This is a genomic window from Halorussus sp. AFM4, from assembly GCF_051194995.1.
Taxonomy (GTDB): domain Archaea; phylum Halobacteriota; class Halobacteria; order Halobacteriales; family Haladaptataceae; genus Halorussus.
The window spans coordinates 114613-172283 of sequence record NZ_JBNTJT010000004.1 but is presented as its reverse complement, the minus strand read 5'-3'; the positions used below and the strand labels follow the sequence as shown (position 1 = coordinate 172283).

50 protein-coding genes and 1 pseudogene (2 of these 51 only partly in view) are annotated in these 57671 nt (G+C 62.9%); 26 read left to right on the top strand and 25 right to left on the bottom strand.

From position 1 onward, the window contains the following. A protein-coding gene (locus ACQUQF_RS18220; RefSeq protein ID WP_435180554.1) for a mandelate racemase/muconate lactonizing enzyme family protein crosses the window boundary here: on the bottom strand, positions 1 to 979 show its 5' portion. It extends 260 nt beyond the left edge of the window; 979 of the gene's 1239 nt are visible here — the first part of the coding sequence; it begins with the start codon at positions 977 to 979; its stop codon lies beyond the left edge, outside the window. Between the two features lie 138 nt (positions 980 to 1117). Continuing rightward, positions 1118 to 2221: a D-xylose 1-dehydrogenase Gfo6 gene (gene gfo6, locus ACQUQF_RS18215; protein WP_435180553.1), complete on the bottom strand. Its 1104-nt coding sequence runs from the start codon at positions 2219 to 2221 to the stop codon at positions 1118 to 1120. A 132-nt stretch (positions 2222 to 2353) separates the two neighbouring features. Here gfo6 and ACQUQF_RS18210 point away from each other — a divergent pair, with 132 nt between their 5' ends. Then, positions 2354 to 3796, top strand: a complete 1443-nt coding sequence (locus ACQUQF_RS18210; RefSeq protein ID WP_435180552.1) for an aldehyde dehydrogenase family protein — start codon at positions 2354 to 2356, stop codon at positions 3794 to 3796. A 194-nt stretch (positions 3797 to 3990) separates the two neighbouring features. Here ACQUQF_RS18210 and ACQUQF_RS18205 read toward each other — a convergent pair whose 3' ends face one another. The 3 genes from ACQUQF_RS18205 to ACQUQF_RS18195 all read right to left on the bottom strand — a co-directional run bounded on the left by ACQUQF_RS18205 (position 3991) and on the right by ACQUQF_RS18195 (position 9001). After that, a complete protein-coding gene (locus ACQUQF_RS18205) occupies positions 3991 to 5445 on the bottom strand; it encodes an ATP-binding protein (RefSeq protein WP_435180551.1) in 1455 nt (484 codons plus the stop codon). A 96-nt stretch (positions 5446 to 5541) separates the two neighbouring features. Next, entirely contained in the window at positions 5542 to 7773 is a 2232-nt protein-coding gene (locus ACQUQF_RS18200) for a glycoside hydrolase family 3 N-terminal domain-containing protein (protein WP_435180550.1), read from the bottom strand. Between the two features lie 118 nt (positions 7774 to 7891). Next, positions 7892 to 9001 (bottom strand): Gfo/Idh/MocA family protein, encoded by a 1110-nt coding sequence (locus tag ACQUQF_RS18195; protein ID WP_435180549.1) that lies wholly within the window; start codon positions 8999 to 9001, stop codon positions 7892 to 7894. Between the two features lie 133 nt (positions 9002 to 9134). Between ACQUQF_RS18195 and ACQUQF_RS18190 the strand changes: the two genes are divergently transcribed. Continuing rightward, complete coding sequence (locus ACQUQF_RS18190; protein WP_435180548.1) at positions 9135 to 10127, top strand: aldo/keto reductase; 993 nt, start codon at positions 9135 to 9137, stop codon at positions 10125 to 10127. A 48-nt stretch (positions 10128 to 10175) separates the two neighbouring features. Then, positions 10176 to 11084 (top strand): HEAT repeat domain-containing protein, encoded by a 909-nt coding sequence (locus ACQUQF_RS18185; RefSeq protein WP_435180547.1) that lies wholly within the window; start codon positions 10176 to 10178, stop codon positions 11082 to 11084. 28 nt (positions 11085 to 11112) lie between these two features. Here ACQUQF_RS18185 and ACQUQF_RS18180 read toward each other — a convergent pair whose 3' ends face one another. Both ACQUQF_RS18180 and ACQUQF_RS18175 read right to left on the bottom strand, forming a co-directional pair. Next, the gene (locus tag ACQUQF_RS18180; RefSeq protein ID WP_435180546.1) at positions 11113 to 11349 is read right to left on the bottom strand and encodes a hypothetical protein; all 237 of its coding nucleotides are present in this window, start codon (positions 11347 to 11349) and stop codon (positions 11113 to 11115) included. Positions 11350 to 11395: 46 nt separating this feature from the next. After that, positions 11396 to 13465, bottom strand: a complete 2070-nt coding sequence (locus ACQUQF_RS18175) for an alpha-glucuronidase family glycosyl hydrolase (RefSeq protein ID WP_435180545.1) — start codon at positions 13463 to 13465, stop codon at positions 11396 to 11398. Between the two features lie 279 nt (positions 13466 to 13744). Here ACQUQF_RS18175 and ACQUQF_RS18170 point away from each other — a divergent pair, with 279 nt between their 5' ends. From ACQUQF_RS18170 to ACQUQF_RS18135, 8 genes are all read left to right on the top strand, one after another. Continuing rightward, the gene (locus tag ACQUQF_RS18170; RefSeq protein WP_435180544.1) at positions 13745 to 15562 is read left to right on the top strand and encodes an ABC transporter substrate-binding protein; all 1818 of its coding nucleotides are present in this window, start codon (positions 13745 to 13747) and stop codon (positions 15560 to 15562) included. Positions 15563 to 15601: 39 nt separating this feature from the next. Further along, a complete protein-coding gene (locus ACQUQF_RS18165; RefSeq protein ID WP_435180543.1) occupies positions 15602 to 16603 on the top strand; it encodes an ABC transporter permease in 1002 nt (333 codons plus the stop codon). Further along, complete coding sequence (locus tag ACQUQF_RS18160; RefSeq protein WP_435180542.1) at positions 16593 to 17609, top strand: ABC transporter permease; 1017 nt, start codon at positions 16593 to 16595, stop codon at positions 17607 to 17609. Before ACQUQF_RS18165 ends, ACQUQF_RS18160 begins: the two co-directional genes overlap by 11 nt. Position 17610: 1 nt before the next feature. Next, the gene (locus tag ACQUQF_RS18155; protein ID WP_435180541.1) at positions 17611 to 19836 is read left to right on the top strand and encodes an ABC transporter ATP-binding protein; all 2226 of its coding nucleotides are present in this window, start codon (positions 17611 to 17613) and stop codon (positions 19834 to 19836) included. 144 nt (positions 19837 to 19980) lie between these two features. Continuing rightward, positions 19981 to 20334, top strand: a complete 354-nt coding sequence (locus tag ACQUQF_RS18150) for a hypothetical protein (protein ID WP_435180540.1) — start codon at positions 19981 to 19983, stop codon at positions 20332 to 20334. Between the two features lie 84 nt (positions 20335 to 20418). Next, on the top strand, positions 20419 to 21378 hold the full coding sequence (locus tag ACQUQF_RS18145; protein ID WP_435180539.1) for a mannonate dehydratase: 960 nt from the start codon (positions 20419 to 20421) through the stop codon (positions 21376 to 21378). 501 nt (positions 21379 to 21879) lie between these two features. Next, positions 21880 to 23253 carry a glucuronate isomerase gene (uxaC, locus tag ACQUQF_RS18140; RefSeq protein ID WP_435180538.1) on the top strand — a complete coding sequence of 458 codons (1374 nt, stop codon included), beginning with the start codon at positions 21880 to 21882 and terminating at the stop codon, positions 23251 to 23253. Between the two features lie 102 nt (positions 23254 to 23355). Then, the gene (locus ACQUQF_RS18135) at positions 23356 to 24135 is read left to right on the top strand and encodes an SDR family NAD(P)-dependent oxidoreductase (protein WP_435180537.1); all 780 of its coding nucleotides are present in this window, start codon (positions 23356 to 23358) and stop codon (positions 24133 to 24135) included. Positions 24136 to 24252: 117 nt separating this feature from the next. Here the strand turns inward: ACQUQF_RS18135 and ACQUQF_RS18130 are convergent, their stop codons facing one another. Both ACQUQF_RS18130 and ACQUQF_RS18125 read right to left on the bottom strand, forming a co-directional pair. Next, positions 24253 to 25008 (bottom strand): IclR family transcriptional regulator, encoded by a 756-nt coding sequence (locus ACQUQF_RS18130; RefSeq protein WP_435180536.1) that lies wholly within the window; start codon positions 25006 to 25008, stop codon positions 24253 to 24255. A gap of 44 nt (positions 25009 to 25052) precedes the next feature. Next, positions 25053 to 25451 (bottom strand): hypothetical protein, encoded by a 399-nt coding sequence (locus ACQUQF_RS18125; protein ID WP_435180535.1) that lies wholly within the window; start codon positions 25449 to 25451, stop codon positions 25053 to 25055. On the opposite strand from ACQUQF_RS18125, the gene ACQUQF_RS18120 reads away from it, so the two are divergent. Both ACQUQF_RS18120 and ACQUQF_RS18115 read left to right on the top strand, forming a co-directional pair. Then, on the top strand, positions 25441 to 26373 hold the full coding sequence (locus tag ACQUQF_RS18120) for an NAD-dependent epimerase/dehydratase family protein (protein ID WP_435180534.1): 933 nt from the start codon (positions 25441 to 25443) through the stop codon (positions 26371 to 26373). The genes ACQUQF_RS18125 and ACQUQF_RS18120 overlap by 11 nt on opposite strands. An 842-nt stretch (positions 26374 to 27215) precedes the next feature. Beyond that, entirely contained in the window at positions 27216 to 29153 is a 1938-nt protein-coding gene (locus tag ACQUQF_RS18115) for an archaea-specific SMC-related protein (RefSeq protein ID WP_435180533.1), read from the top strand. Positions 29154 to 29177: 24 nt separating this feature from the next. On the opposite strand, the gene rdfA is transcribed toward ACQUQF_RS18115, so the two are convergent. Beyond that, positions 29178 to 29795 carry a rod-determining factor RdfA gene (gene rdfA, locus ACQUQF_RS18110; protein WP_435180532.1) on the bottom strand — a complete coding sequence of 206 codons (618 nt, stop codon included), beginning with the start codon at positions 29793 to 29795 and terminating at the stop codon, positions 29178 to 29180. A gap of 123 nt (positions 29796 to 29918) precedes the next feature. Here rdfA and ACQUQF_RS18105 point away from each other — a divergent pair, with 123 nt between their 5' ends. Together ACQUQF_RS18105 and ACQUQF_RS18100 are read left to right on the top strand one after the other, a co-directional pair. Continuing rightward, positions 29919 to 30377, top strand: coding sequence for a universal stress protein (locus tag ACQUQF_RS18105; protein ID WP_435180531.1), 459 nt, complete (start codon positions 29919 to 29921; stop codon positions 30375 to 30377). Between the two features lie 200 nt (positions 30378 to 30577). Further along, entirely contained in the window at positions 30578 to 31873 is a 1296-nt protein-coding gene (locus ACQUQF_RS18100) for a tyrosine-type recombinase/integrase (protein WP_435180530.1), read from the top strand. Between the two features lie 480 nt (positions 31874 to 32353). On the opposite strand, the gene ACQUQF_RS18095 is transcribed toward ACQUQF_RS18100, so the two are convergent. Continuing rightward, on the bottom strand, positions 32354 to 32728 hold the full coding sequence (locus ACQUQF_RS18095; protein WP_435180529.1) for a hypothetical protein: 375 nt from the start codon (positions 32726 to 32728) through the stop codon (positions 32354 to 32356). Positions 32729 to 32865: 137 nt separating this feature from the next. Here ACQUQF_RS18095 and ACQUQF_RS18090 point away from each other — a divergent pair, with 137 nt between their 5' ends. From ACQUQF_RS18090 to ACQUQF_RS18075, 4 genes and pseudogenes are all read left to right on the top strand, one after another. Beyond that, positions 32866 to 33072, top strand: coding sequence for a hypothetical protein (locus tag ACQUQF_RS18090; protein ID WP_435180528.1), 207 nt, complete (start codon positions 32866 to 32868; stop codon positions 33070 to 33072). Between the two features lie 3 nt (positions 33073 to 33075). Further along, entirely contained in the window at positions 33076 to 34446 is a 1371-nt protein-coding gene (locus ACQUQF_RS18085; protein ID WP_435180527.1) for a hypothetical protein, read from the top strand. Positions 34447 to 34520: 74 nt separating this feature from the next. Then, positions 34521 to 34838: pseudogene (locus ACQUQF_RS18080) on the top strand (HNH endonuclease); the annotation flags it as partial. Between the two features lie 144 nt (positions 34839 to 34982). Further along, positions 34983 to 35288 carry an HNH endonuclease gene (locus ACQUQF_RS18075; RefSeq protein ID WP_435180949.1) on the top strand — a complete coding sequence of 102 codons (306 nt, stop codon included), beginning with the start codon at positions 34983 to 34985 and terminating at the stop codon, positions 35286 to 35288. A 238-nt stretch (positions 35289 to 35526) separates the two neighbouring features. On the opposite strand, the gene ACQUQF_RS18070 is transcribed toward ACQUQF_RS18075, so the two are convergent. Further along, the gene (locus ACQUQF_RS18070; RefSeq protein WP_435180526.1) at positions 35527 to 36324 is read right to left on the bottom strand and encodes a nucleotidyl transferase AbiEii/AbiGii toxin family protein; all 798 of its coding nucleotides are present in this window, start codon (positions 36322 to 36324) and stop codon (positions 35527 to 35529) included. Continuing rightward, positions 36321 to 37154 (bottom strand): type IV toxin-antitoxin system AbiEi family antitoxin domain-containing protein, encoded by an 834-nt coding sequence (locus ACQUQF_RS18065; RefSeq protein WP_435180525.1) that lies wholly within the window; start codon positions 37152 to 37154, stop codon positions 36321 to 36323. The genes ACQUQF_RS18070 and ACQUQF_RS18065 overlap by 4 nt, the downstream gene beginning before the upstream one ends. A gap of 201 nt (positions 37155 to 37355) precedes the next feature. Here ACQUQF_RS18065 and ACQUQF_RS18060 point away from each other — a divergent pair, with 201 nt between their 5' ends. The 4 genes from ACQUQF_RS18060 (at position 37356) to ACQUQF_RS18045 (ending at position 41500) form a co-directional block, all read left to right on the top strand. Beyond that, positions 37356 to 38027, top strand: coding sequence for a DUF429 domain-containing protein (locus tag ACQUQF_RS18060; protein WP_435180524.1), 672 nt, complete (start codon positions 37356 to 37358; stop codon positions 38025 to 38027). A gap of 210 nt (positions 38028 to 38237) precedes the next feature. After that, positions 38238 to 39080, top strand: a complete 843-nt coding sequence (locus tag ACQUQF_RS18055) for a hypothetical protein (RefSeq protein ID WP_435180523.1) — start codon at positions 38238 to 38240, stop codon at positions 39078 to 39080. A gap of 260 nt (positions 39081 to 39340) precedes the next feature. Beyond that, positions 39341 to 40135, top strand: a complete 795-nt coding sequence (locus tag ACQUQF_RS18050; protein ID WP_435180522.1) for a uracil-DNA glycosylase family protein — start codon at positions 39341 to 39343, stop codon at positions 40133 to 40135. Between the two features lie 147 nt (positions 40136 to 40282). Further along, the gene (locus ACQUQF_RS18045; protein ID WP_435180521.1) at positions 40283 to 41500 is read left to right on the top strand and encodes a hypothetical protein; all 1218 of its coding nucleotides are present in this window, start codon (positions 40283 to 40285) and stop codon (positions 41498 to 41500) included. A gap of 358 nt (positions 41501 to 41858) precedes the next feature. On the opposite strand, the gene ACQUQF_RS18040 is transcribed toward ACQUQF_RS18045, so the two are convergent. Then, positions 41859 to 42602 (bottom strand): hypothetical protein, encoded by a 744-nt coding sequence (locus ACQUQF_RS18040; protein WP_435180520.1) that lies wholly within the window; start codon positions 42600 to 42602, stop codon positions 41859 to 41861. A 586-nt stretch (positions 42603 to 43188) separates the two neighbouring features. On the opposite strand from ACQUQF_RS18040, the gene ACQUQF_RS18035 reads away from it, so the two are divergent. From ACQUQF_RS18035 to ACQUQF_RS18025, 3 genes are all read left to right on the top strand, one after another. Next, entirely contained in the window at positions 43189 to 43581 is a 393-nt protein-coding gene (locus ACQUQF_RS18035; protein ID WP_256288287.1) for a hydrogenase maturation nickel metallochaperone HypA, read from the top strand. A 1-nt stretch (position 43582) separates the two neighbouring features. Further along, positions 43583 to 43897 carry a hypothetical protein gene (locus ACQUQF_RS18030; protein WP_310562445.1) on the top strand — a complete coding sequence of 105 codons (315 nt, stop codon included), beginning with the start codon at positions 43583 to 43585 and terminating at the stop codon, positions 43895 to 43897. 139 nt (positions 43898 to 44036) lie between these two features. Beyond that, positions 44037 to 44966: a hypothetical protein gene (locus ACQUQF_RS18025; protein WP_435180519.1), complete on the top strand. Its 930-nt coding sequence runs from the start codon at positions 44037 to 44039 to the stop codon at positions 44964 to 44966. A gap of 439 nt (positions 44967 to 45405) precedes the next feature. On the opposite strand, the gene ACQUQF_RS18020 is transcribed toward ACQUQF_RS18025, so the two are convergent. The 11 genes from ACQUQF_RS18020 to ACQUQF_RS17970 all read right to left on the bottom strand — a co-directional run. Next, entirely contained in the window at positions 45406 to 46725 is a 1320-nt protein-coding gene (locus ACQUQF_RS18020; RefSeq protein WP_435180518.1) for a PD-(D/E)XK nuclease family protein, read from the bottom strand. A gap of 141 nt (positions 46726 to 46866) precedes the next feature. Further along, the gene (locus ACQUQF_RS18015) at positions 46867 to 47922 is read right to left on the bottom strand and encodes an HNH endonuclease (protein WP_435180517.1); all 1056 of its coding nucleotides are present in this window, start codon (positions 47920 to 47922) and stop codon (positions 46867 to 46869) included. 180 nt (positions 47923 to 48102) lie between these two features. Continuing rightward, entirely contained in the window at positions 48103 to 48765 is a 663-nt protein-coding gene (locus tag ACQUQF_RS18010) for a hypothetical protein (RefSeq protein ID WP_435180516.1), read from the bottom strand. Next, entirely contained in the window at positions 48765 to 49736 is a 972-nt protein-coding gene (locus ACQUQF_RS18005; protein WP_435180515.1) for a hypothetical protein, read from the bottom strand. The genes ACQUQF_RS18010 and ACQUQF_RS18005 overlap by 1 nt, the downstream gene beginning before the upstream one ends. Positions 49737 to 49799: 63 nt before the next feature. After that, entirely contained in the window at positions 49800 to 50576 is a 777-nt protein-coding gene (locus ACQUQF_RS18000; protein ID WP_435180948.1) for a hypothetical protein, read from the bottom strand. 122 nt (positions 50577 to 50698) lie between these two features. Beyond that, entirely contained in the window at positions 50699 to 51640 is a 942-nt protein-coding gene (locus tag ACQUQF_RS17995; protein ID WP_435180514.1) for a hypothetical protein, read from the bottom strand. 2 nt (positions 51641 to 51642) lie between these two features. Then, positions 51643 to 52089, bottom strand: coding sequence for a hypothetical protein (locus tag ACQUQF_RS17990; protein ID WP_435180513.1), 447 nt, complete (start codon positions 52087 to 52089; stop codon positions 51643 to 51645). Between the two features lie 482 nt (positions 52090 to 52571). Continuing rightward, positions 52572 to 54104 carry an ATP-binding protein gene (locus tag ACQUQF_RS17985; RefSeq protein WP_435180512.1) on the bottom strand — a complete coding sequence of 511 codons (1533 nt, stop codon included), beginning with the start codon at positions 54102 to 54104 and terminating at the stop codon, positions 52572 to 52574. Then, on the bottom strand, positions 54097 to 55344 hold the full coding sequence (locus tag ACQUQF_RS17980) for a tRNA-guanine transglycosylase (protein WP_435180511.1): 1248 nt from the start codon (positions 55342 to 55344) through the stop codon (positions 54097 to 54099). Before ACQUQF_RS17980 ends, ACQUQF_RS17985 begins: the two co-directional genes overlap by 8 nt. A 4-nt stretch (positions 55345 to 55348) precedes the next feature. Continuing rightward, on the bottom strand, positions 55349 to 55810 hold the full coding sequence (locus tag ACQUQF_RS17975; RefSeq protein WP_435180947.1) for a DUF6884 domain-containing protein: 462 nt from the start codon (positions 55808 to 55810) through the stop codon (positions 55349 to 55351). A gap of 77 nt (positions 55811 to 55887) precedes the next feature. Then, positions 55888 to 57671, bottom strand: the 3' portion of a protein-coding gene (locus tag ACQUQF_RS17970) for a tRNA-guanine transglycosylase (RefSeq protein ID WP_435180510.1). Its footprint extends 118 nt past the window's final position; only the last 1784 of its 1902 coding nucleotides appear in the window; its start codon lies beyond the right edge, outside the window; the stop codon is at positions 55888 to 55890.

The following is a 57671-nucleotide window of genomic DNA, read 5'->3' as shown; positions in this document are numbered from 1 at the left end:
TGTAGTACATCTCGGCGAGGTCGGCGATCTTGCGGGTCTCGCGCATCCCGCCGACCCGGGGCAGGTCGGGCGCGATGATGTCGACCGCCTGTGGCTCGAGCAGCGTGCGCTGGCCGTGCTTGCGGTAGACGTTCTCGCCGACCGCGATGGGGGTCGTCGTGGACTGGGTGACGTTGGCCTGGACGTCGTGGTTCTCCGGCGGGACGGGGTCCTCGAGCCACCAGACGTCGTACTCCTCGAGCTTCCGGGCGAGTCGCTTTGCGCTGCCCGCCGAGAACGACCAGTGGCAGTCGAACGCGACGTCGGCCCGGTCGCCCACGCGCTCGGTGACGTTCTCGACGATCTCGACCTTGTGGTCGATCTCGGGGTTGCGGAGGTGGCGGTTCGCGCGGTCCTTCTCGTGGCCCGACGGCACGTCGAGGTCGAACTTGATGGCGTCGTAGCCCAGCTCCTCGACGACGCGGACGCCCTCCTCGGCGCAGGCCTGGGGGTCGGCCTCGTCCTCGGTGTGGAGGTCGCAGTAGATGCGGACCTCGTCGCGGTACTTCCCGCCGACGAGCTGGTAGGCGGGGACGCCGAGCAGCTTCCCGGCGGCGTCGTGGAGCGCGATCTCGACGCCCGAGATGGCCGAGATGACCTTCCCGGAGATCGAGCCCTCGCCCGACATCTTCTGGATCATGTGCTCGTAGAGCCGGTCGATGTCCAGCGGGTTCTCGCCGACCACGAACGGCTTCATCCGTTCGATGATCTCGGCGTCGCCCCCGCCCCAGTAGGACTCGCCGATGCCGGTGACGCCGGCGTCGGTGTAGACCTGGACCAGGATCCAGGGGTAGTTGCCGTCGACCATCGTCGTCTGGACGTCGGTGATCTCGGCGTCCCGCACGCCGCCGCGCTCGCTGGTGAGACCCATCGTCTCGCCCGACAGGTCACGCATCGTATACTCCGCGTTCGGGTCGCGGAGCTTCGCGTGGTCAACCATTGCGTGCGAGATATTCCCAGAGTGGATAGTAAAGGTTGGGATTGTCGGGCGGTCTCGGGGCGTTCCGGCGCTCGGCCCGGCTCGGAGGGCGGGCTCGACCGCGAACGACTCGCCGACTCGCGGACCAGGCCCCGCCGACTACTCCACTGCGACCGTCTCGCCGGTCTCGGCCGCCTCGTAGATAGCTCCGAGCGCGCGCATGTCGACCAGCGCGTGCTCGCCGTCGGGCGACGGCGCGACCTCCCGGAGGACGCGGTCGGCGAAGTAGTCGAACTCCTCGGTCATCTCGTCGCCCATCAGGTCCCGGCGGCCGTCGTCGATCTCGACCTCGCGGCCGTCCGGCTGTCGGAGCCGGAGCGTCTGGGGCGTCTGGCCGAGGAACGACGGCTCCAGGATCAGTTCGCCCTCAGTGCCGACGATCCGGAAGTGGCCCGAGAGGTGGGCGTGCTGGCTCGCGGTGCAGGCGGCGTACGTCCCGTCGTCGAACTCGATGGTGAAGGCGGCGTGCTGGTCGGGCACCTTCCTGAACGCCTCGTCCTCGGAGTGCATCTGGGCGGTGACGCTCGTCGGGTCGGCGTCGAGCACGAACCGCGCGGTGTTCAGCGGGTAGATGCCCAGGTCCATCACGGTCGCGCCGTAGCCCGCGAGCTTGGGGTCGAGCCGCCACTGGTCGGGGTCGCCCGAGACCACGTCGAGCATCTGCTGGCCCATGTGGCCGTGGACCGCGACCGGGTCGCCGATCGCGCCGTCGCGGACGAGTTCGCGCATCCGGCGGACCTGCGGGTCGGTCTGCATCCGGTAGGCCACCATCAGGGGGGCGCCCGCGCCCTCGACCGCCGCGACCAGCTCCTCGGCCCGGTCGACCGTCGCCTCCACCGGCTTCTCGCAGAGCACGGCCTTGCCGTGGTCGGCGGCCGCCTCCGCGTACGGCAGGTGGTAGGCGTTCGGGGTGCAGACGTACGCCGCGTCGTACTCGTCGGTCGCGGCGCCGTCGACGAACTCGTCGTACGTGACGGCGGCGGTGATGGTATCGGTCTCTGCCTCGTCGGCGACCGACTCGGCCTTCTCGCGGCTGGAGCTGACCGCGACGGTCGTCTCGCAGAACTTCGAGTCGTCGACCGCGGGGATGGCCTGCTCGCGGGTCCACCAGCCGAGCCCGACCATCGCGATCCGCAGGGTGCCGTCCTCGAGTTCCTCCCAGTCTCGCCGCCGGACGCTGCGCAGGTAGTCGTCGACTGCCATACTCGCGTGGTCCGGGCCGACCGGCAAAAGTGTAGTGGACCGGTGCGGGACGTGCAGCGGACCGCGGGGAGGTGGAGTCGAATCTTCGCGCGACCGAAAAAGTGGTATGGAAGGCTTCGGTACTTGTAGGCGATGACGGAGAAGAACTACGTGAACGGTGAGTGGGTCGAATCCGAGACCGGCGACACCGTCGAGGTCGAGAACCCCGCCGACCCGAGCGAGGTCGTCGCGAGCTACCAGCAGTCGAGCCGGGCCGACGCGACCGAGGCCGTCGAGGCCGCGGCCGCCGCACAGGACGAGTGGGCCGCCACGCCCGGCCCCGAGCGGGGTCGCGTCCTGCGGGCGGCCGGCAACTGGCTGGCCGAGCGCAAGGAGGGGCTGACCGAACAGCTCGTCGCCGAGGAGGGCAAGGCGTACGCCGAGGCCAGCGGCGAGGTCCAGCGCGCCATCGACATCTTCCACTACTTCGCGGGGAAGGCCGCCGACCTCGGCGGCACCGTCAAGGGCCCGAGCGCGGGCGACCAGCACCTCTACACGGTGAAGGAGCCGGTGGGGGTCGCCGCGCTCATCACTCCGTGGAACTACCCCATCGCCATTCCGGCCTGGAAGCTCGCGCCCGCGCTGGCCGCCGGCAACACCGTCGTCCTCAAGCCGGCGTCGGTCGCTCCCGGCCCCGCGGTCGAGCTCGCGAAGGCGCTCGACGAGGCCGGCCTGCCCGCCGGCGCGCTCAACGTCGTCACCGGCCCCGGCAGCACGGTCGGCACCGAGTTCATCGAGTACGAGGCGGTCGACGCCGTCTCGTTCACCGGCTCCAGCGAGGTCGGCCAGATGGTGTACGACCAGGCGACCGACGCCGGCAAGCGCGTCCAGACCGAGCTCGGCGGCAAGAACCCGACCGTCGTGAGCGCCTCGGCCGACCCCGCGGAGGCGGCCGACATCGTCGCGAACGGCGGGTTCGGCACCACCGGCCAGTCCTGCACCGCCTGCTCGCGGGCCGTCGTCCACGAGGACGTCTACGACGAGTTCGTCGACGAGCTCGTCGACCGCGCCGAGTCCGTCGACATCGGCCCCGGCCTCGACCACGAGATGGGCCCGCAGGTCAGCGCCGACGAGCTCGAGTCCACCCTCGACTACATCGAGATTGCGCAGGACGAGGGCGCGACCCTCGCGGCCGGCGGCGGCACCCCCGAGTCGGCCGAGACCGAGTCGGGCTACTTCGTCGAGCCGACCGTCTTCACCGACGTCGACAGCGACATGCGCATCGCCCAGGAGGAGGTGTTCGGCCCGGTCGTCGCGGTCATCGAGGTCGGCGACTTCGAGGAGGCGCTCGACGTGGCCAACGACGTCGACTACGGCCTCTCGGCCAGCGTCGTCACCGACGACCACACCGAGGCCAACCGGTTCGTCGACGAGATCGAGGCCGGCGTCGCGAAGGTCAACGCCAAGACCACCGGGCTGGAGCTCCACGTCCCGTTCGGCGGGTTCAAGCGCTCGTCGAGCGAGACCTGGCGCGAGCAGGGCGACGAGGGCCTGGAGTTCTACACCATCGAGAAGACGGTGTACGACAGCTACTGAGTCCGAGTCGACGGTTACGGAGTCCCAGTCGGTCGCCGCACAGGTACGCCGGTTCCCCGCCGGCGTGACGGCCGGTCCGGCGACCCGACAGCGTCTGTCCCACTTCTGCGCGTTCGGGTGTCCAGCGCGACAGTAGTTCCGAGAAACAGTCCTGCGAGACCTGGTGATCTGCAGCGACGGCGTCCCGGACGCGGCTACGCGACCGCGTCGATGCCGACGCAGACGAACTCGAAGCGGGCGCCGCCCGACTCGCTCTCGTCGACCGCGACCGACCAGTCGTGGGCCTCGGCGATCTGGCGGACGATCGTGAGCCCGAACCCGGTGCCGCCGTCGGCGGTCGAGAACCCCCGCTCGAACACCCGGTCGCGGTCGTCTTCGGGGACGCCGGGCCCGTCGTCGGCGACGGAGAACCCCGTCTCCGTCGCGCCGACCGTGACGGTGACGTCGGGGCCGGCGTGCTCCCGGGCGTTCCGGAACAGGTCCTCGAAGAGCCGGCGCAGGCGGGGCCGGTCGGCCTGTATCGACGACGTCGATTCGACGTCGAGCGCCATGTCGGCGGTGTCGACCGCCTCCCACGCGTCGGTCGCGACCGCCTCCAGGTCGACGTCCGCGGCGTCGTCGACGGTCGCGCCGTACCGGACGAGGTCGAGGATGTCCCCGACCAGCGCCTCGATCCGGTCGAGGCTGGTCTCGACGGCGTCGAGCCGCTCGCGGTCGACGTCGCCGGCGACGAGGTCGAGGTTGCCCCGCGCGACGGTGAGCGGGTAGCGCAGGCCGTGCGAGAGGAGGCTCGCGAACTGCTGGAGCCGCTCGTTCTGGCGCTCCAGCCGCTGCTCGTACTTCTTGCGCTCGGTGATGTCGAGCGTGATGCCGACGGTGCCCGCCAGGTTCCCGTCGGCGTCGTACCACGGCGCCTTCGACGTCGAGGAGTAGCCGTGCCAGCCGTGCTCGGCGACGGTGTCGAGCCCCTCGACCGCGTAGCTCTCGGTCTTGTCGAGGATGGGCGACTCGGTCGCCATCACGTGACGCTCGTCGGCGGTCGCCTCGACCGCGGCCTCGGTGCGGTAGAGGTCGAAGTCGGTCTTGCCGAGGACGTCCGCGGCCGACCGGTGGACCTTCCCCTCCTCGTTCGTGATGGGCCGGTCGGCGTCGCTGCCGACGATGCTGTCGCTGACCCGGACGTGGCGCCCCCGCTCGTCCTTGAAGTAGACCGAGATGGGGATGGAGGCCAGAAACGAGTTGAGCATGCTGCTGTCGCGCTCGAGCTCCCGCCGGGATCGGTGATCGTCGACGACCCGGCGGACCCGCGCGACCAGGTCGGCCGTCTCTGAGGTGCCGACGTGGTCGGCCGCGCCCGCGTCGAGCGCTTCGGCGACGCCGACGTCGTCGGAGCAGACGACCACGGGCGCCGTCCGGTCGGACGCCTGGACCGCCGCGAGCACGTCCCGGTAGTCGCCGTCGGGCAGTTCCGCCCGGGTGACGACGCAGTCGTAGCGCCGGTCGGCCAGCGCCGAGCGCGCGCCCTCGCAGGTCTCGGCCGACTCGACCGAGAACCCGTCGTCGCCGAGTGCGTCGACGGCCGCGGCGCGTCTGTCGGCGTCGCCGTCGACCGCGAGCACCGCGTTCGGGGTGTCGTCCTGCGTTATCATACCCGTACGGGAGGTAGCAGCTGCAAAATCATTCGCGCATCGTTCCGCGCGTTCGTCGGTGAACGTAACATCGGGAATCGTGACCTGGCGTGAGTGCTACTCCGAGGCCGGGACCACCTCGAACGAGGCCGCCCGGTCGCCGACCAGGACGCGGTAGGTCCCGGGCTCGACGACGCGGCCGGTCCGCGGCTTGTAGAAGCCGAACCGCTCGGCAGGGAGCGAGAGCTCGACGGTCGCGGACTCGCCGGGCGCCAGGTCGACGCGGTCGAACCCGACCAGCGTCCGGACGGGCCGGACCCGGGAGCTGGTCTCCTGGCGGGCGTACACCTGGACCGTCTCGGTGCCGGCGCGCTCGCCGGTGTTCGACACGTCGACGGCGACCGCGACGTCGCCCTCGGGCGCGACCTCCGGGGTCGAGACGGTGAGGTCGCCGTACTCGAACTCGGTGTAGCTCAGCCCGTGGCCGAACTCGTACAGCGGGTCGTAGGAGTCGGGGTGCTCGTCGTCGCCGATGGGCGTGGGGTGCGCGAGGTGGTCGAAGTGCTGGGGGAGGTCGGCCGCGGACCGCGGCACCGACACCGGGAGCCGGCCGCTGGGGTCGTTGTCGCCGAACAGCGTCTCGGCGACCGCGGCGCCGCCCTCGGTCCCGGGGTAGTAGGCCATGAGGATTGCCGGAACGTTGCGGTCCAGCCAGTCGACCGCGAGGGGTCGGCCGGTGATCAGGACGCCGACCACGGGCGTCCCGGTCTCGTGGACCCGCCGGACCAGCTCCCGCTGGGCGTCGGAGAGCCCGAGTTCCGACCGGGTCGGCCACTCGCCGGTCTCGATTCCCGCCTGGACCGACGGGCCGAACTCGTGGAGGTACCAGCCCTCGCCGAGCGCGAGCACCGCGACGTCGGCCTCGCGGGCTTTCGCCACTGCGGCGTCGACGTCGAGCTCCTCGTTGAGCGTCGTCCCCTGCTCGTGGGTAACGGTCCCCCCGGCGCGGTCCCGGACGGCTTCGAGCACCGTCGGGCCGGGGACGTCGGTCGGTTCGGTGACGCTCCAGCCGCCGAGCTGGTGGACCAGGTCGTCGGCGTTCGGGCCGCCCACGAACACGTCCTCGTCGCCCGACAGCGGGAGGAGCCCGTCGTTCTTCAGCAGCGTCATGCTGTCGCGGGCGACGTCGCGAGCGGTCCGGCGGTGCTCGTCGCAGGCCAGCGTCTCGCGGGCGTGGTCCATGTCGACGTACGGGTCCTCGAACAGGCCGAGCTCGAACTTGAGCCGGAGGACGCGTCGGACCGCATCGTCGACGACGTCGGCGTCGAGGTCGCCGGACTCCAGCAAGTCGGTCAGGTGCGCGGCGTGCTCGACGTGGCCGACCGACTCGACGTCGAGGCCCGCCTCGCGGGCCTGCCGGATGCCGTCGCGGTGGTCGGCGGCGGTCCCGTGGTCGTCGTGGAGGTGGCGGACGCCCGCCCAGTCCGAGACCACGTGGCCGTCGAAGCCCAGTTCGTCCCGCAGCAGGTCGGTCAGGAAGTACCGCGACCCGTGCATCGGTTCGCCGTCGATGGAGTTGTACGAGGGCATCACCGACTCGACGCCCGCGTCGAGCGCGGCCTCGAACGGCGGGACGAACACGTTCCGGAGCCTGTACTCCGAGACGTCGACCGGCGAGGCGTCCTCGCCGCGCTCGGGCTCGCCGTACGCCGGGAAGTGCTTCGCGGTGGCGACGACCGCGTCGGGGTCGCCGAGCCCGTCGCCCTGGTAGCCCCGGACCTTCGCGGCGGCCAGCTCGGCGCAGAGCCGGGGGCTCTCGCCGAACGTCTCGAAGATGCGGCCCCACCGGGGCTCGCGGCCGACGTCGCAGGTCGGCGCGTAGTTCTGGTGGGCGCCGGTCCGGCGCACCTCGGTCGCCGTGATACTCGCGGCGTCCTCGACCGCCGCGGGGTCCCAGGTCGCCGCGGCGCCCAGCCCGTTCGGGAACACGGTCGCCCCCGCGACGTAGGCGTGGCCGTGGACCGCGTCGACGTTCAGCAGCAGCGGAATCCCCAGCCGGGTCTCCTCGGTGGCCACCCGCTGGAGGTCGTTGGCGGCCGCGACCACCTCGTCGACCCGCTTGGCGGGCGAGCCCGCCCAGCCGAACGGGGCGGCCACCCCGAGGTGGTGGTCCCGGACCGCGTCGGCGACGTCCTCGAACTCGTTGGCGGCGAAGTCGAGGTTCCCCAGCCACGTGCCGACCAGCTGGCCGGCCTTCTCGGCGTCGGTCATCCGTCCGAGCAGGTCGTCGACGCGCTCGGCGGTCGGCGCGTCGGACCGCAGGTACGTCGGCTCCTCGTCCTCGTGCATTGTTCGCACACCTTTACTCGTAGCATAATAAATCATTTGCTCGCAGTGACGCGGCGTCCGCGGGGCTCACGCGGCGAGATTCTGCGGCGAGAGCGGACGGAAGGGGAGGGAGCGGGCGTTACGATCGGTCGGCCTCGGCCGGCGGCGTCGGCGCGAGCGCGCCCGACTCGACCATCTCCTCGAGGGGGTTGCCGTCGATCTCCAGCGGGAAGTCGACCCGGCCGCGCCGGCGGACCGACTCGTAGCCGCCGAACAGTATCTCGGCGGTGTTGAGCCCGCGCCGGCCCGACAGCACCGACTCCCGGCCGGTCTCCAGCGCGTCGACGACCTCCGCGACCGCCCGGTCGTGGAACCGCGAGCCGAACCGGCCGTCCTCGTCGGGCGTGTGGTGCATCGTCTCGCCGTCGACGTCGACGGGGTGTCGGGCGCCGTCCTGTTCGAGTTCGAGCATCGGGCCGCCGTCGGCGTCGATGCGGAGCGCGCCGTCCCGGCCCCGGAGCAGGAGCGCGGCCCCGACGAAGTCCGACCCCTCGCCGGTCGAGACGCAGCCGTGGACGCCGTTCTCGTAGCGCCACTGGGCCCACATCTGGTTCTCCTGGTGGACGCCGAACCGGACGTCCTCCTCGCGGTAGTCGAGGCCGGCGATGATCCACTCGGCCGGACGGTCGTCGTTGAACATCCCCGCGAGGTCGACCGTGTGGGCGCCGGTGTCGTAGAAGTCGCCCCAGCCGATCTCGACCCGTTCGAGGTCGCCGATCGCCCCCTCGTCGAGCAGGCGCTCGGCCTCGGTGAACGGCCGGCCGAACCGGCGCTGGCGGTTGAACGTCAGCTGGACGCCGCGGTCCCGGCACTCCTCGACCATCCGCCGGGCGCCGGCCCAGGTGTAGGCCATCGGCTTCTCGCAGTGGACGGCCGCGACCCCCTCGCTGCGCGCGCAGTCGACGACGACGTCCGGGTGGACCTCGGGCGGGACCGCCACGCTGACCGCGTCGGGCGCGACCGCCCGGAGCATCTCGCGGTGGTCCTCGAAGACGTTCTCCGGCGGGAGGTCGAACGTCTCGGCGAACGCCTCGGCGTTCTCCGGGACGATGTCGGCGCAGGCGACCAGCCGGCACCGGTCGTGGTTGGCGTACGCCTCGGCGTGCCTGTACCCCATCGCGAAGCCGTCGACGGTCGGGTTCTCCGGGTCGGGGCCGGTTCCGATTATCGCTACGGTGTGCGTGTCCATCGGTGTGGCTCCCCGGTTTGGACACCCGTGTCATAATCTTTCTGTTGCCGCCGGGGTTCCGCCAACCGGGATTCCGTCGGAGGGAACTGCCGCCGGAGGGAGTTTTTTGACGCCGCGCTCCGTCGGCGTCGGTATGGAGAAGCGAACACTCGGCAGCACGGGATTCGAGGTCACCGAGATCGGTCTCGGGACGTGGAACGTGGGCCCGGCTTGGGGCGACGTGAGCGACGAGGAGGCCGGCGAGGCCGTGCGGACGGCGCTGGACGCCGGCGTCAACTTCCTCGACACCGCCGAAGTGTACGGCGACGGCCGGGCCGAGCGCATCATCGGCGAGGTGCTGGCCGACGAGGACCCCGGCGAGCGGATCTACGTCGCGACCAAGGCCGCGCCCGACCCCGACGGCGGCCACTCCGCCGAGGGGCTGGCCGAGTCGGTCGCCGGCTCGAAGGACCGGCTCGGGGTCGACGCGCTCGACCTGGTCCAGCTCCACTGCCCCGACACCGAGGCGTTCTACGACCCCGAGGTGTTCGACGCGCTCGAACGACTCAAGGCCGAGGGCGAGATCCGCCACGCCGGAGTCAGCGTCGAGACGGTCGAGGAGGCCCTGAAGGCCATCGAGTACCCGGTGGTCGAGTCGGTGCAGTTCATCTTCAACCCGCTCCGCCAGCGCCCGAACGAGCTGTTCTTCGAGGAGGCGGCCCGCCGCGACGTCGGGCTCATCGTGCGCGTACCCCTGGCCTCCGGGCTGCTGGCCGACGCGTTCGACGATGTCGCGGACCTCGCGGAGGGCGACCACCGGCGCGCGGCCGCCGAGGAGGGCGTCGACGCGGGCGTGGGCACCAAGGGCGGCGAGACGTTCGCGGGCGTCCCGTTCGAGGCGGGACTGGCGGCGGTCGCGGACCTCCGGGAGTACGTCCCCGAGGACGCCACGATGGCCCAGTTCGCGCTCCGGTGGATCCTCGACCACGACGCGGTGAGCACGGTGATTCCGGGGTCGACGACGCCCGCCCACGTCCGGGAGAACGTCGCGGCCGCCGACCTCCCGCCGCTCTCCCACGAGACCCGCGGCGGGGTCCGGGACGTCTACGAGGAGCACGTCTACGAGCACGTCCACCACCGCTGGTGAGCGCCGCCGACCCCCACGTATTTACCGGACGGACCGCATCGTACGTCCATGACCACTGATTCGTCGGAGCCGCTCGACGGAACCGACCCCGAGTCGGTCAGCCCGGACGACGTCGACGAGGCCGAGGTGCGGGCCGCGCTCGCATCGTCGAGCCCGCTGGTGAAACAGACGGGCGTCGACGTCTGCGAGACCCTCGCCGAGGCGGACGTCGACGCCGTGCGCCCGTACCTCGACGACGTCGCCGCGCTGGCCGACGACGACAACGCCGCGATCGCGCTGCGGGCCATCGCGGTCCTCGACGAAGTGGCCGGCGAGGACCCGGCGGCGATGGAGGGACGGGTGGCCGGCCTGGTCAGCGCGGCAGACGCCGAGGTCGTCGACGTCCAGCTGACCGCCGCGACCGCCCTGGGGAAGCTCGTGGTCGCGCGGCCCGACCTCGTCGCGCCGTACGCGAGCCGACTGGCCGAGGCGATCCGGGACACCGAACCCGACCCCGAACCAGAGGACGTCGGCGACCTCGTCGACGACCGGGTGACCCGGCGCACCATCGCGGAGCACGTGGAGGGCGAGCGCAAGCGCCGGACGTCCGGCCGGCGCACGCTGGTCAACGTCGCGGTCGCGGTCACCGAGGAGGAGCCCGAGGCGGCGTTCGACGCGGCGGAGGGCCTCGTCGCGCTGCTCGACGACGTGGACCCGGGCGTCGCGGGCGGCGCGGTCGACGCGCTCGGCGAACTGGCGAAGGCCGACCCCGAGGTCGTCGCGCCGGCGAGCGACCGGCTGACCGAGTGCCTCGACCACGACAGAACCGTCGTGCGTGCGCGCGCGGTGCGGGCGCTGGGCCACCTCGGCGACGACGCGGCGGTGCCCGACCTCCGGCGGGTCGCGGAGGCCGACGACGACGAGGACGTCCGGGAGCTCGCGGCCGAGACGGCCGACTTCCTCGCGGACGCGTCGTAGAAAGAGCCGCTCTCCTGTCGCAGCGGAGTCAGTCGTCGTCCATCGCGCGCTTCGTGCAGTACCAGTAGGCCCCGCTGAAGAGGGCGAACAGCCCGACCACGAGCACGATGTCGATGATGAGGATGGGGTACACCCGGTCGCCCGGGCCGACGAACGGGATCGAGAGCGCGAGGAGGAAGCCCATCGCGGCCAGCACGCCGATGATCACCCGCATCTGCCTGCGCTGGGCGCAGACCAGGTCAAGCAGCGCCGACGTCTTCGACATATCGTGTAGTCGGCAGACGCGCGTCAAAAACCTAGTGGTGCCGACGCTACTCGGCCGGCACACGACCGTGCTCGTCGGGGATGCCCGAGTGCTCGTAGAAGTAGTCGGTGAGCGCCTCGCACCACCGCTCGGCCTGCGCGAGCTGCTCGTCGAAGCGCCGAGCGACGTGGCGGTGGCGCCGGTCGTCGACCTTCCCTTCCAGGTCGTTCCACAGCTCCCGGAGGCGCTCGACCTCCGCGACGCCCGCGAAGCAGTTGTCGTAGAGCCGCTGGATCACGGTGGTCCCGTCGGCGAGCTCGTGGCCCCACGGCAGGTGGTGGAAGAACAGCAGCAGCTCATCGGGGCAGGTCTCGACCGACTCGTAGCGCTCGGCCACCGGGTCTCGGTACTGGGCGGCGTAGCCGCTCCCGCTGGAAGTACGGTCGACGCCGACGCCGTCCGCGGTCGCGCCGTGGTAACCGGGCCACTCGCCGGGCGAGGGGTAGTAGTGGTTCTCCAGGTACTCCTCGCCGTTGTGCATCATGTGCATCAGTCCGAGGCCGCCGGTAGTGTAGTCGACGTTGGCCTCGTAGGAGGCGCGGAGTATCTCGGTGACGGTGTCGACGACCGCCTCGTCGGCGCCGAACGTCCGGCGGGCCCACTCCTCGGTGGCTCCCTCGACCGACAGGTCGGGGTCCCACGCCGCCCGGCCGAAGGCGTAGAGGTTCGCCTGCGCGAGGTAGTGGCCGGTCCAACTGTGGTCCTCGCCGACGCTGCCGACCCCGACGATCCCCTCGCCGTCGCCGCGGAACAGCGACTTCACGGGCGTCCCCTCGCCGTCGGTGCGGGTGTCGAACTCGAACACCTCCTTCCACATCGGGAGGTGGTAGGTCGCGTGGACGCCCTGGCCGGTGTACTCCCCGGTGATCTGGAGCTCCAGGGCCAGGTCGGTCTCCGGCATCGCGCCGAACAGCGTCGATACCGGCTCGCGGGGCTGGAAGTCGATCGGGCCGTTCTTGACCTGGACGGTGACGTTGTCGGCGAACTCGCCGTCGAGCGGCTCGAACGTCTCGTAGGCCTGGACCGCCCGGTCCTCGTGGGAGCCGTAGACGAAGGCGCGCCACCAGACCCGGCCGCCGTGGGGTTCCAGCGCCTGCGCGATGGCGTTCGCGCCGTCGACGTGGTCGCGACCGTAGTCGTAGGGGCCGGCCTGGCCCTCCGAGTCGGCCTTGACCAGGAAGCCGCCGAAGTCGGGGATCAGGTCGTACACCTCGTCGGCCTTCCGGCGCCACCACGCCCGGACGTCCTCGTCGAGCGGGTCGGCGGTGTCGAGGTCCCCGACCAGCATCGGCGCCGCGAAGTTGACCGAGAGGTAGGTCCGGATGCCGTAGCGCCTGAACACCGACGCGAGGCCGGTGAGGTCCTCGAGCCGGCGGGATTCGAGCAGCTGCCACCCCTCGAACGCGTCGAACGCCTCGTTGGCGCTCGCCCGGGGCGGCTTGGTCGTGTTGACGTTGTTGAGGACGACGCCGTTGACGCCGACCGACGCGAGGAGGCGGGCGTAGTCCTCGTAGCGCTCCCGGAGGTCGGGGAGCCGCTCGAAGTCGAAGATGGACTCGCCGCCGTAGCCGCGCTCGACCGACCGGCGGAACGGGGTGTCCCAGTGGTCGATGAGCCGGTGGGCGTGGGCGGGCTCCTCGCGGACGTCCAGGTCGTCGACCAGGGCGCCCGCGCTCAGCAGCCCCAGGAGCCGGAAGGTGCCGTACACCAGGCCCCGGTCGGTCGGGGCGGTCACGACGAGGCAGTCCGCGCCGTTCCACGTCGCCGACCGGAGGAGGTAGCCCCCGTCGGCGAGCGATTCGACCGCTTCGACCGGGACCGACTCGGCGATCATCGCCATGTCGTCGGGGGTGCCCACGGCGAGGAACCCCTCGACGGTCTCGGGCGGGTGCTGCCAGAGGTGCGGTTCCTCGCCGAGCAGGTCGGGGAGCGCCCGCCGGAGTTCGTCGCGGACCGCGGCGAGTTCGGGGGCCTTCTCCGCGACGTACGCGTGCGCGCATCGCCGCCGGTAGGCGTCGCGGCGCTCGTCGTCCGCGACCGGGTCGTACCGGAGCCAGCAGTCGTCGTACTCGTTCATCGACGTATGCCCGGCGCGTCGCCGGCCCGGAAAAGAGTTATGTTCGTCGCCTCACACCCGTCGAACGGACGCTGTACCGCGGTGATGGCCGTTCCCGGGACGACCGACCGGACTCGCAATCGGCGGTGTGGCTCGGGCGTCTCGACCGACGGCCGAGCGACCCGGCGCGCGTCGAGCGGCGTCCCACCGGCCGTGCCGGTGCGAACGCCGGATTCCGCCGATGAGTCATGAATGACCATCACAATGTTTATCACCCCCTATGTTAACATATACAGTGTTATGTCATCCGACAGCGGACGGGGCGAGTATAGCGATACGATTAGCCGCCGCACGATGCTCGCGGTGGCCGGGTCGTCGGGCATGGCCGCGCTGGCCGGCTGTTCCGGCGGTAACGAACCGCAGGATACCACGACCGACTCGGGGTCGGACACCACCGAGGGCGACGGCGGCGACGGCACCCAAACGACCGAGGGGTCGAACGTCAACGTCCACGACGTCGAGTACGTCGCGGCCTACACCGGCAACCCGGTCGACCTCCACTTCAACCAGGCGGCGAGCCAGAACTTCAGCTGGCCCGCCCACCGGAGCGTCTTCGCGCCGTTCCTGAAGTACTCGTTCAACAAGAAGAAGTTCCTGAAGGGCGCGCTCGAGGAGCTGCAGATCGACGGGCAGGAGGTCACGCTCACCTTCCGCGAGGACCTCAAGTGGGACGACGGCGACGACTGGACCACCGAGGACCTCGAGGTCCAGCTCCAGCTCGCGAAGAAGACCGGCAACACCCTCTGGGGCTACCTCGACGACTACGAGATCGTCGACGATCGGACCGCGAAGCTGATGCTGTCGGGGCCGACGAACCCCCAGATCATCAAGTTCGAGCTCACGAACTTCTTCGCCGACACCAAGAAGGAGGTCCACAGCGAGTGGCTCGACAAGTCGGAGTCGGAGTACCTCCAGTGGGCCTACGAGGACCCCGTGGCCACCGGCATGTGGTCGTTCGTGAGCAAGGGCCGCCAGGCGTTCGAGTTCGAGCGCAACGACCGGTTCTACAACGCGGGGAACGTCAACTTCAAGAACTTCACCATCGAGAGCTTCGGCGGGAACACGCCCCAGCACCAGGCGCTCATCGCGGGCGACCAGATCGACGCGGCGCCGAGCCTGTTCACGCCGCCGGAGATCGCCGACCGGTTCCCCGACCACGTGGTCGAGGTCAACATCCCGGCCAAGTGGGGGTACGGCATCGTGTTCAACCACAACGACCCCGACTTCGGCAAGCGGAAGGTCCGGCAGGCGATCGCCCACGTCATCAACCGCGAGCAGCTGGTCAAGAACGCCGGCCCGCGGACCAAGTTCGTGGCGCCCATCCCGTGCGGCATCGCGCCCAAGGACCAGAAGGACTGGCTGGGCGACTGGTACGGCGACTTCGAGACCTACGGCGCCAAGTCGAGCCAGACCGACAGGGCGGCGAAGCTCCTCGAGGAGGCCGGCTACTCCAAGAAGGGCGGCACCTGGCAGGACAGCAACGGCAACACGCTCGGCGGCAACTACTACTCGCCGGCGGGCTGGACCGACTGGACGACGATGACACAGACGGTCACCAGCCAGCTCAACAACTTCGGCTTCGACTTCTCGATCAGCACCAAGCCGACCAACGACTGGTTCAGCCAGTACTCCGGCAGCAACTTCAAGATGGGCAGCTTCTACTGGCTGCCCGGCGGGTCGCGGTCGGCGTTCCCGTACTTCCCGCTGTACTACCAGCTGTGGGCCTCCGACATCGGCGGCGGTCACAACTACCGGGAGAAGGCCGACACCACCCAGACCATCCCCGGTCGGAACGGCGGCCAGATGAAGCTCAACCCGCTGCAGACCGCCAAGGAGATCGCCCGGCAGCCCAACGACGAGAAGGCCCGGCCGTTCGTCCAGAAGGCCGCCTGGCACAGCCACATCGAACTCCCGTTCCTCGGGCTGGTCTCGAAGTTCGAGCAGTCCTGGACCACCGACGACGAGTGGACCACCGCCGCCGAGGGCAGCGAGAACCGCCGGGTCAAGTGGCCGCAGTGGTGGTGGGTCCACGAGGGCGACCTCCAGTACAAGGGATAGTTTCATAGCCACGGACCTCACTATCGTTTATCAACGAGAATGGTGAACTACTACCTCAGACGGACGGCCAGAATCCCGTTGACTATCCTCGCAGTCGCGACGCTCTCGTTCGGGCTGATCCGGTTGCTCCCCGGCGGCCCGTTCACCCAGCTGCGCATCCAGCTCATCCGCCAGGGGGTCCCGGCCGAGCAGGTCAACGCCCGCATCGAGGCGCTGCAGAACATCCGACCCGACGCGCCGCTCTGGCAGCAGTACCTCGACTACATCGTCGGCGTGTTCCAGCTGGACCTCGGGCAGTCGATCTCGCTGAACAAACCCGTCATGGACGTGCTCGCGCGGGCACTGCCCTGGACGGTGTTCCTGGTAGTGACGTCCACGGTGCTGATGTTCGTCGTGGGCGTCCTCATCGGGGCCGTCCAGGCGTACTGGGAGGGCTCGAAGTTCGACCAGCTGGCCTCGGGAGCGTCGATCTTCCTGATGTCGGTCCCGTACTACATCTTCGCGGTCATCTTCGTGTTCTTCCTGGGGTTCCAGTGGCGCGTGTTCCCGACCGGGAACGCGGTCGCCCGCGGGATCGAGGCGGGACTCACGCCGGAGTACATCGTGAGCGTGCTGCGTCACGCCACGCTGCCGATACTCGCGTTCGCCATCGGCGGCATCGGGTCGACCGCGCTCAACATGCGCGGAAACGGCATCCAGGTGCTCGGCGAGGAGTACGTCGAGGTCGCCCGGCTCCGCGGGCTCTCGGACGGTCGGATCGCGACCCGGTACGTCGCGAGCAACGCCATCCTGCCGATGTACACCGGACTGCTCCTGCTGATCGGGTTCCGGCTCGGCGGGACCGTGGTGCTCGAGCAGATCTTCTCGTACCCGGGGCTCGGCTACTACCTCATCCAGGCGGTCAACGCGAACGACTACCCGCTCATGATGGGGTGTTTCCTGGTCATCACGACCACCCTGGTGGTCGCGGTCTACGTCGCCGACATGACGTACGGACTCATCGACCCGCGCATCAGCGCAGGTGATTCGGATGGCTACTGAGTCGGACTCCTCCTCGGAGGAGATCGACTGGCGCTCGGAGGCGTCGGCGGCCGAGATGAGCCGGCGCGACCGGCTCGAGGAGTGGTACCGCCGGATGATCTACGAGCCCGCGGTCGTCGCGTGGTCGGACTCGCGCACGCGGCTCGGCATCCTCATCCTGAGCGTCTACCTGCTCATGGCGCTGGTGGCGGTGCTGGGGCTGTGGCGCGAGCCGAACCCGAGCCAGGCGCCGCGGCTCCTCCAGCCGTTCCAGAACTGGTCGTACCCGCTCGGGACGACCCAGTCGGGGGTCGACCTGCTGGCGCTCATCATCGACTCCACGCCGTTCATCCTGCTGATGGTGCTGGCCGGCGGCGTGTGGGCGACCGGCGTCGCGGTCGCGGTCGGCACGGTGTCGGGGTACAAGGGCGGCACGGTCGACGCCGTCATCACCACGATATCGGACTTCTTCATGTCGATCCCCGGCCTCCCGCTGGTCATCGTGCTGGCCATCACGCTGAGCCCGGAGAACCCCATCCTGCTCGGCGTGATCCTCACCATCAACTACTGGGCCGGCCTGGGACGGTCGATCCGGTCGCAGGTGCTCTCGATCCGCGAGGAGAGCTACGTCGAGGCGGCCCGGACGATGGGAACGAGCACGCCCCGCATCATCCTCAAGGACGTGCTCCCGAACATCATGCCGTACGTGATGGTCAACTTCGTGCTGGCCGCGCGCTACACGATCTTCGCGTCGGTGGGGCTGTACTTCATCGGCGTGCTGCCCTACTCGGGACAGAACTGGGGCGTCACCCTGAACAACGCGTACAGCAACGGCGCCCTGTTCGGCATGGAGACGCTCTACTGGCTGCTCGTCCCGATCGTCGCGATCGTGGGACTGGCCTTCGGGCTCATCCTGGTGAGCCAGGGGATGGACCGGATCTTCAACCCCCGGGTCCGGACCCGCCTCACCGGGGAGTCCGAGTCGGTCGAGGAGGAGAGCAGTTCGTCGACCACGGGGATGATGTAACATGGCTGTCGACAGTTCATCCAGCGATCAGGCGGTATCGAACGAGGTCGTCGAGGACCCCATCCTCGAGATCAGAGACACGAACGTCACCTACAGCGAGGGCGAGACGTACGTCCTCGAGGACGTCAACGTCGACATCGACCGGCACGAGGTGCTGGGCATCGTCGGCGAGAGCGGGAGCGGCAAGTCGATGTTCGCCTCCGCGCTGCTCGACGCCGTCCCCGACCCCGGTAAGCTCACCGGGAGCATCCGGTACAACCGGGAGGACGGCTCGACCGTCGACGTCCTGGAGCTGTCCGACGAGGAGCTCCGGCAGTTCCGCTGGGAGGAGGTGTCGATGGTGTTCCAGGGCGCGATGAGCTCGTTCAACCCGACCATGAAGGTCGGCGCCCACTTCAAGGAGACCCTGAAGGCCCACGACAAGGACGTCTCGGAGGGGCTGGAGTTCGCGCGCGAGCTGCTCGAGAGCCTCTACCTCGAACCCGAGCGGGTGCTCGACTCCTACCCCCACGAGCTGTCGGGCGGGATGCAGCAGCGCGCGCTGATCGCGCTGAGCATGGTGCTCGACCCGGAGGTGCTGGTGATGGACGAGCCGACCGCGGCGCTCGACCTGCTGATGCAGCGGTCGATCCTGCAGCTGCTCGACGACCTCCAGACCGAGTACGACCTGACCATCATCTTCATCACCCACGACCTCCCGCTGGTCGCGTCGCTGGCCGACCGGATGGCCATCATCTACGCGTTCCAGTTCGCCGAGATCGGCCCGCGCGACGAGATCATCGGCGACTCCGCGCACCCGTACACCCGGAAGCTGCTGAACGCGACGCCCAACCTCGACGCGCCGCTGACCGAGATGCAGCCCATCGAGGGCGAGGGGCCGGCGCCGGTCAACCTGCCGTCGGGCTGCCGGTTCCACCCGCGGTGTCCGCTCGCGACCGAGGAGTGCCGGACCGACGACCCGCCGTTCGCCGCCATCGACGGCGACGGCGGCACCCACCGGACGGCGTGCCACCACTGGCAGGAGGCCCGTGAGGAGATCCCGCTCAACTTCGGCGAGACCGCCGAGGAGTTCGACGACCGACCGGTCGAGACGGGTCGATCGACGGTCGAGGAGCGGGCCCGGGCGGGCGGCGAGACGCCGCTGCTGTCGCTCGACGACGTCGAGGTCCACTTCGACAAGGAGCAGAGCCTCATCGAGCGGTTCACGCAGGACCCCGACGTGGTGCGGGCGGTCGACGGCGTCTCGCTCGACATCCACGAGCAGGACCTGGTCTGCCTGCTCGGCGAGTCGGGGTGCGGCAAGACCACGCTGGGCAAGACGATGATCGGGCTCCAGCGCCCGACCGGCGGCTCGATCGAGTACCGCGGGCAGGACATCTGGGAGGCCAAGGACGGCGGCGCCGACGTCGAGATCTCCCACGAGGAGATCCGCCAGGCGCTCCAGATCATCCACCAGGACCCCGGGAGCGCGCTCAACCCCAACCGGCGCATCGTCAACATCCTCTCCGAGCCGCTCCGGCACACCCACCCGAACGTCGGCCAGGCCGAGCGCCGGAACCGGATGCGCTCGCTGCTCGAGCGGGTCGGGATGACGCCGGCCGACGACTTCCTCGACCGGTACCCCCACCAGCTCTCGGGCGGCGAGAAGCAGCGGGTCGCGCTGGCGCGGGCGCTGCTGATGGACCCCGACGCCATCCTGGCCGACGAGGCCATCAGCGCAGTCGACGTCTCGCTCCGCATCGAGATCATGGACCTGATGCTCGAGCTCCAGTCGGAGTTCGACACCTCGTTCCTGTTCATCTCCCACGACCTCTCGAACGCGCGGTACTTCGCCGAGCACGGCGACGGCCGCATCGCGGTGATGTACCTGGGCGAGATCGTCGAGATCGGGTCGGCCGAGCGGCTCATCCACGACCCGCGCCACCCCTACACCGAGGTGTTGCGGTGGGCGACGCCGAACCTCGACCTCGACGCGATGGACGCCGAGGAGCCGCCGATCCGGGAGATCGACGTGCCGGACCCGGTCGACCCGCCGTCGGGCTGCCGGTTCCACACCCGCTGTCCGGTCGCCCGCGAGGCCTGCCGCGAGCAGACGCCGGGGCTGATCGACCTCGACGACGCCGACGGGAAGGCCGCCTGCTTCCGCGAGGACCCGGACCACGAGTACTGGGACAGCGAGCCCCTCGAGGGCGCCACCGAGGAGCCCGAGGCGAGCGCCGAGCACTGAGACGCGCCGCACGCCCGATTTTTCGGCGGTGACGCGACCGGTCCGCCGCCGGCTTCGACCCGACGCCGACGAGCGTGGTGTAGTCGATGGTGACGGTCGGGCCGGGACGACAGTATTATTGAGCGAGCGGGTTTAGCCCGCCCCATGAAACGGTACGAGCCCGAGTGCGTCGACGGGACGCTGGTCCTGGTCGACGGCGACGACCGCGTCGAGGTCGGCGCGGTCGACGACGTCGTCGCCGCGATCGGCGGCGAGACCTACACCATCGAGTACGACCAGAGGCAGCGGACCCAGCCCTGGCTGGAGACCGACGACGACGGCGTCCTCGAGATCGACGTGCGCGAGACGGTGACGACGCTGCCCCACACCGAGGAGACGGTCTCGGAGCTCCGCGAGTACGGTACGGGGACCGAGCGGTACGGGCTGCCCCGGCGGACGGTCGAGTTCGCCGACCGGTTCGTCGACATCCTCGAGCGGCAGGGCCGCGAGGACGCCTGACGTAGGGCGACCCCGAGGCGGCCCGCGGTGCTCGGGCCGGCGAGCGACAAAACCTATTTGGCGCCGCTTTCCGAATCCGGGGGCATGGACACGACGTGGATGTTACCGCCGCGGCCGGACAGGCGGTGGACCATCGCCCGCCAGCTCGGGCTCTCGACCGCCGTGGTGCGGTTCTGGGGGGAGGAGGAGTGGTGGACGTACGACTCGCTGCTGCGGACCAGAAACCGGTTCGCCGACCACGGCCTCTCGCTCGACGTGGTCGAGGACCGGCCGCCGATGACGCGGACGGTGCTCGGCGAGGCGGGCCGCGACGAGGAGATCGCGACGGTCAAGCGCCTGCTCCGGAACATGGGCGAGGTCGGCATCGACGTCTACTGCTGGGTGTGGACCGAGAACCCCGTGGGCGTGCTTCGAACGTCCGACTCGGTCCGGCTCCGGGGCGACTCCCGGACGACGGCGTACGACCACGCCCAGTCAGAGCGCGCGCCAGAGCACCCGGCGGCCGGTATCTCGGAGGCCGAGCTCTGGGAGAACCTGGACTACTTCCTCGAGGAGGTCGTCCCGGTCGCCGAGGAGGCGGGCGTGAAGCTCGCGCTCCACCCCGACGACCCGCCGGTCGAGTCGGTCCGGGGCGTCCCCAGGCTGGTCAACTCCGTCGAGAACGTGCAGCGCATCCTCGACCTCCACGACAGCCCCAACCACGGGCTGACGTTCTGCCAGGGCAACTTCTCGGCGATGGGCGCAGACGTGCCCGAGGCGATCCGGCGGTTCGGCGACCGCATCCACTTCGTCCACTTCCGGGACGTCGAGGGGACCGCCGAGGAGTTCGTCGAGACATGGCACGAGGAGGGCCAGACCGACATGCTCGCGGCGATGGAGGCGTACCGCGACGTGGGGTTCGACGGGCCAATCCGTCCCGACCACGTGCCCCGGATGCTCGGCGAGGAGGACCGCGAGGACGCGATGTCGGGCTACACGGACACGGGCCGGCTGTTCGCCATCGGGTACATGAAGGGGCTGCTGGAACGGGTCGACGGGGAGTAAAGTCAGGGGAGGGTAACCGATCCACGAGCGACGACCGGCCGACCAATCGACTCCTGGCGGACTGAACGGGCGAGGCGGGCTCGCGCCGAAGGGGAGTCGTCTGAGCAGGCCCTATCCGAGCGACCGGAGGGAGCGAGGATATCCTGCTCAGCGACCGCGAGCCCGCCGAGGGCTTTCGAAATCACGTTCTCGTACGTTTCCGCGGCTTAACTCTCGCAGGGTGGCGTAGCGTTCGAGAGGTCCAGCGCCTTGCGAAGCGAGACCTCGAAAGCCCTCGGAGCGTTCCGGTCCCGCGGCTCGCTGCGCGCTTCCCTCGCTCCCTGCGGTCGCTCGGTCCAGTGCTTGCGTCGCCGGGGTTCCGGAACGCTCCTCGCCCTTTCAGTCCGCCAGGAGTTCGGTTGGTCGTTCGGCTGTGGGCGCGAATCTACGTCAGCTTCCCTCGGAACGATGATTCGCTCCCGCGTCCGAACCTTTATTGGCGGCGTCGGAGCAATTCCGCCCATGGCCTTCATGGACGAGCGGTACCTGCTGGACGGCGACGCGGCCCACCGGCTCTACCGGGCCATCGAGGACCTCCCGATCGTCGACCCGCACAACCACGTCGACCTCGCGGAGGTCGTCGAGAACGAGCCGTGGCGCGACGTCTGGGAGGTCGAGGGCGCGACCGACCACTACGTCTGGCAGCTGATGCGCGAGCGCGGCGTCCCCGAGGAGAAGATCACCGGCGGCGCCTCCAACCGCGAGAAGTGGGACGCACTGGCCGAGGTGTTCCCCGACTTCGCGGGCAACCCGACCTACGAGTGGGTCCACCTCGACCTGCGGCGACGGTTCGGCATCGAGAAGCCCGTCAGCGCGGAGACCGCCGACGAGATCTGGGAGGAGACCGAGCGCCGGCTCGCCGAGCCGGAGATGCGACCGCAGGCCGTGCTCCGGGACATGGACGTCGAGGTGCTGTGCAGCAGCGACGACCCGACCGACGACCTCGCGTACCACGAGCGCGCCGTCGAGGAAATCGAGGGCGTCGACGTCCGGCCGACGTGGCGGCCCGACCGGGCGCTGAAGATCGACGCCGCGGCGTGGTCGTCGTTCGTCGCGGACCTCGACGCGGCCACCGACGTCGACGTGGCGGGCGGCGGCTTCGGGGCCTTCCTGGACGCGCTGGCGGCGACCCACGACTACTTCGCCGAGCGCGGCTGCGTCGCCTGCGACGTCGGGACGGGGACCGACCCGGTCTCGAAGCCAGTGAGCCGCGAGCGCGCCGCCGCGGTGTACGAGAAGGCCCGCCGGGGCGAGAACCTCACGCCCGGGGAGGTCGAGGACTACCGGGCGTTCCTGCTGGAGTTCGTCGGCGAGCTCAACAGCGACGCCGGCTGGGTGACCCAGCTCCACGTCGGCGCGGTCCGGGACTACCGCGCGTCGCTGTTCGACGAACTCGGCCCGAACGCCGGCGGCGACGTCTCGACCCAGGACGTCGACCTGGTCGCGGACCTCGACCACTTCCTCGACCGGTTCGACGGCGAGATGGACATCGTCCTCTACGTGCTCGACCCGACCCACTACCCGGACGCGACGGTGGTGGCCCGGGCGTACCCCAACGTGAGCGTCGGGCCGGCCTGGTGGTTCAACGACAGCCCGTTCGGCATCGCGAACCAGCTGGAGCGGGTCGCCTCGGTCGACCTGCTCGCGAACTTCGCGGGGATGGTCAGCGACTCCCGGAAGCTGGTGTCGTACGGCTCGCGGTTCGAGATGTTCCGCCGGACCCTGGCGAACGTCGTCGGCCGGATGGTCGAACGGGGGCAGATTCCGTACGACAACGCCGAGCGACTGGTCCGGCGCGTCGCCTACGACCGGCCGAAGGAACTGTACGGGCTCTGACCCGGCGCCGGCCCCCTGTTCCGGACCGCGACCGGTCGGAAGCGGCTCGCCGGACGCCCCGCACCGACAGAACCAAGTCGCCGGTCGCCGGTGCTATCGGGTATGAGCGAGCGACTCAGCGGAGAGACCGCGATCGTCACCGGGTCGAGCCAGGGCATCGGGAAGGGGATCGCCGAGCGATTCGCCGCGGAGGGCGCGAACGTCGTCGTCAACTCCCGGTCGGCCGACCGCGCCGAGGCGGTCGCCGAGGAGATCGAGGAGGCGGGCGGCACCGCCATCGGCGTCGAGGCCGACGTCACCGACGAGGACGAGATGGCCGCGCTGGTCGAGACCACGGTCGAGGAGTTCGGCCGGCTCGACGTGATGGTCAACAACGCCGGCGTCACGACGCTCGGCCCGGCCGAGGAGTTCGACGTCGAGGCGTGGCGAGAGGTCGTCGACGTCGACCTGGTCGGGACGTTCATCGGCTGTCGGGCGGCGGGCCGCCGGATGATCGAGCAGGACGGCGAGGGCGCCATCCTCAACGTCTCGTCGCTGATGGGCGGGCGCGGGCTCCAGCTCCGGTCGCCGTACTGCGCGTCGAAGGCTGGCGTGAACAACCTCACCCGGACCCTCGCGGTCGAGTGGGCCGAGCACGACGTCTACGTCAACGCGCTGGCGCCGGGGTTCATCTGGACCGAGATCACCGACCAGACCCAGAGCTCGGGCGGCTACACCGACGACGACATCCGCGACCGGACGCCGCTGGGCCGGTTCGGCTCCGTCGAGGAGATGGCCGAGTGCGCGCTGTTCCTGGTCGGGCGGAACAACTTCGTCACGGGCGAGGTGCTGTACGCCGACGGCGGCTGGCAGGCCTACGGCTGGGGCAGCGGCGACCAGTAGGACAGCCGGACGGCGCGAGCCGTCGAATCGGGATGGCGCGCCACCCCGTTCTGAAATGCCGGCCGGTCGTTCACCGATACAGAACAGCGGGAACCGACGACCGGCGCGGAGCGCCGGTCAGTAGTTGACGTTGAGCTCGATGACGTTCGCGGCGTTGAGCACGCGCTCGGAGAGGTCGCCGTGGAGGTCGTCGTCGCTCACCCGGCGGGCGGGCGCCGAGACGCTGACAGCGCCCAGCACCTCGTCCGAGGACGACTTCACGGGCGCGGCGATGCAGCGCAGCCCCTCGAGGCGCTCGCCGTCGTCGATGGCGTAGCCCCGCTCGCGGACCTCGGCGAGCGTCTCGTCGAGCTCCTCGCGCGTCCCGATGCTGGCGGCCGTCTTGCGCTCCAGGCCGCGGCGCTCGACGATCTCGTCGACCCGCTCCTCGGGGAGGTACGCGAGGATGGCCTTGCCGAGCGCGGTCGTGTGGAGGTTGACCCGGAGGCCGGCGTAGGTGTCGAGGTCGACGGCCTTCTCGCCCTTGGCGCGCATCAGGTAGACGCCCAGCCCCTGCTCCTCGACCAGCAGGTTGGCGAGCTCGCCGGTCTCCTCGGCGAGCAGCTTGATCTCGGGCTCGGCGACCTGGTAGATCTCCATCGACTTGCGGGTGTTGCCGCCCACTTCCAGGAACTTCAGCCCGAGCCGGTACTCCTCGCCGACCTGCTCGACGTAGCCGTGCTCCCGGAGCGTGGTCAGGTGGTTGTGGACCGTGCTCTTGCCCATGTCGAGCTCGTCGGCGAGTTCGGTCACCCGACACTGGCCCTGCTCCATCAGCTCCTCGACCAGCCGGAGCGTCTTTTCGGTCGTGCGAACAGGGTGTTTGGCCTCCATGGTTAGGTAATTCTTGCGGCCGACCGGCATAAGCGTTCTGGATGTCAGAACACCCGTTCGCGATAGCTGGCCGGCGCGGGTTCCCCCGGCCGGTCCGGTCGCTGGTGAACGCGCACGTCGACACCATCGAGACGGTCGTCGAGGCGTCCGGGTCGGGCGACGTCGACGAGGCGTTCCGGGGGTTCCTGCTCGACCCCCGGGTCCGGACGCTTCAGACCGAGGCGGCTCGCGACGCGTTCGCGGAGTTCGTCGCGGCCGAGGAGGAGTACCTGCGGGACCGGAACCTCGCCGAGTCGGCCGTGCTTGCCGAGTCGGAAGCACACTCCCGTTCGAGTGGACGTGCCGGCGGTGTGTCGTTCGGCGACCACGGCAGTCTCGGACGGCGACGCCGCCATCGCGGGATTCATTACCGGGGTCCACGTTCTCCCGACCGTGACAGCCAACGGAGACAGCGTCGTCGTCACCGGAGCGCTGGGTGGCGCCGGCCGATGGGTCGTGGACAGGCTGGTCGACGGCGGGTACGACGTCGTCGGCCTCGACCGGCGGCTCCCCGAGGGCGACGTCCCCGCGGGGGCGGACTTCTTCGCGGTCGACCTGACCGACGGCGGCGAGACCGCCGAGCTCGTCGCCGACGCCGCCCCGGACGCGGTCGTCCACCTGGCCGCCATCCCCGACCCGCTGAACCACGCCGGGTCGCGGGTGTTCGAGAACAACGTCCTGAGCACGTACGCGGTGCTCGACGCGGCCGGCCGGGCCGGCGCGCGGGTCGTCTGGGCCTCCAGCGAGTCGGCCTACGGCTTCCCGTTCGCCGACTCCGTGCTGGAGCCCGAGTACCTCCCCATCGACGAGGCCCACCCGCTCCGGCCCGAGGACCCCTACGGCGCCTCGAAGGTGGCGGGCGAGGCGGTCGCCGCGATGGTGGCCCGGCGCGACGGGGTGCCCGTGGCGTCGATCCGCCCCTCGTGGATACAGTACCCCGGGCGCTACCGGGTCGCCGACGTCCGGGCGGCGTTCGACCTCGACGACCTGGCGGACGCCCCCGACGGCGCGCCCGACGCGGAGGGGGTCGGCAACTTCTGGTCGTACGTCGACGTCCGGGACTTCGCGGGGATGGTCAAGGCCGCGCTCCGGGCCGACCTCGACGGCCACGAGCCGTACCTGTGTCACGCCCCGGAGAACTACCTCGGGGTCGAGACCGCCCGGCTGTTCGAGGCGCTGTACGACGACGGGCCGGACGCGAGCGCGCTGGAGGGCGAGGCGTCGGCGTTCACCACCGCGAAGGCCGAGCGCGACCTGTCGTGGAGCGCCGAGCACGACTGGCGGACCGCCGAGGACGAGGCCGTCGACGGGCCGGAGTTCAGGTAACCCCCGGAAGCCGTCACAGCGACCCGGACGGTGGGTCGCCGACTCCGGACCCCCGAGCGAGACGCGGGGTCGATGGTTCGCGTCCGATTCGCTAGTTTCCGTTCGGTACGACAGTCGTCTCTCGGCGCAGGTCGCGTCAGTCGGCGCCGTGTGGCGGCGCGTAACCGCAGTTCCGACAGGTCACGGTACCGTTGACGCGTCTGATGCGACCGGCGCAGCGGGCGCAGTTCGTCTCCATGGAATCCAGGGACGGTTCGACAGTACATGAACCTTTATGCGACGATCGTCGAACTCCCGGCACCGGCGAGTCGCTCGTGCCGGCCGCGGTCGACTGTTACCGGTTCCGGGCCGGCGAGCGGAAGCGGATCAGCCGCGACTACCGACCGGGCGGCGCGCCCGGCGACGATCGAATCGACGGTTGACGGGGCACCCCCATTTATTTCCGCCAGTAATTATCTGAGACACCAGTCACCTCAGAAATCCCATACTAAATTGCCGCATCGCGTCCGTTATCGCGTCGTTCACCCGGTCCGCGGATTTTATTCTCTGTATTGGACGGTAAATTGTAATGTCCAATATGCATACCATGTGGCGGCATTCGATGGGTGGTGACCAGCCCGAACCGAATCACAGTTACATCGCTCACTGCCGACGTCGAGCCGATCGCGCTGTCGATGAACCACAGGAAACTTGACGGACGTTCATCTGATGCCGCTCGAGAGGATGTTCGGTTGCTTTTCGGGCGGGAACGGCGGCGTTTCCGGTAACAACCCGGTAATATTCGGAATATCGTGACACCTCGTAAGGGAAATCGTTATACTATCGCTACCGTACTTAGGCGTATGAACCAAGCGAGCCAGGACGTCGCCGCCCTCCACGCCGAGAACGTGGGCGGCATCGACGAGACCGACGTGGAGCTCTCGCCGGGCGTCACCGTCCTCGCGGGGCGGAACGCGACGAACCGGACGTCGTTCCTGCAGGCCATCATGACCGCGATGGGCAGCGACCAGACGACCCTGAAAGGCGACGCCGAGGCGGGTGTCGTCGAACTCCGGGTGGGCGACGAGACCTACCGGCGGACCCTCGAACGCAACGGGGACACCGTCGTCCGATCGGGCGACAGCTACCTCGACGACCCGTCGCTGGCCGAGTTGTTCGCGTTCCTGCTCGAGCAGAACGAGGCCCGCCGGGCGGTGGCCCGCGGCGACGACCTGCGCGAGATCATCATGCGGCCGATCGACACCGACGAGATCGAGGCCGAGATCGAGTCGCTGAAGGCCGAGCGCGACCAGATCGACGCCCAGCTCGAGCACATCGAGGACCGCAAGCGCGATCTTCCGGAGCTCGAGCAGCGCCGGAGCGAGCTCGAGGCCGAGATCGAGGAGACCCGCGAGGCGCTGGCCGAGAAGGAGGCCGAGATCGAGTCGCTCGACGACGATCCGGCCGAGTCGACGGGCGAGAACGAGGTCGACTCCGCGCTCGCGGAGCTCCGGGAGACGCGCTCGGAGCTCGAGGACGTCCGGTACGACATCGACACCGAGGAGGAGAGCCTCGACTCGCTGCGGGCCGAGCTCCGGGAGCGACGCGAGGAGCTCGAGGAGCTGCCCGACGCCCCCGAGCCCGACGAGGAGATCGACGAGCGGCTCCAGCAGCTCCGCGACGAGAAGCAGCGGCTCGACGCCGACATCAGCCAGCTCCAGAGCGCCATCTCGTTCAACGAGGAGATGCTCGACTCCCACGACGAGCGGGTCTTCCAGCACGACGGCGGCACCCAGGTGAAGGACGGCTCGGTGACCGACCAGCTGGTCGACGCCGACCCCGAGGTGACCTGCTGGACCTGCGGGTCGACGGTCGCCCAGTCGAACATCGAGACCACCCTCGACGAGCTCAAGGACCGGCGCGCCGAGAAGATCGAGGCCGTCTCGGAGCTCGAGGACGACATCGAGTCGCTGCTGGACGAGCGCCGCGAGCGCCGCGAGCGCGTCCAGCGGCGTCAGACGGTCGAGCAGCGAGTCGAGGGACTCGAAGACGAGATCGAGGAGCGCGAGCGGCGCCTCGAGGACCACAAGCGCCGGGCCGAGGAGCTGCGCGAGGACATCGAGTCGCTCGAGGAGGAGGTCGAGGAGGCCGACGACGGCACCAGCGAGGTGCTCGAACACCACCGCGAGGCAAACGAGCTGGAGTTCGAGCTCGGCCAGCTCGAGTCCGAGCTCGACTCGATCACCGAGGAGATACAGGTCATCGAGGAGCAGCTCGACGAGGAGTCGACGCTCGAACAGCGCCGCGAGGAGATCGGCGACGAGCTGGTCGACCTCCGGACGCGGATCGACCAGGTCGAGCAGGAGGCCATCGAGCAGTTCAACGAGCACATGGCCGCCATCCTCGACATCCTCGCGTACGAGAACATCGACCGCATCTGGATCGAGCGGGTCAACCGGGAGGTCCGGGAGGGGCGCCAGAAGGTCGAGCGGACCCAGTTCGAGCTCCACGTCGTGCGCACGACCGGGAACGGCGCGACCTACGAGGACACGGTCGACCACCTCTCGGAGAGCGAGCGGGAGGTGACCGGGCTGATCTTCGCGCTGGCGGGCTACCTGGTCCACGAACTGTACGAGGAGGTGCCGTTCATGCTGCTGGACTCGCTGGAGGCCATCGACTCCGAGCGGATCGCCGGGCTGGTCGACTACTTCGCGGACTTCGCGCCGTACCTGGTCGTGGCGCTGCTGATCGAGGACGCCGAGGCGCTCGACGACGAGTACGACCGCGTCACCGAGATCTGACCGTCGGGTTCGCGGACCCGACCGTCACGCTTCGCAGTCGCAGCCGCCCCGTTGGAGCAGTTCGTCGTAGGAGTACTGGGCACCGCAGTCCTCGCAGAGCACGGTGACGTCGACGAGCACGCGGCTCTCGCCGAGCGCGAGCTCGTCGGCGTTCCGGAGCTGGTCGAGGTTCCCCTCGGCGACCGAGACGGTGCGGGCCCGCAGCCGCCGGACGCTCTCGGCGACCTTCTCGACCCGGTCGTCGCCGGCCGAGTCGTCGTACTCCGCCTCGCGGACGTCCTTCAGGTACGTTCGGATCGCCTGGTAGGAGACGAAGTCCCGCTCCAGCGACTCGACGTCGACGCCGTTGCGGTCGAGCCGGCGGCGGGCGTCGGTCCGCATCCCGCTGGAGACCTCGTCGTCGGTCAGCAGCCGATAGATGTTCTCGACCTCGCCGTCGAGCGCCGCCATCCCCGCCTCTTCCATCGCGGCCGCGAGCAGTTCGCGGTTGAACAGGTCCGCGAGGTCGCGCAGGCTGCGCCGCTCGACGCCCTCGCCAAGCCAGGCGGCCTCGAGTCGTTCGCCGAACTCCGCCCCGAGGTCGTAGCGCTCGAGGAGTCGCCCGACCTTCGTCGTCGGCCCGTCGTCGGCTGGCTCTGCCATTTGTTCCACAGAGGCGGCGAACACTACTTAACAATCTCGCTCCCCGGGACACCGGTCCCGAGGGAGGCACCGGACGGGACCCGTCCCCGATGGTTTTATACCAGTTCGACTTCGTGTGGGAGTATGAACCACGGGCTCGTCGTCTTCGAGGACACGGACACCCACAGGAATCTGCTGCGCGAGGCGGGCGAGTACGCGACCGCCACCGACGCCGGCCTGCTGCTGCTCGCGTTCCTCGACGAGGAGTCGTACGAGGCGGACCTCGAAACGCTGGAATCGGTCGGCCGGGTCGAGAACGTCAGTTACGGCAGCGACGCCATCCTGGAGGCCGCGGTCGACGACATCCGCGACGTGGCCGAGGACGTCCTCGACGGACTCGACGCCGAGTTCGACATCGCCGTGACGGTCGCCGACGAGGACGAGCGCGCCAAGCGCGTGATCAACGCCGGCGACGAGTACGACTGCGACCACGCCTTCATCGTCGGCAGGAGCCGGTCGCCGACGGGGAAGGCGATCTTCGGCGACTTCGCGCAGCGGGTGATCCTCAACTTCGACGGCTACGTGACCACCGCGACCAACTGATCCGGCGGTGCCCGCTCGCGGGACCGAACCGAACGGTTCGAGGTCTCTCGAAACGCCTGTCTGCGTTCCGTAACGGGCTGGGACGGCACCAAGTAATTACGATCACAACGAGGCGCTCACCGTGACGGAATCGGGAGAAAGCCAAGGGCCGGCTTTAGGGCTGAAGGTTAAAGCCCTGCACTTCAAAGTAATAAATGAAGATGGGGACCAGAGACCAAATCGAACACCTCCAAAAACGAATCAAGAAACGTTCAGGTCTGTCCGATGAGCCACTTGAGGACGACGCACCGTCGATCTCAGAAGACAATGCCGAGGTCCTTCTCGAATTCAGCCGGCAGTTGGACCTGCTCAGTTCGAAGTACGGCGACTACAGGCATCTCAAACTGCTCCGCCACTGCGTCATCATGGCAGAGCAGGTCGGCGGGCTCGCAGACGCGCTCGAAAGTCGAGACGCTGCCGAAGAGATCGTCGTTTGGATCAACCGAGAACGCGCTCCACCTGAGTTCAGCGAAGAGACGAACCAGGACTACCGAGTCGCCCTTCGGATCTTCGGGAAGCGTGTCCTCAAGATGGCTGATGATGAGATGCCGGACTCACTAGCGTGGGTTCCGACAGGCACCAGCAACTCCTACGACCCCTCACCCAGTCGGACGGACATGCTGGACTGGGAGGAGGCCAAGCGGATGGCTGACGAAGGAACGACCAATAAACGCGACAAGGCACTCATCACGGTCGCCCACGAACTCGGGCCGAGAGGACAAGAAATGCACGAGGTCCGGATGGGCCAAGTCAACGATGCCGACCATGGAATACAGATCATTCTCGACGGGAAACAAGGGGAACACTCCGTCACACTGATCAACAGCACCCCCCACTTGCAGCAGTGGCTCAGTGAGCACCCCGCACCGGATGACGACGAGGCATACCTCTGGTGCAACCTGGATGACGCGTACGACAACGCTAGCTACCAGACCTTCCTCGGCCGCTTCAAGGAAGCGGGGCGTCGAGCTGACATCGACAAGCCCGTAACGCCGACCAACTTCAGAAAGTCGAACACGTACTGGCTCGCTAAACAGGGAGCCAATGAATCGTTCATCAACGAGCGCCAAGGCAGAACGCCGACATCCGACCACGCGCGGCGGTACATCGCAGCATTCGGCCCCGAGAACGAGAACAACCAGTACGCAGAACTTCAGGGTCTGGACGTGGAGACAGAAAAAACGGAAGATCGGACACCGCTCACGTGTCCCCGGTGCGATAAAGAAACCCCCCGCGACGAACCGTTCTGCGTCTGGTGTCACCAGGCAATGGAACCCGACGCTGTTGATGAACTCGAAAAGGAAGAATCCAAACAGCGCCGCGAGTTACTCCGGTTGGCGAAGGAGAACCCAGAACTGCTAGATGCAGTCGAAGACATAGAGCCACTCATCGAAACGCTCGGGGGAGATGCAGAGGTGATCAATACGGCGAAAGACTTCGTCGAAGCAACTGAGTAACCGAGAAGGGTACGCGTCCGAGCCACAGGATTGAGGGGTCCAGAAATGGACGACTAGATGACAAATCCTCCCGGGAGTAACTTGGATTCCGTGGCAGAAAAGTGAACACGCCTACTAAAAGCTAGATTGTCGGGTGAGAATGACTTTTCCTGTGGAGTTCCATATCGTTTCTGTTTGTCTGTTTTTCGTTGACAGCCACGCAGGTTTTGCTTAGAAGAAAAATCGGGTGACTGAGCTTGGATCGGATAAGAAGATACTCGGAGGATTGTGACTTGCTCCGAATTCATTCGCTGCCGTATGGCGGTTTTCGAGTTTCCGGGGCTTCAACATGAAACCGAGAATAGGGGGAGTTAGAGTAGTAACGCTGTTGTCAGTATGTCAAAGGGAGATATATAAACATCAAATCTTCTGGCAGGAGAGAGTAGTAGTCCAGAGATGTGTGATGGGGAACAATCCTCGGCGTTGAGAGTTAGATGAACGTCACTTGGTTTCCAAGGTGTGAGGGTCATCCCAGTGGTGAACGACTCCTGTGTCAGTGAATTCTGGAACTGAATTTCGGAAGCCACGCCTCCCCCGGGATTCTATCACGGAAATCAGATCGTCCGGGATGTCACGATTAAGCGTGACTTCCACGTACTTTTCTTCCACCTGTGTTTGTGGATTCATTCTGAGGTCAGCACTAATCGTTACGAGGCCTTTGTTCGAAGCTGCGTTCAACCATCGTTCTAACGTTCCACCGTCTGCGCGGATGTGATCAGCAAGGTCTTGTCGTCGTTGCGGTCCACGAAGTAACAGATAGACGATCTCGTAACCGGGTTTCTTCTTCAGTAGATCAATAATGTCGTTCCTTCGCATGAACACGGTTTGAACGGGTTATTTTTAAAACCTCGTCAGAGGTGCTTCTGGCGGCGAATGACGATTAATAAAACCTTCCCTGTGGAGGTGTCTCCGCTCAAACGCGGCTAATACTAGCCCGCAAGGTAGTATTGCGTATGAAGACGTCCAAGGATCCCGAACAATACGTCAACGAGAACGCCGAGCAGCTAGTCCGCATTATCAAGCACTCGTCGAAGTCATTTCCTCGGGCACTGGCTCTCGCAGCGCTCGTGGAGTACGGAGATGACCCGGCAGTTGAATCAGTTGCTGTGGAGCTTGAGCAGTTCGTCGAATACAGTGAGAAGGACGCTGAGGACCACTGAGCCATGCCTGAAGAACAGTACCATAAGACATACTTAGAGGAGCAGTTGCCAGTTGAGCTTCGAGAGCAACTGCGAGCCGATAACCTTGATCCAACTCATCTACCCACCTACGAGTACCTCAACTCGAAAGGATTCGAGACACGGGGTCTGAACCAGGCCGTCAAGCGTCACTACGGAGACGAGATGACGCTACACAAATTCCTCAAGGAACAAGGGTTCGGCTATCGAGGCGGCGAGGAGTGGCCTACTACACACCCCGAGACACTCGGATTACTCAATGGGTACCGGGACTCTCGGAAGAACCGGAATGGTGATCGAGATCCCACGGTCGCAACGATGGAATCTGCTATGAGAGGGATCCTTCACACGATCCAAGATCTCCATGGCACCAGCAACCTCCTCCACTTCGCCCGGTACGAAGCTGCCGATGAAAAATACGAGGTGAACGAGCAAGTGGAGGAGGTCATTGATACCATAAAGGCGGAGAAATCAGATGGAGCCGCGGAGAACTACATCCGGTACTGGAAGGACTTCTACGAGTACGCTGCTGTACGCACGCGAATCGATCATAACCCGGTGATGGAGGTTGAAGGGCAGTACAGCTTCGATTACACCCCCCAGAAGGATCGACAGCCAGTCGCGGACGAACAGATACGCACCTTGTGGGAAACGCTGAAGCACCTTCCTGAGAGAGAGCATCTCTCCGAGCCAGTTGCGAATTTAGCCGACCGCCATGGCCTCCAAGAGTGGCAGGTGATGATGATGACGCTTATCGTACTCGGGGTTAGTGTCGGGCCACGCGCCAGTGACATTACTCGAAGCAGCTGTCGAGAGCATTGGGTGTTAGACGAGAATCCACACATCAAGTTCCCCGTGCGGAAAAACCTACCAGGACAGGTGCCAGTGCTTACGCATCCCGAGTTTCTGCAGGCCTATATCGACTACATGGAGGCAACAAGACCGAACTGGAACGGAAAACCATTCCCCAGTAAGGAGTCGGAGAAAGGATCTCGATCTGCAAAGACACTCAACAACTGGTTGAAAGCACTGTGTATCGAAGCCAATGTCGAACTTGATGACGGTCGCTACCCCACCCTCCAGAACCTCCGACAAACCTGGCACAATCAATACCTGGAAGTCCTCCGTGTGAACCAAGTCCGACTGCAGTTGGTCGCCGACGAACAAGGCACCAAAGATGAGGATCAGATCGATATCAGCTATCGAACTGCCGAAGAGGAACGAGAATCGATACGTTCCTTGGCCAGCCGGAAGTTCGAAGAGCTACTTCCGCTATCTGAACTGCCGGCAATCATGGCCAACACGCTGAATGAATCAGAGTACTACGACAAACAGACCGACCTTGACGAGTTCTAAGCACCTTACTCCCACTGTAGCACGCGTGTGGAATCGAGGAATCCGGGTACATCAGCTACTAGGGCGACGCAAAGGCCTCGAACCCCTACGACGAGTCCGCGCAGAACCAGAAGATCAAGGCTGCCTTTGAAGATGCCGCGGCCAGTCAGCGCGAGGACGTCCCGCCCGTCCTCGTGTTCCGCAAACCCGAATCAGGCGTCGTCGAATTCTGCGGCCTCTGTGTTCCCGACCACTTCGAAGTCCGCGCGTACCAGGCCGATAACGGCACGCAGGCCCCCCACTACCAGTTCCACTTTTCGACCCCCAACACCAACGCCGTCCCCGTCACGTGGCTGCACGAACGCGCCCAGCAGAATGACGACAGCGCGGCACCGGACGCCTGGCAGTACTGGGTTCAGACCGGAGAGGTTGTCCAGTGGCCGACCGGCGAGACGCTCGATCAGAGCGGTCGGGTTCGCCGCTATGAAACGTCCGAAACCGTGGTCAGTGACGCCTTCCGAGAAGAAACGTTTGACCGGTATGACCACGCGTGCACGATGACCGGGATTCGGGAAGACGACCTGCTCGACCTCGCGCATATCCTCCCGCGAAGTCAGCATCCTGATCTCGCAGAACACCCGGCGAATGTCATCATGCTAAACTCGCTCCATCACCGAGCCTTCGACGCTGCGTTATTCGCAATCGACAGCGACTACCGCATCCGTGCTAGCCCGTCATTCGATCCAGCGCGTCCGTTCCTCCGCGAAACTATTCTCAGCCGGGAAGGCGAACAACTCGCATTCCCATCTGGCGCACAAGTACAACCGTCGTTCCTAGAAGAACTCAACACCAGCCTCTCGTGACTCTAGTTTGCCCGTCTCGATACCACAGCCGCAACAGACCTCAACTCGTTCCCACTCGACACGGTCAGGAAAACCCCTTATATTAACATCTCTACACTGAATATGAGAAGTATCTGGAGGTACACCTAGTGACGTTTCAAGAACGACTCCGCTCGATAGAAGAGCGGTACAACATAGATGAGAGCGAACACGCACGGGAACTGGGCCGTGCCGTCGCCCATCTCCAGGACTAATACTGCTACCCGTCTACCAGCGAATCGACGTAGTCTTCAAGCGCTTCATACACGACACTGAACTCGGGGAGATCTGCGACCAAATCGGGAAGCGTGTGCTGCCACCCGTCACGGATCTCATCCCGTTTCTCTCCGGGAAGCCCGTCCCGAAGATCAATGTCCAGCCCGTCGTGTTCACACTTCCGCGAAAATGCCGGGAGAATAACCGAATCGTCGATGTCGGCTTCCGTAGTCATTCGATAGAGGTCGTAGTAGTCACGAGCCTGAGATCGCTGGAAGAGCGCTCGTAACTTCTCCGCGAAGATCTCCTCCAGGCTGTACGCAGTCAACTCGAATTCGGGGACATCCTCGTAGCGGTGGTGATGATTCACTGAATCGAACGCCACGTATTCGTCGATCATCACGTCGAGACTCGTCGTGTTCTTGTGACCGAGAATAGCGTTGTACTGGATATCGATATCGACGTAGTGTGTCGGATACGCTTCTTTCTGCAGTTCGCGGTGTTTGGTCACCTCGAAGTCGATACCGGAGGCTCTCGTCGCATCTTCCAATGTGGTTTGTAACCCCGCTTCGCTCCCGTGATACTCTCCCTCGACACCGAAATCGAGGTCTTCCGAGTACCGCCACGTCTCCGGGAAGTACAACTTGCTGAGTGCAGTTCCGCCTTTGAACAACAGGTTGTCACCGTAGTGACTCGTGTAGATTGCCCACAGGATCCACGAATTGACGTAGTTCTTCTCCGCGTAGCCGAGGCGTACATCTAACTCTCTGGCCTGCCGTCGAAGTTGCGCTTCAGAAATCATGAGAACTCATCCGGAAGGAACGATTCGGGGGCGACGTTCAGACGGAGTTGATACTTGCTGTCGCGGGTTCCCTTCGCTTCTCTCGTCGGATCAAGCAGTGGGTACCCTGTTGTGAAGTTCTCGACGAGGTCCTCATACTCTGGCAGGGAGATATCCAACTGGTCGGCGAGATACACGAGTCGCTTCGTTGCGGCACCGTTCCCGACTCGCCGCAGGTACTCGACGACTCGATCCCACGAACATTGCGTGTCAACAGCGTTCTGCATCGCCTTCGCAAGCTCGCTGATACCCCCGCAGAACTCCGGGTGATCGGCGCAATCGACCAGCGTCTTTTCGATACTCGATATGTTCACCTGGTTCGACCCGACCGCAGTTGGTTGATAGCCGAAGAACTTCTGCTCAGTGACGGTCACGGGTCGATACGTGACCCCGTGGATTTCACGCTCTTGAGCGCGCTCTGTCGTCACGATGTACACCGTTCGAGACAGCTGCTCCGTCAGCCCGTGATGGTTGAGCGCGCTCCAATACCCGATGTACATCGGCTCCATGAGCGCGGACGCGATCACGAACTCGTGTTCGGTATACACGGCGTCCTCGCCCGCAGCGAGCGGCAGGATGAGGTACTTCCCGTGGGCGATCCGCTCAAGCCATCCTTTCTCCTTCAGCGCATACGCCATGTCCTTAGCCGACTTCCGCGGAATGTCAAGGACGCCCGCGATATCGCTGATGGTGATGACCTGGTGATTCTCGCTTGCGAGTCGTGACAGTGCCTGCGACTCACGCGTCGACAGGCTCTTCCGTTGAGACTCTTCCTCGTTTGTTGGCTCCATAGCCGCTCAGCGTACATAGACTCTAAATCCCATCATGGATAAAGGTGCCCGTTGATATCTAGTCCGGAGAAAGTTGTCTCTGCAACCGCTCAGCCTACATAGAATCTAAACAAGGCCCCATAGGGTAACTGGAAACTAAGTGTAGCCAGTGGTTTTCCTCCCTATGGATTCACACGTCGGCGTGGACTGGGCAAGCGGATCATGGGTTGTTGTCGAGGCAACCACAGAGACAACCGACGTCGGGGCAGAACCCTCATTGCTGAACGTCTGGCACGAGTATGGAGATCGAGCGAGCGAGATCCTCGTGGACATCCCAGTCCACCTAGAAGTGAAGGGAACCGAGAGTGTGACCAAGAAGCCAAGGACTTCCTCGGTTCGCGTGGCAGCACCGTCTTCTGGACACCGAACAGCGATGCCGTGAGAGCTAACGATTACGAAGAGGCCGTTGCGAGCAATACGGGAGGACTGGGCAGCCACAGTTGGGGACTCATCCCGCGTATCCGAGAAGTGAACGCACTGCTGGATGAAGTCGAGGCTGCACGTGAGACGGTCTACGAGAGCCATCCAGAGGTGTGCTTCAAAGCATACCACGGCGACGATCTTCCGCCGAAGCAAGGCGATGCAGGCTTCGAAGCCCGGAAAGACTGTCTCATCAAGAACGGCGGCGAATCCTTCCAACCAGTACTAGACCTTGTTGACGAGCGGCAAGCAAACAGCAGCTGGCACCACCGCATCCAGTCTGGCCGCGTCGACGACGTCCTCGACGCCGCCATCCTCGCGCTAACAGCACGCGAATCTACAGGCGACTACTTGACCCTCCCAGATAATGCCGACCCCACCTGCGACCCCTCTATTGTCTATCCAGGCACCTGACCCGTTACTGAGGAACACGCTATTCTCCAAGAAACTCACATCACTGGCTCCTCTGAAGCACTCAGAACCTGCTAGGAGTATTTTTCTAGCTTTAGAGGTTGTATCGATCTCAGAAATCTGCTACCATATGAGGAACTCACCAAGACCACGGTATGGCCAGAATACCGTGATAGCAATAGATTTACCTCCATTCCACAAGTCTCCAGAATAATGACTATTCTGGAAGGTGCGACGCGATGGGGCGATGGCGACCCGACAACCGTTCAGGATGCCGCCGTTACCTGCCCTAACTGTGGCGAAACCGTATTTGCACAAACGATAGGCGATGTGACGTGCGATGCCTGTGACGAGACGTTCTACGCTAGCGACCATCGCTCAGAACCGTGCTCAGCGGTGGAGTGTGGCGATTGCGGGGAAGCGATCTCGTTCGTCCAAGAACATCGATGCACCATCGGCGAGTGGGAAGCCTACCACTGCCACCACTGCAGCAAGAACATCGCCATCGAAACCGACGACGGGCCACAACCACCGGAGCGATTATTACAAACAGACTGGGTGCTGACTGGTCAGCCACCGGGCGACGTAGGGATAAATGTCACCGACGGGGTGTGGATGACTCGTCCCCGGACTACACGGGAGGAGTTTGCAACAGAAGTCCTGAACATCGAAGCGAAAGCGAACGATTCCAGCTTCAACGCCTACATTCCCGGGGAGACGAACGCACATCTGTGCTTTAACGAGGAGTACTGCATCGGCTACATCACGTGGAACTACGACAGCGAGCAACCAGAACTCGGGCAGCTATACATCCTGCCGACATTCCGTGAACAGGGTATCGGCTCCGCATTCGTCGAAGCCTGGCGGGACGATGTCGCTGGTTCAGATGCACGGTTCAACGTCAATAATCCGAATTCCAACATGTTCCGGTTGCTACGGAGCATCGGCGTAATCGAGGTCACGGAAGAAGGACCAGAGTTCCGTGGATGCGACATCACCGGCCACTGGTTCGATGTCCCCGATGAATGGAAAGAACGTTCGCCGAATACAGACTGATCTCAATCGCCATTCGGAATAGGACTCCGCCTGTGGGTGACGATGTTATTCAGGCCACAAGAGTCGTTTCTGACTCGGTAGATCAGGCAGCACGAAGAAGACGTACTGACCAACGCAACGACCACTATGCTGACTATCCACCCGGTCTACAGCTTAGCCTCGATAAATCATCACCATTCGAGAGGTTCCATAGGGCCGTTTCGACCCCTCCCATCTTCGTTTGAAAAACTAAGTTCTGGATTGCTCAAGGACACTGCATAATGAATTCGCAGTTTGTGGAGCACATCGAACACCCCGAGTCCAGATATCTCCAAGAAGCTCAGCAAAGCGCCTATAACCGCGTCCGCGAGCGCCTGAATGAGCATCACATGACCGATGTCCCCGAACAAGTTCTTGAAAAACTCACGTACGCCTATTACCACGACTGGGAGCAGAACAACCCATCCTACGTCTTCTTACTTGCAGACCCTGGAGTCCCAGGAGAGCACGTCGTCTTCGAGGCGAACGCTTACGCCGGCCTCGACACCAACGACTATCGAAAAAAGGTACACGTTGACCAGCGATTCGGCGCTCGATGGTTGGCGAAGAAACGCTACACCGACTTCACTTCAGAATTTATCCAGCAGTGCCACGAACACGGGTTAGTCGATGTCGACATGCCGTGGTGGCAGTATCTGCTCTCTGGGACCTTCTTCGATGATTTCTACATGACGGACGTAGTGAAATACCGAGAACATAGTCCCTCTAAAGCAGCCCTTGATGCCTCAGTCCGCCTCGGCGTGATCCGCGAATTGGAACATATCGACCCTGACTTGATCTTCACCTTCGGCAACCGAGCTTGGAACGCCGTCCGGACACACCTCCAAGCAGAGCCAGTCAGCGACATCGACGATCAATCCTCAATCACCGAAGTCCACGGGAAGCCCCACCGAGCAACACGAGAGTACGACGTCGCAATCATTCCCTGCGGACATATGAGCCCCCAGTTTCGCGGCGCACAAATCAGCCACGAGGAATACATGGAACGTATCGCATCCGGCATTGAGACCTGTTAAGATAGTTCGATTCTAAGGGTGTTGCTCAGACGCTGTGCCAGTGTCCCCCAACCCTAATGACGGGCCGTTTTTATCCATTTTTGACCTCAGACACTTTTCGGGACCAACCCAACCAAGGTTAAGATTCACCGATACGCGTGAAGGGACATGGCAGAACATCTCACGCTGAAATCATTCCCGGCTTATCAGATAGCAGGAGAAGGATGGCAGAACATCTTCGCCACTAGTAGTGGAAACTATGACGAAGGTCACGTCATTTCACGATTATTAGCAGTACTCGCGCACGATACAGTACCAATATCACTTGGAGTCGCACTCACTAACGCGTTGACGAACACTAATACCGATGAGTCGGAAGTGGACTTTGTCACTATTGATAGGGAGTTCTCACCGGGTGAATATCCGTCTCAGGGAGAGCCTCGGTACGTTGTCGGTATCTCCCGATACGGGGAAGACGTGCTGGAGGCTGCCCCTGCCGATAGACAGGCACGTGCTGATGGACTAATTCAGCTTATTGCTCCCGACAAAAGCCCAGTTTTGACCGTAATCATAGAAGCGAAGCGTGGATCTAATTCCCTATCTGCGGAACAACTTAACCGATATGAGACTCGTTTTAATGCTGACAGTGGCTTCCGAACCAGATCTTGGGGGGATGTTTGCAAGACGCTCCACACAGTGGCCTTAGGGCTGGGAGATTCAACAGCAGGTGTCTTGGTACGGGAACTTACTGCTTTCCTTTGGGAGCAAGAAGTCGGCAAACGGTTTGGAGCTACAGAGTATGATGACGGTGGAGTAATCCCGGAACATCGATTCTGGTGGGAGGTTCGAAGAGGTAATAACGGCCCTGAAGTCAGAATAGTTGATGAATATCGACCCCAGGATTCCGAGGACATAGATATGGAAAATGTCGATTCAGTTTCTGAATTATACGACACGTACACATCCTCATGGTACGACGAAACGGAGTTAGACAGCCTGTTCAATAATATTCCAGAGAGAGTCCTCAATAAATCACTGCTCAATCCCCCGACTAGTAATAAATCGAGACTTGAGGTTCTCACCGACTGGGCTCAGAAAGCGCGACAGAACGGTGAACTACATCGAGAAAACTTCGCCGGAAACCCCCGAAGAGGGATAGGTGAATTCCAACAAGGGGGCCAGATTGCACAACTCCATCTTGGGTTAGATGGGTCGCCGGTACTGAAGTTTCACACCTACAAAGGCAACGGACAATGGGGATCTCCACTGACACTAACAGAGCACGAGTTTGAGACCGTGATTGAAGCGATGCCAAGAGATGTTCGGCATGCTCTACTCGTAGAGCGAGACTTCTCAGTTCTGGATAAATTTCTTGAATTCAGATAATGAACGCGGGTTTACTCCCCCTTCTGTGATTTTGCTTCTCGCCACTGTTTTTTCTGGTTGTCAGACGCGGCACGTTCGACAATTACAGGTTCTCCTTCCCCAGGCACTAACCGGAGTTCTCCATCCTGAATAACGACATCGACTACATCGGTTTCGACAGGATCAATACCTAATCGGAGAAGATCGGGACCAGTAAGGTGAATACTGCACCCGAGAGGAGTGCCATCACGATGTCGTGTAATTCGTGCCGACCGAACGACTTCCGCTTCAGTTCCATCGTCAGACATTCAACCCCTCATTCGAGGGATACTGACAACAATTAACCGATAGAGAGGATTGTCAGGCTGGTTCAAACGTCCTATTCAGAGGTATGTCCTGGCCACGTGTGGCCAGGTCGTTGCGTGTCACGCTCGTTTCGGTGCTGGAATTCCGCCTGTCGGAGGTCTTGTCGCTCCAGATCTTTTTCGAAAAACTCAGCCGCACTGAGGTTCTCCTTGATGCTTCTCGATAGCCGCCGCATTGTTCGCTTATCCAGCTCAACGGATTCAGCGAGCTGTTTGAAATCCTTTGTCTCCGAAATTCGTTGAGCATCCGTCTTCTGCAGATGTGCGAAGCGATTGTAGTTGACGATGACCCGGATGACTGTTAACGCCACTTTCTCGATCCGTTTGTTCTGTCCAAAGTCGTCGAGATTCAACAAAAGCATCGCCCGTACTGCCTCATCTCGCTGGAACTGAGTGACATCAAGCCGGGAGCAGTATGCTTGTGTGATTCGTTTCTTGTCGAGCCGAGCAAGTCGCGCGCTCAGCGTCCCATCTGACGGATGCCGTCCTTCGTTGTGTTCAGCGAGACGGTCTGCCGGTGTTCGGAACCGAGAAAACTTAGAGTGGCTATACCGCTCTGACGCATTCCCAATAGAGGTCTCCCCGACAGGTTCGTACCCAACAGCATAGGATTCCACATCGACCCCCCATGCCGGCGGCAGCTCTCCGTCCCCTTCGTCCTCGTGTATGGGCCCTGCGCGATAATCTAACCGGGCACCCGTAGTGATCTCCCGGATAGCATCGTCAATAGTAGCAGTTTCCCACACCGATTGACTCATCCATTAACCCTGTACCGGAAGCGGTCTTTAATGCAGCGCTGCTGAACAGTCCGGAGAGCAACAGGATCCAGAATCAGAGGAGGGGTGCCTGCTTAATTTTGGTTTAAGTATGGTCCTGCGACAATACTATTATTGAGGGGTTCCCGGCTGAGGTGGCTCGGAGAGCCAGCGAGGGTATACCGATTTTCCGGCCTCTATTCGAGGCCTTCCCCGATACCCTCTACCTGCCTTATGGCAGGTCACGAAGATTGGCTCGACTTCGTCACCTAAGGGTTACCTTTGGCGCTCGCCCGCGAAGGATTACACGAAGGGGCTTCGGGCCCTTTGACCCTACGTGGAGCGACGTCAGGAGATGACTCCATGGATTGCGAAGGGTATTCAACGTTCTGAGCAGCAGCCTTGCTTCGGTTACCATCCCGCTGAAGTGAACTTGATCTCAGAGCATCGTCACCGAACGTAGCGTGTAGCTTGCCGGTCCGGTATTCCCCTCACCCGACGGCGAGATAGCGATTCTCAGAGACCGTTCGTACGACTGAGCACACTTCGGCAGGGCAAGATCCGTCCTGCCGACCAGAGGATTCTACCCATGAACACGAAAACCACCAGCGACCAGCATCAGCGTCCAGTTGTGTCGTCCCACGCAGCAGACGAGTACGGCAACCGGTTCGACAACGGAGACATCCCCCTCGCAACAGCGTGGGAACGCGGTGTACGAGTCGAAGCACCGGACAAAGACTACCACGAGGCTCGACTCCACCCGCTGATGGACCTCCTGATGACCTGCAAGAACGGCGTCATCACCACCGTGATGTACGCCAGTAAGACACGGGTTTACGCTCCAGGAAAAGTCCGGTGTCAGGGGTGTGGTCATCCCCACGAACCGCTTCGAACAAACGAGACCTGTCCGTGGTGTGGTTCGACCGCCGAGGCAGGCCGGAGCACCGGAGCGATCAGCATCACTCGAAAGGGAGGTGACTGAGATGGCGCAAAAGCAGGGACTCGCTGATCTCGCAGATCTCTCAGGGTCAGGAGACAATGTCCTGGTCAAAGCTCAGGTCACTTGTGAGCAAGACCTGAACAGCCATCGGCCCTACCAGAAAGGGCTCCTCTGGGACAAGTCGATGAACTACGGAGACATCCGGGCCTTCGTTGTCTACGACCCTGACGTTCGACTGGAACCTGGAAAGGTCTACATCCTGAACGGCAAAGACCACTACTACGACCCCCGAGACGAAGTCCAGCTCATGCTCCACGATGGAGCCTATGTGAAGGAGCTCTACGACACCAACTCGTGAGCCCCCGACCCCTATTTTTTATCCACCTCTGGTGTGCTCAGTCGTCGATTGGGTTTGCGGGTTTCATTATTGCCCTACATTGAGAGTCCTATTACGGGGTCTCTGGATTTATGTAATGACACTCCAATACAGATGATAGATGCCAGGATTCCACAAGCACAAGGGCGCAGGCTCCTATTATTTCGTCCCGAAGCGACACGGTGACTTCCACACCTACCAACTGGAACCCGAAGCACGAGACATGGTTCTTGCAACCGGGAACGAAGATGGAGATATCGTCTCGTGGGATATTTTCTATACGTTGAACGACCTCGGCCTCCTCTACTTCAAGAACAGCGATGCCGACCCCCGGGACACGGCACCAGACCCATCGGCTGTCGATTTCGATATAGTGAGCGAACTTTCAGTTGAGAAGCGATGTGCGTTCGTAGAACGCGTACTGACCCATTACGAGCTCCACGAAGTGGATTCAAACGCATTCCATCGAGTCGTCGTTTCCCTCAGTGAAGCATCCTCCAACCAACTGGATTCCGTCCTTGACAAAATCCTCGATCACACCCCTGCTTCCGCCGAATGCATTACTCCGCTAATGTTCTTTGTTGAAGAAGATCTGCCCGACGAGTTCGATTCCGTTGCATTAGCGGTCGTTCTTCACTACGCGTACGTTGTTGTACGCCAGGACGACAATGCATCAACTATCGTCGATCTCTACGACGGTGAATCTTTCTGTGAGACTGAAGACTACATCTATTATCTCGTTAGTGCTGATCTCTGGGATACTGAAGACGACGTTCACCGCCTCGATATCACGCTCCCAGAGACCTACCAAGAAGGGTTCAAAATTGGTGAGGTAGATGAAGATGCTTTCCTGTCCCTCTGTGAGAGTGTACTTTCAGCCTCACTGCGTGTGGTTCTTGGCGAAAAAGAATCCCGTATCGGTCGAACTGTGATTGAAGGATTATCCGAGGTTGACGATACGTCCCTATTCGTTGCGCCCAAGGAGAGCGTTAGTGGCACTGATGAGGATACTCTTTCGGAGATAGTAGCTTCATTCGACGAATCGATGTGAGTAGTGCTTCAGGATTATCCCTTGTCCGTGGACTCTGATTTACCCAAGAATATCTAGAACATCGCTTCTAGGTACTGCATCAGTCTCTAGATCCCAGGCTGATTAATGAACTTTGGAGTCTACTTGTGGACTCCCTCACCTCGACTCAATACGAGGTGCTGCAATCTCACGAGTACCTGCTTGACCCTGGCCAAGTGGACGCGAACCGACGCGCTTCCATCCGCGCGGCACTACTGACGTACCCTGACGACGAGGACGTAGAAGACCAAGAAGAACCGTCACCCGTGATCGACTACACTGGTCTGGATCCACGACAGGGTTCACGCTACCGGCAGTACCGGTACTTAGCATGGGGCGACGAAGCTGACTCTCTCCCCGTTCAAATTGGATTTCCATAGGACCGACTGTCACAACAACGACTGATCGAATCACTCACGGCTCACACCGTCACGTCTTCCGCCACTGTCGTTTCATACAGGCGGTCAATAATTTCGACCAGCTCCGAGTTTTCGATGGCTATCTCCCGGACAGCTTCTGCTAGAGCTTCGACGTACGCGTCGAAGAAGTCCGCGTGGGCATCGACGTTGATGTCGTACTCAGCACGGAGGAGATTCGACTTGTTCCCCGTAATCGTGAAATTCGTCTCTTCAATTACCTCCGCGACCTCCGTGTTAGCGTCACTGAATCGCGCTGCGAAGTTATTGTAGAAGCTATCGTGGCCTGACGGTGCATTTCGAAGAGAGACGATCAAGGTGTGATCGCGGACAGCCTCCGTCCGATGCCGGTCAAGCCGGTGAACCAGCCCAACCCTCGCATTCGGTTTGGTCGCATCTGAAACTGGGCGATTCTCATCTAGCTTCGTCCACCACTCCCGAGGGAACAGCCACGACCAATCTGACTTCCCCTGCCGGAACGTCCACTGCCGACGGTCACCCGTCTCCATCTGCACCTGAACTGCAGCGTACTCCTCCGGCGCATCTGCATCCTCAATAAGTTCAGCCCCCGTTAGTGTCTGCGATAGCCGCCTTCCCCACGTCGCTTCGAACTCCGACCATTTCTCCTCAAACGCCGCCTCCAACTCTGAGATCACACCGTAGTTCTCGACGTACAATTCCACCTTCTCTTGCTGATTCTCTTGATAATCCGTCATAGTGAGTTCACTCCGAATCGTGTCGACGAAGTCTCTCAACTGCGCCGTGGTTCGCGCCGGGTACTCATCGTAGCTCTCAATCAAGAACGACTGTAGCTCTGCCGCCAGCCACTCCCACGAGATATGCACAAATTCTTCAGCGGCTGGGGATGACGCGGATTCCGGGGCCAAGAACACGTAGTGCTGGCCGTCGGATGGGACCTCGGACTTGTCAAGCCCGATCCCGTCGAACGAATCGACACCGACGTACCGTTCTGTCTGGTCTTGCCCTTCTGACGCATGGACTTTCAATTCCCAGCAGATGAACCACTCATCGGATGCCCACAGAACGACATCGGGAACCCCGTCCGACGTGGATACCTCTTGAGCTATCTGGATGTCGTCGATGTCGAATCGAGAAAATGCGTACTCCAGATCGTCTCGATCAGACAACGCCGCCAAAACGTGTTCTAACACGGCGTGTTCGAGACCATGCGGCGCGTATGGCGTCAGGAAATGAACAAGAAACTGCTGCCAGTCACGCTCCTGCGTGCTTCGGCCAAGCACCTGCAGCGTAGTTGGCGGGGGTTCCTCCGCCTCCGGAAGCGCAGCAAGTTGCTGCCGTATCATCGCTAATTCTGCCTCGATACTTCGAGTCATACGCTACAGTCACCCACCGTGAAAATCAAAGTGACGCCACCATCACCTCTATCGCGCATCTAGGACAATCCGCTGCGACCGATACCGAATCATTACCCGCCAATTCGTCAGTTAGAACGCTGAATTAGCCTCTTGCAACGAATCGATTGCTTGCTGCAGATGCCTCCGCAACTCATCACTGAGGCCATCGTCGTCTGCTGATCGCCCGTTCCGCAGGTCACCATCATGCACGCCCGGCTCATCTGTGTTCGACTCAGGCGTTCCCCAAGTTTCAATCCGCCCGAGAGATCCATCCTCTTGATCGGCGACATCGTCGAGCCGTTGCTGCTTGTCCGATTCGTTCTTCGTGGCCTGCGTATCCCGCTTTGGTCGAGAATCGTCAGTCGGTCGCCCGCCCCGACTGAACGCGTCGAGCGGAAAGTCATACGCGTACGCTCGCTTCACCTTGTTGAACGTCGAGCGGCGCGAGATTCCGAGAACGTCCATCACAGCACGCCGATCACACCCGCGGTCGAGTGCGCGTCGGACCTGCTCGTCCTCCATCCGCTGCAACAGTAGTTGCTGATCGTCGGGGATGTGTCCACGAGCGGAATTCTCGATTTGGTCGACGAGCCCCCACTCACCGGTCTCGACATCCTTATCGACGATCTGTCGGTCACGCGACTCAACACGGTTATCCAGGCCCATGAGCACCCAGAGTCGCTCCCGGACCGCCGACACTGACAAGTCCGCCGTCATCCCAGATGCGATGTCACCGGTCCGCGTCGGTCCGTGTGTCGCTAAGTACTGTAACACCTCGACGTCCTGCGGGAGGAGGACGCTCCGATCCGCTTCCGTAATCGTCACCGGCGAGTCACCCGGCGTCGCCTGTTGATGCAGCCAACTGTGGCACGGCCGACACAGCAACGTCAAGTTCTCCATATCGTGCTCGTCCATTCCGTCCGGATCGCGTTCGATATGGTGGACGTGCAGGGTCGCCAACCCGCCTTTCTCCGGGCCGCGCCGCCCACACGACTGGCACCGATGCTTGTACTCCGCCAAGACATCCTGCCGCGTGTCCGGATCAACTGTCTCATGACACTCACAGTGCCCCGGCCGATCAGCCCCACTACTGTCCGTTCGTTCACTGCTCGATTCACCATGTCGTCGTGGCTCAGTCTCTGCCATGCGTCGTACTCACGTTGATTGATTACTCGTCGTCGATCCAGGTGTGGAGTGGTGTATCGCTTCAATCCGCAGTTTTTCAGGTAACTTTGCTACCGGAACCAAGGTCAACCCAGTTCCCGCGAAGATCTGAGCCTCCTCAGCAGCTCTCCTGATCTTGGGACGAGATGAGTCGGAGTCACGTCACACCTCTCTGGTCGGGGTAAGCGACTTCACTTGGAACTCCGACTTGCTACAGTACCGTTCAGCGACGCGACCAAGCTCTCGCGTTCGCAGCACGTCCGCAACATTGTGCTGTACTAACTCCGCGAACCAGCCGTTCCCGAACGCGGCAACGGCAGCATCACTCCCATCGAACGGATCTAAGTCACGGTACTCACCATCGCACAACAGGTTGTATGCGCTGCCCAGATCTTGCCTGTCGTCGCCGTCCACGGTCGTATTGAATCTATTACTGACCAGCGGCATCACGTCCGCGTACGGGATGTCCACGAACGGCCACGGCAGGTCGAGTTTCGCGTACCGCGTGCGGAGGAACGGGACGTCGAACCCGCCGTTCCACCGCTCACCGTTGTACGCGACTAGTAACACGTCCGAGCCGCTGAGTCGCTCCTCAACGAACCCCGTCACAGCCGCGAGCAACTCCTGCTCGGACATGTACGTCGAGACATCCACGTGCACCGGCACCTGCTCTTGCACCGACGCTTGAACGCCTCGCGCCGGGCGATCCCGGGTCTGCAGGAACACCTGTACGCCCATCGGCACCGCGAACCCAAGCACCGTCGCCTCGTCGTCGACGCCGAACCCAGTCGTCTCGATATCGAACGCCACCTGCTCCAACACCACTACACTTCACCCCCGGCTCGCGCAGCGCGACGCTCGGGAACACGGTCCTCGCCCGGCGGGCGGACACGGAACTCGCCGAACCCGAACCGAGAATGCGTCCCAACCCGCAGCACGCCATTCAGCGCCGTCGCCACCGGGTCATCACCAGCATACGCGACGACCTGCCCGTGGTCCACCACCCTCACCGCGTACGACTCCGACCCATCAACGAGCCGCGTCTCCCGGCGACGCAACCCGCCCGTCGAACCAGGAGGATTCCCGTCCATGTCGACACGCCACCACCACGGGATGTCTTGAGCGTCGCCACTCGGATGCTCAGTATCGAGCACGTACGGCGTCACGAGTTCGATCTGACACGCCTCACCGTCCTCCTGCACTGCCTCCAGTCGAGAGAAATCCAGCGCATCCAGTTCAACGACTTGCGTGTCGACGAGCGACAACTCGCCAAACCCGTAGTTCCGCGCACCGCCGACCTGCAGTTCGTCAAGCACATCCTCATCAACCGGGACCACACCATCGTCACCCGGCCCAGTGTGCAGGTAGCACTGGACGTACCACGACACCGACCGCTTCGACTTATGCGTGTGCGACGGCCGTCCGAACCAACACGTCGGCGCGAACGCCACTCGATTACCGTGCATCTGAATGTCGAACACGTTATGCGCATCTCGCGGCCGTGAGTCCAGCAACCACCGCTGCGCCGCATCCCGATACACGAACAAGTCCGCGTACCGCTCGACCTCAGGCAGCGACTGCCCGAGCTTCCCCGCATACCCGTCTTGCGACGCTTCGTCCGGGTACTCACCGTATTCACCGGGCACGAACACACCGTGACTCACCTGGAGCGCCCGGCGCGTCTCCGCATCGACACGACGCGCCAACGCGTTGAACAATGCGTTCCCAGTGGCGAAATACGGGTGCCCCAAGTACTGCTCGTCGAGTTCGAACAGCACCTGCTGGATTCGCGTCACGCCACCACCCCCTCATTTCCACTGCGAGGAGCACAGGCATCTCGGCCCGCATGCATAGAACGGTCACGCGCCACGCGACTCACCTCCAGTCGCGCCGCCAGTCCCATCACTGGCCGCTGGTCCGAGCGCGGCGACGTACTCCTCGATGTACTGCAGCGCCACCGACCACGACCGGATCCGTCGCAGCTGCGCATCTAACACCCGCCACCGCCGCTCCCGATTCACGTCGAATGGGAGTTCTTGGAGGCGCGCCCACACCTCCGCGAATGACCGCGTCGGTACGTCACCAAGCCGCGCAGCCGGCCGCCCATCCGGATCACTCGTCACGTGCAGATCGAATCCCGGCAGCGACAGCACCGTCCGATGCGGAATAACGTCGGCGTCGTCGCCGCGGCTCACTGCGAGGAACAGGTCATCGAACGCTGCCCCCGCCCGGTAATTGTCCAGCAACGCCGCCGTCAGCAGCGTGTGGTACTTCAAACTCGTGTATGGGTAGTACGGCGATTCCGAGAACAACGCCGGCACCGCCGCATCCAGCCACGCCGCGTGCAGCTCCTCTGGGTCCTCGATGCTGATCACGTCGTACAGCGCCAGGCCGATGTCCCCAACCGGCTCAATCGGCTCTCCACTGTTCCCAGTCAGTAGCGACACGCGCAGCCACGACTCGTGATTATCCACCGTCTGCTCCGGCGAACCTCGCGGCCGACTCAACACCGCCGCATCTCCATCCGCACCCAACGGCACATCCTGATTCACCGAGAGTCCACGAAACATCTCCGCAGCGTCCTCGTGCGACCGCATCCGCGCTTTATGCACATCGTGCCGATACACCGCGACCATCGGGTCCACTCCCTTCTCGTCGCCCTCTGACCCGGACGATGCTTCACCAGCGCCGTCCTCTTTCGCTACGGAGGGGCGGATCGACTCCGACGGCGGCTGCAGTGACTCGTCACCTTGGTCGGTCACGCCGACTCACCCCCGCTGACCGCATTCGGCGCTTCGAGGTCGCTGTCTCGTTTAGCGAGTCGCGCCTGCAACGCCCGCACGAATGCCGGCCGACACTCAGACGCCCACACCTCGTCTTTCCGGTCCATCTCACTCGTCCCTGCCTTCGAACGGTTGAACACGCGCTTCACCTCCGACTCAGAGTACAACGGATTGACCACCCACGGGTCCGCGATCCCGGCCCCGAAGTTCCGCGCTCCGCCGATCTGGAACGCGAACTCATCACTGTGCGCATCCAGGAACGATACCGCTTCCAGCAGGAGCCCGACGAACTCCGGCTTCACCTCTCGGAGTGTGAGCTTCCACGTTCCCTCAACATTCCCGAGTAGATTCCGGTCCGACTGGCGAAGCGTTTGCCCACCGTCCGCTTCGTTCCGCGACCGGAGCTGGTTACTCACCCGCCGGTAATGCGCCTCCGCATCACCATCCAGCACGTCCACATGCGTCCGAATCGGCGAGAACGACACCGGCCGACGCAGCAACTTCCCCGGCTGATCACCGAACCCACCGAACAGGTCGTACACCACGCACCCGTCATCGTGCTCCTCAGTACAGCTGCCCTTCTCGTGATATCCCGAATCGAGATCACGCTCGTACACGTCCCCACGCCGGTAATTCCCATCCGGCTCCCCCGGATGACACGCCGTCGCACCAGCAATCTGCAGTACCTCCTCGCAGCCGTGCCGCAGCCACCCCGACAGCGTGAACGGTGAAATCTGTCCCTCAATCTGATTCATCGGATCCTCCGGCTCGTACCGATCCGCCGACGCATGATGCCGATCCGTCACCACACCATCCCCCGGCGCAAGCAGATCGATTTCAAGGCCGACATACACGTCCGAGAACAGCAGATCATCCTCCGCAACCGATAGATCAGCTAACTCGAAGCCGTCTACCATCGTTACGCCACCTCCGCCTGGCGAAGCACCGCCCGACGCTCCAACGCCGACTCAGCAACCGGGCACTCAGTCACGTCTTCAACCGTCACACTCGGAACACCAACCGCCGCTGTCGTCTCACGCGGCGACAAGCTCTCGACAGCAGGTTCAAGCACCACCGGCCATTCGCGCTGGTACGCCTGATCAATACACCGCCCAACACGACCTGACACAACCGCTTCACAAACACCCAGCGTCGCCATCGACTCAAGGGATAGCGGATGGTCTACACAGCGCACCTGCCCGGCCACCCACACCGAATGCGGACACGGCCGTAACACGTACGCAACCACCCGCTCACCCGCCCGCAAACGCTCCCCACAGACCTGACAAAGTTGTTTTATTTGTTTTATATCTTCAACTAGGTCTCTGTCGACACGCTCTTGATTCGTCGTTGCGATTTCTTTCATGGGTTCTCTCATATTCCGCGGGAACCCGGTCCGAGTGTCCCTAGCACTCGGGCGTTTTCGCGATCCCTACGCCCCTTGGGCCCGGGGTTCCACACCATCTCCTATGCTGTGTAATGGAATAAGTGTTTTCCATCTCCTATGTAGGTGATGGTCGCTCTAATCAAACCCATCATCTACATAGGAAGCGTACACGAACGAACGATTGTGCCGGGAAAAGACCGTGAGGAAGATACCGGAAAATATTCGACTAGTTACCCGGACTCTGATTTTCTTAATGCTATTCAGGACCTTGACGGACTAGCTGGTACTTCCGAGATAGCCGAGGAAGTCGGTTGTACACGACGAACCGCTTATACCCGACTCAAGTCGATTGAAGAGGATGATCAAGTAGTAAGTCGGAAGATCGGCAACTCGTTAGTCTGGAGCCTCCCAGAATAGGAGAGTGGGGCTTCCTTTGCCTGATAATGCAGGTGAAGAGTCTCCTACGAAACTTTCTCCGACAATTCAAGAACAGGAATCAGTTTTGGACTCTCATCTCCATACCGGACTTCGTTATTCTGGAAGTCGAAACGGATTGATTCACCCATATAGGAAGAGCGCTCGATCTGGGATAGTGCATCGAGGTCACCAAGTTTCCAGCAAACGAACCGGTCAATGTGAGTCAGCGGTGATTCGTCTGCAAAGAAATCGCTGAGCTTGACTTGTAGTGACGCATTCTCTAACCCGTTTTCTGTATCGAGAATCGCGTTCACTTCGTCGTCCATCTGGAAGTCAGCTATCTTGACTGTCTCCGGCGCTCCATTAGCGCTGTATCGTTCCAGCATAGCAATCACTTCTGCTGCATTCGACGGGGAGAGACCACCCTGCTCTTCCGTTCGCTTTCGGCGTTCTTCGAGGGTGCTCTCTTGAGATCGGATACTCCGTTTCTTATCCTCCAACTTGCGCCGCTCAATGTACTTCTGGTACCAAGAGTCCTGGCACACTTTGGTCATAAACCGATCTAGCTCATCTGTGATCGCTTGATAAACGTCGCCGGATTTGTTGCGGATCTTCTCACGGTTAGCAGAAAGTTCGAGTTCCTGGCAGTTGGCGACGAAGAAGAAATGGAAGAACTCGTTGTCAGCACCGATTGCATCGTTGTACCGTTCGACCTTGATATGGTCTTTCGCTAGCCAGATGCCGAATTGAGCGGAGTGCTTGCCGTACGTCGGTAACTCGTTCCTGGCTTCCTTTCCGCCTACCATCCCCACGACTTCAATCGTCAACTCATGGCCATCATCAAGAGCTACGGTCAATTCTCTGGGAGGGTAGTGTTTGCACATCTTCTCAGCGACGAGTTCACCATCGGGATCCCGGTTTTCAGGAGAGAACTCCAGACGATTATCGGTCTGGATTTGATCCCGTGTATCGTCGATTGTAGAAGAGAGCTCGACGGTGATATCCATACGATGGAAATCGTCGGTGAAGTGCCAAGCGGTCGATCCACCGATAGTCTTCCATTTGATGTAGTGCTCAATCTTGTTGTAGGTGAGCTTCTGAGGGTCAAACCCTTGCCCTGCCCTGAATCCATGTACTTCGATCCGGGTTCGTGATGGTTCGTCAGAGCTCGCTTTTTCGATGGAATACGTCGGTAACTCCCGGTTGTTAAGCTTCGCCCACGGCTGATTCATTACTGATTCAATCCGTGTACCGTCCTTGACCGTCTCCACACGGATCTCATCGCTCTTGTAGTAGATTTTAGTACCGTGTCCCTTGTATCCGATTGCGTCGTCCTTGTTGGAGTTACCGAGGTCGAAGAACGACGATAGATCGTCTTCGTCCATCCCGTGACCGTCGTCCTCGATAACGAGGGTGTTTCGACCCTCCTCATCCTGTTCAATTTTGATATCGACTTGCGTAGCGTCGGCGTCGTACGAGTTTGATAGCGCTTCTCTGATGACCTCCAAGGGGTCTTCAAAGTCGCTAGCTATCTCGATGAACTCGTTGACCTCGTTGACTTGTGGTGTCTTATGCATAGGTTGTGTCTGTTTCCTCGAAGTATGGGTTAATTCGTTCGTTGATTAGCTGGTAGGCGAACTTCCGGAAGCCTTTCTGATCCTTCACGGCCTCCTCCAGATACTCAGCCACCCGTTCTTTGTCTCCCTCAGCGATCAATTGGCGGAACTTGCGAAGCTCCCGTTGCTGAACTGCGAGATTATGCGCTGCCACCGAGCCGAGGATATCCTTCTGATACAGGTCCTCCATCTCGTTCCGCATGCGTGCTCGGTGGAAGTCGTCGTTACAGACGCGGCATTCACAGAAGTCGAAGTTAGCTTCATCAATCGGAATAGTCTCGAACAGGTTGACGCAATACTTCCCGTTGATCGCTTGGTGTAGGTAGGAGGCAGAATCGAAAGTATCGGCCCCCACAGCAACGAGTAGCGGCATTGCGTTACCCGATATTCCTAATACGTGTAGAGGGAGATCGTCATACCCTCGCTGTTGCATCTCCCGCTTACAGTCGGATACTGCTTCGACGAGAACCTCAACGTTGTCTTTTCGCGGAACGAGGCTACCCAACGCAATCCCGTCGAACGCTTCGGGGATTGGTTCTGCGAGTTCGTCTTCAATGAGGTCGAAGGAGCGTTCGAGCATCGCTTCATAATAGCCATGCACCGTGAGGTAGCAGGCCCCGTCAACCTCGTCACGACGCTCTGCGAAGCGGGCAGCGTTGGCGGCTGTCTGCTCCATTTTTTCGATTCGCTCCTCGAACTCGTCATCCGGATGGATCGGGTGATCCAGGTTGACCACGATGTCTGGTCCTAGAGCCAGCTGTATATCCAGCGCCTTGTCCTGGTCGATGTCCTTCTCGAAGTCCTTACCTTCTAGACCACCTTGCTTCAGGATTTTGTAGCCGCCGGAGTCTGCGAAGATCATCCCGTCATAGTCGCTGAAACACTCCCACTCGCGGATTTCGTTGTCGAGATACCATTCCAGTTTCTTCTCTCGAATGCCGTAGTCGGCCAGAGAGGAGATCGAAGTCATCACACCGTGGAAGAGGTCACTGTAGTCTTCACCACCGGTGACTTCGTTGTCGTGAGCGAGGAACTCCTTGACAGTACGGTGGACACCGCCACCAAATAGAGCACCCTCGTTGCCGCCGGCGTAGAAGTTGATCACCGGGAACAGGTGCGGGGTTTCCAGGGTACGGTCGTTAATCTGGAGCTGGCCACGTCGTGCCTCGCCTGCCTCCGCAACAACATCGAATGAGACCATACTGTCAGTCACCGTGCACTGGAATGGAACGGCCGCTGGAAACCAAGTGCTTCAGCCGCTTTCCTTTCATTCCGATACCGGTACCTTCGATGTAGTCAACGGGTACATCAACGGCAGATTCAACCCCATCGATAGCGGGAAGATAGTCCTTTCCAAGATTGATCCATACCTTGTCATACTCGTTAGTAGTGACTTTGCTGGCAATAGCGCTGACGACTTGGTCGTTCAGTTCGTCAGCGCGTTCTGTGTCCATCCGACGGTCATAGTATCCGATTTCCTGATCAGGTTCTACAACCCCGTGCTCCGCAGATATAATCATAATGTCAATTTCGGACTGAAATCGACCCGTCCGCAATGCCTTTTTTATGATCCTGAAGAAGTATCCATCGTACAAATCGAGAGCAGGAACCGGTGTATCCACCTGTTCCTTCGTTGCAGAACACGATTGGACTAATAACGACGCCATATACTCTGCTGATCGCATGAGGAGACCTTAGTTCTTGGGGAAAACCACTAGACATCTGCAGGATGGTCGATTACGTATTACCGTGAACTGGTAAATCGGCCAACGAGCTCGTCGATATTTTCACTGCGGAAGTGCTCGGTTAACTGGAGCGCTCGCGGGTCGGACGGATATATCTCGCCGCGACCGTACTGGGTAAACGCTTTGTCAATCGCCTGGCGGTAGGCTTTGTTGGTCGTATAGGCCAAGATATGGTCGAATTTCTCACCGTATTGGTTCAGGTACTGTGCGAGCCGATTCGCAACGAGTTCAACCTGGTCGTTATCGGCAGTGGTCAATACGTACTCGTAGCTCATCACCGGGTCAGCCTCCTCGAAGTCCTCAGGTACTGGTCCATATAGCCCAGAGATGGACACCTTATGATATCGCTCACGGTAGTCCTCAAGACGGGAGATGACAGCCTGATGTGTCCGTGACTCCGAATACGGCTTCTCCTGGCTACAGGGTAGAATCAGCAGTACGTCTGCCTCGCTCGGCGGCTGATAATCGTTGCGTTGGAGAATGTCAAAGTCATTTGGCCCGTGCTTCAACGATATGGTCCGTTTCTTCCGTGTCGTGTCCTCGACCCCTTCGAGGAAGCTAGATAGCTTGGTCTGGAACGTCTCGTCATCCGGTCCAGCAACTAACCCTTCACAACCAATGTCTGCAAGCTGTTCACGGAGTTCAGGATTGTGTAGTTGAGCCCGCTTCAACCCCTTCTCTACGATATTCTTTCCCTGAGCGAAGTTGGCAACACGTTCGAGTAAACGCCCCTCGTCAATGGCGTTACGAACTTGTTGCATCTGGCGGCTGTACAGCTCGAAGTTATGATGAGCTATCTGCGCGTAGTATTCGCTCTTGAAATGAGTACCGTGTTCACCTTCGATGGGCTTGTTACTGACCTCGGATTCCAGCAGGGCGTGTCGCATATCGTCTAAGTGGATGTTCTGACAGGCCTGGCAGTCACAGGGCCAGTCATCCCAATCATCAATCTGATCCAGGCTAATCCGTTGCCAGGTGTCTGGGTGGATGAATTTCTTGTTCCGGGCTGCGTACTGATAGCTTCTCGAATCGAACGTATCTACCCCAAGGAGAGATAGTAGAGGACACAGCCTTCCACTTATGCCGAAGACGTGGAATGCGATTTCGTCGTAACGGTCCTCGGGTATCGCGTCTCTTGCCCCTTGGACGATATCGACCAAGGTGTCAGGGGAGCTACTGAGAGGGACGAGCGAACCGAGTGCGAACCCCTCGAAGGCTTCATCAAGTTCATCGGCTCGGTCCAGAAATTGACTGACATACCAGTTGATATCCTCGTAGTTGTGGCCGTGTATGGCCACATACATCGACGGCGTCTCCTCCAGTTCGCGTTCGTCGAGCAACTGGAGAGTCTCAACCGCGTTATCGATACTCTTCTCCATCCGTTCAGTGGTTTCTTCCTTATTCAGGTTCTGCGGAATCGGAAAGTCCAACGTGGCAATGATATCCGCGCCGTAGTCAAGCTGCAAGTCCAAGATGCTCTCTGGATTCGTGTAGATATCCCAGTCGTTCTCACTACCGCCTTCACCAGGCGTCTGTCCGAACTTCGTCGAGTTCATCAGCTTAAATCCGCCCGAGTCGATAAATAGCGGTTGATCAAACCCTGGTTCAACGTCACTCTCCTCGAAATGCTGTTTGAGCGGCTTTTCACGCCACTCCTCCAAATTGTCGGGGGTGAGATTGTAGTCGAGAAACGACATCGCTTGAAACATAATCCCCTGGACGCTGTCACTCTCGAAGAGGTGGCGACGGGTATACCGCCAGATACCACCGGATTCTGTTGTCG

Coding starts and splice junctions, on each gene's coding strand:
- gfo6 (WP_435180553.1), bottom strand. CDS start 2,221: ATGGCAGTCGACGACTACCTGCGCAGCGTCCGGCGGCGAGACTGGGAG.
- ACQUQF_RS18210 (WP_435180552.1), top strand. CDS start 2,354: ATGACGGAGAAGAACTACGTGAACGGTGAGTGGGTCGAATCCGAGACC.
- ACQUQF_RS18205 (WP_435180551.1), bottom strand. CDS start 5,445: ATGATAACGCAGGACGACACCCCGAACGCGGTGCTCGCGGTCGACGGC.
- ACQUQF_RS18200 (WP_435180550.1), bottom strand. CDS start 7,773: ATGCACGAGGACGAGGAGCCGACGTACCTGCGGTCCGACGCGCCGACC.
- ACQUQF_RS18195 (WP_435180549.1), bottom strand. CDS start 9,001: ATGGACACGCACACCGTAGCGATAATCGGAACCGGCCCCGACCCGGAG.
- ACQUQF_RS18190 (WP_435180548.1), top strand. CDS start 9,135: ATGGAGAAGCGAACACTCGGCAGCACGGGATTCGAGGTCACCGAGATC.
- ACQUQF_RS18185 (WP_435180547.1), top strand. CDS start 10,176: ATGACCACTGATTCGTCGGAGCCGCTCGACGGAACCGACCCCGAGTCG.
- ACQUQF_RS18180 (WP_435180546.1), bottom strand. CDS start 11,349: ATGTCGAAGACGTCGGCGCTGCTTGACCTGGTCTGCGCCCAGCGCAGG.
- ACQUQF_RS18175 (WP_435180545.1), bottom strand. CDS start 13,465: ATGAACGAGTACGACGACTGCTGGCTCCGGTACGACCCGGTCGCGGAC.
- ACQUQF_RS18170 (WP_435180544.1), top strand. CDS start 13,745: ATGTCATCCGACAGCGGACGGGGCGAGTATAGCGATACGATTAGCCGC.
- ACQUQF_RS18165 (WP_435180543.1), top strand. CDS start 15,602: ATGGTGAACTACTACCTCAGACGGACGGCCAGAATCCCGTTGACTATC.
- ACQUQF_RS18160 (WP_435180542.1), top strand. CDS start 16,593: ATGGCTACTGAGTCGGACTCCTCCTCGGAGGAGATCGACTGGCGCTCG.
- ACQUQF_RS18155 (WP_435180541.1), top strand. CDS start 17,611: ATGGCTGTCGACAGTTCATCCAGCGATCAGGCGGTATCGAACGAGGTC.
- ACQUQF_RS18150 (WP_435180540.1), top strand. CDS start 19,981: ATGAAACGGTACGAGCCCGAGTGCGTCGACGGGACGCTGGTCCTGGTC.
- ACQUQF_RS18145 (WP_435180539.1), top strand. CDS start 20,419: ATGGACACGACGTGGATGTTACCGCCGCGGCCGGACAGGCGGTGGACC.
- uxaC (WP_435180538.1), top strand. CDS start 21,880: ATGGCCTTCATGGACGAGCGGTACCTGCTGGACGGCGACGCGGCCCAC.
- ACQUQF_RS18135 (WP_435180537.1), top strand. CDS start 23,356: ATGAGCGAGCGACTCAGCGGAGAGACCGCGATCGTCACCGGGTCGAGC.
- ACQUQF_RS18130 (WP_435180536.1), bottom strand. CDS start 25,008: ATGGAGGCCAAACACCCTGTTCGCACGACCGAAAAGACGCTCCGGCTG.
- ACQUQF_RS18115 (WP_435180533.1), top strand. CDS start 27,216: ATGAACCAAGCGAGCCAGGACGTCGCCGCCCTCCACGCCGAGAACGTG.
- rdfA (WP_435180532.1), bottom strand. CDS start 29,795: ATGGCAGAGCCAGCCGACGACGGGCCGACGACGAAGGTCGGGCGACTC.
- ACQUQF_RS18105 (WP_435180531.1), top strand. CDS start 29,919: ATGAACCACGGGCTCGTCGTCTTCGAGGACACGGACACCCACAGGAAT.
- ACQUQF_RS18100 (WP_435180530.1), top strand. CDS start 30,578: ATGGGGACCAGAGACCAAATCGAACACCTCCAAAAACGAATCAAGAAA.
- ACQUQF_RS18095 (WP_435180529.1), bottom strand. CDS start 32,728: ATGCGAAGGAACGACATTATTGATCTACTGAAGAAGAAACCCGGTTAC.
- ACQUQF_RS18090 (WP_435180528.1), top strand. CDS start 32,866: ATGAAGACGTCCAAGGATCCCGAACAATACGTCAACGAGAACGCCGAG.
- ACQUQF_RS18085 (WP_435180527.1), top strand. CDS start 33,076: ATGCCTGAAGAACAGTACCATAAGACATACTTAGAGGAGCAGTTGCCA.
- ACQUQF_RS18075 (WP_435180949.1), top strand. CDS start 34,983: ATGACCGGGATTCGGGAAGACGACCTGCTCGACCTCGCGCATATCCTC.
- ACQUQF_RS18070 (WP_435180526.1), bottom strand. CDS start 36,324: ATGATTTCTGAAGCGCAACTTCGACGGCAGGCCAGAGAGTTAGATGTA.
- ACQUQF_RS18065 (WP_435180525.1), bottom strand. CDS start 37,154: ATGGAGCCAACAAACGAGGAAGAGTCTCAACGGAAGAGCCTGTCGACG.
- ACQUQF_RS18060 (WP_435180524.1), top strand. CDS start 37,356: ATGGGTTGTTGTCGAGGCAACCACAGAGACAACCGACGTCGGGGCAGA.
- ACQUQF_RS18055 (WP_435180523.1), top strand. CDS start 38,238: ATGACTATTCTGGAAGGTGCGACGCGATGGGGCGATGGCGACCCGACA.
- ACQUQF_RS18050 (WP_435180522.1), top strand. CDS start 39,341: ATGAATTCGCAGTTTGTGGAGCACATCGAACACCCCGAGTCCAGATAT.
- ACQUQF_RS18045 (WP_435180521.1), top strand. CDS start 40,283: ATGGCAGAACATCTCACGCTGAAATCATTCCCGGCTTATCAGATAGCA.
- ACQUQF_RS18040 (WP_435180520.1), bottom strand. CDS start 42,602: ATGAGTCAATCGGTGTGGGAAACTGCTACTATTGACGATGCTATCCGG.
- ACQUQF_RS18035 (WP_256288287.1), top strand. CDS start 43,189: ATGAACACGAAAACCACCAGCGACCAGCATCAGCGTCCAGTTGTGTCG.
- ACQUQF_RS18030 (WP_310562445.1), top strand. CDS start 43,583: ATGGCGCAAAAGCAGGGACTCGCTGATCTCGCAGATCTCTCAGGGTCA.
- ACQUQF_RS18025 (WP_435180519.1), top strand. CDS start 44,037: ATGCCAGGATTCCACAAGCACAAGGGCGCAGGCTCCTATTATTTCGTC.
- ACQUQF_RS18020 (WP_435180518.1), bottom strand. CDS start 46,725: ATGATACGGCAGCAACTTGCTGCGCTTCCGGAGGCGGAGGAACCCCCG.
- ACQUQF_RS18015 (WP_435180517.1), bottom strand. CDS start 47,922: ATGGCAGAGACTGAGCCACGACGACATGGTGAATCGAGCAGTGAACGA.
- ACQUQF_RS18000 (WP_435180948.1), bottom strand. CDS start 50,576: ATGGTCGCGGTGTATCGGCACGATGTGCATAAAGCGCGGATGCGGTCG.
- ACQUQF_RS17995 (WP_435180514.1), bottom strand. CDS start 51,640: ATGGTAGACGGCTTCGAGTTAGCTGATCTATCGGTTGCGGAGGATGAT.
- ACQUQF_RS17990 (WP_435180513.1), bottom strand. CDS start 52,089: ATGAAAGAAATCGCAACGACGAATCAAGAGCGTGTCGACAGAGACCTA.
- ACQUQF_RS17985 (WP_435180512.1), bottom strand. CDS start 54,104: ATGCATAAGACACCACAAGTCAACGAGGTCAACGAGTTCATCGAGATA.
- ACQUQF_RS17980 (WP_435180511.1), bottom strand. CDS start 55,344: ATGGTCTCATTCGATGTTGTTGCGGAGGCAGGCGAGGCACGACGTGGC.
- ACQUQF_RS17975 (WP_435180947.1), bottom strand. CDS start 55,810: ATGGCGTCGTTATTAGTCCAATCGTGTTCTGCAACGAAGGAACAGGTG.